Annotated in this window: 55 protein-coding genes and 1 riboswitch (2 of these 56 cut by a window edge); of the genes, 30 read left to right on the plus strand and 25 right to left on the minus strand. The window is 59.5% G+C overall.

Annotation, left to right across the window (positions count from 1 at the left end; translation table 11 throughout):
* Positions 1 to 104 carry the end of a Zn-dependent hydrolase gene (locus BUC36_RS04120; RefSeq protein WP_073271818.1) on the plus strand. Its footprint begins 1,219 nt before the window's first position, so the window shows 104 of its 1,323 coding nt (coding positions 1,220-1,323); its start codon lies beyond the left edge, outside the window; its stop codon occupies positions 102 to 104.
* 6 nt (positions 105 to 110) lie between these two features.
* On the opposite strand, the gene BUC36_RS04125 is transcribed toward BUC36_RS04120, so the two are convergent.
* The 5 genes from BUC36_RS04125 to pdxH all read right to left on the minus strand — a co-directional run bounded on the left by BUC36_RS04125 (position 111) and on the right by pdxH (position 6,807).
* The gene (locus BUC36_RS04125; protein ID WP_073271824.1) at positions 111 to 2,366 is read right to left on the minus strand and encodes a TonB-dependent receptor; all 2,256 of its coding nucleotides are present in this window, start codon (positions 2,364 to 2,366) and stop codon (positions 111 to 113) included.
* 329 nt (positions 2,367 to 2,695) lie between these two features.
* Positions 2,696 to 4,072: an RDD family protein gene (locus BUC36_RS04130; RefSeq protein ID WP_073271828.1), complete on the minus strand. Its 1,377-nt coding sequence runs from the start codon at positions 4,070 to 4,072 to the stop codon at positions 2,696 to 2,698.
* The gene (locus BUC36_RS04135) at positions 4,072 to 5,763 is read right to left on the minus strand and encodes a molecular chaperone HscC (RefSeq protein ID WP_073271830.1); all 1,692 of its coding nucleotides are present in this window, start codon (positions 5,761 to 5,763) and stop codon (positions 4,072 to 4,074) included. The genes BUC36_RS04130 and BUC36_RS04135 overlap by 1 nt, the downstream gene beginning before the upstream one ends.
* Positions 5,764 to 5,819: 56 nt before the next feature.
* Positions 5,820 to 6,092 (minus strand): cupin domain-containing protein, encoded by a 273-nt coding sequence (locus tag BUC36_RS04140; RefSeq protein ID WP_084535825.1) that lies wholly within the window; start codon positions 6,090 to 6,092, stop codon positions 5,820 to 5,822.
* Between the two features lie 76 nt (positions 6,093 to 6,168).
* The gene (gene pdxH, locus BUC36_RS04145; RefSeq protein ID WP_073271833.1) at positions 6,169 to 6,807 is read right to left on the minus strand and encodes a pyridoxamine 5'-phosphate oxidase; all 639 of its coding nucleotides are present in this window, start codon (positions 6,805 to 6,807) and stop codon (positions 6,169 to 6,171) included.
* Between the two features lie 384 nt (positions 6,808 to 7,191).
* Here pdxH and BUC36_RS04150 point away from each other — a divergent pair, with 384 nt between their 5' ends.
* The 6 genes from BUC36_RS04150 (at position 7,192) to BUC36_RS04175 (ending at position 14,084) form a co-directional block, all read left to right on the plus strand.
* Entirely contained in the window at positions 7,192 to 8,796 is a 1,605-nt protein-coding gene (locus tag BUC36_RS04150) for a 5-guanidino-2-oxopentanoate decarboxylase (protein WP_073271836.1), read from the plus strand.
* Positions 8,797 to 8,819: 23 nt separating this feature from the next.
* On the plus strand, positions 8,820 to 10,253 hold the full coding sequence (locus tag BUC36_RS04155; RefSeq protein WP_073271840.1) for an aldehyde dehydrogenase family protein: 1,434 nt from the start codon (positions 8,820 to 8,822) through the stop codon (positions 10,251 to 10,253).
* 84 nt (positions 10,254 to 10,337) lie between these two features.
* Positions 10,338 to 10,472, plus strand: a riboswitch (SAM-I-IV-variant riboswitch).
* 88 nt (positions 10,473 to 10,560) lie between these two features.
* Positions 10,561 to 10,776 (plus strand): hypothetical protein, encoded by a 216-nt coding sequence (locus tag BUC36_RS04160; protein WP_073271843.1) that lies wholly within the window; start codon positions 10,561 to 10,563, stop codon positions 10,774 to 10,776.
* Positions 10,777 to 10,921: 145 nt separating this feature from the next.
* On the plus strand, positions 10,922 to 12,121 hold the full coding sequence (locus BUC36_RS04165) for a glycine C-acetyltransferase (RefSeq protein WP_073274544.1): 1,200 nt from the start codon (positions 10,922 to 10,924) through the stop codon (positions 12,119 to 12,121).
* 141 nt (positions 12,122 to 12,262) lie between these two features.
* On the plus strand, positions 12,263 to 13,288 hold the full coding sequence (gene tdh, locus BUC36_RS04170) for an L-threonine 3-dehydrogenase (protein ID WP_073271846.1): 1,026 nt from the start codon (positions 12,263 to 12,265) through the stop codon (positions 13,286 to 13,288).
* Positions 13,289 to 13,529: 241 nt separating this feature from the next.
* On the plus strand, positions 13,530 to 14,084 hold the full coding sequence (locus BUC36_RS04175) for a DUF1439 domain-containing protein (protein ID WP_073271849.1): 555 nt from the start codon (positions 13,530 to 13,532) through the stop codon (positions 14,082 to 14,084).
* 19 nt (positions 14,085 to 14,103) lie between these two features.
* Here the strand turns inward: BUC36_RS04175 and BUC36_RS04180 are convergent, their stop codons facing one another.
* Positions 14,104 to 15,345 (minus strand): cation:proton antiporter, encoded by a 1,242-nt coding sequence (locus BUC36_RS04180; RefSeq protein WP_084535588.1) that lies wholly within the window; start codon positions 15,343 to 15,345, stop codon positions 14,104 to 14,106.
* Positions 15,345 to 16,889 carry an FMN-binding glutamate synthase family protein gene (locus BUC36_RS04185; RefSeq protein WP_073271852.1) on the minus strand — a complete coding sequence of 515 codons (1,545 nt, stop codon included), beginning with the start codon at positions 16,887 to 16,889 and terminating at the stop codon, positions 15,345 to 15,347. Before BUC36_RS04185 ends, BUC36_RS04180 begins: the two co-directional genes overlap by 1 nt.
* Positions 16,890 to 17,002: 113 nt before the next feature.
* Here BUC36_RS04185 and BUC36_RS04190 point away from each other — a divergent pair, with 113 nt between their 5' ends.
* A complete protein-coding gene (locus BUC36_RS04190; RefSeq protein WP_073271860.1) occupies positions 17,003 to 18,091 on the plus strand; it encodes a PA0069 family radical SAM protein in 1,089 nt (362 codons plus the stop codon).
* Positions 18,092 to 18,222: 131 nt separating this feature from the next.
* On the opposite strand, the gene BUC36_RS04195 is transcribed toward BUC36_RS04190, so the two are convergent.
* Complete coding sequence (locus tag BUC36_RS04195) at positions 18,223 to 19,395, minus strand: serine hydrolase domain-containing protein (protein WP_073271863.1); 1,173 nt, start codon at positions 19,393 to 19,395, stop codon at positions 18,223 to 18,225.
* Positions 19,396 to 19,697: 302 nt separating this feature from the next.
* Between BUC36_RS04195 and BUC36_RS04200 the strand changes: the two genes are divergently transcribed.
* Entirely contained in the window at positions 19,698 to 19,997 is a 300-nt protein-coding gene (locus BUC36_RS04200; RefSeq protein WP_073271866.1) for a GIY-YIG nuclease family protein, read from the plus strand.
* A 230-nt stretch (positions 19,998 to 20,227) separates the two neighbouring features.
* Here BUC36_RS04200 and BUC36_RS04205 read toward each other — a convergent pair whose 3' ends face one another.
* The gene (locus BUC36_RS04205) at positions 20,228 to 20,422 is read right to left on the minus strand and encodes a hypothetical protein (RefSeq protein ID WP_073271871.1); all 195 of its coding nucleotides are present in this window, start codon (positions 20,420 to 20,422) and stop codon (positions 20,228 to 20,230) included.
* Positions 20,419 to 20,934, minus strand: a complete 516-nt coding sequence (locus BUC36_RS04210) for a DUF1097 domain-containing protein (RefSeq protein ID WP_073271873.1) — start codon at positions 20,932 to 20,934, stop codon at positions 20,419 to 20,421. Before BUC36_RS04210 ends, BUC36_RS04205 begins: the two co-directional genes overlap by 4 nt.
* Before the next feature lie 356 nt (positions 20,935 to 21,290).
* Between BUC36_RS04210 and BUC36_RS04215 the strand changes: the two genes are divergently transcribed.
* Positions 21,291 to 22,064, plus strand: coding sequence for a TSUP family transporter (locus tag BUC36_RS04215; RefSeq protein ID WP_073271876.1), 774 nt, complete (start codon positions 21,291 to 21,293; stop codon positions 22,062 to 22,064).
* Here BUC36_RS04215 and BUC36_RS04220 read toward each other — a convergent pair.
* Positions 22,057 to 22,989 carry a LysR family transcriptional regulator gene (locus BUC36_RS04220; protein ID WP_143186876.1) on the minus strand — a complete coding sequence of 311 codons (933 nt, stop codon included), beginning with the start codon at positions 22,987 to 22,989 and terminating at the stop codon, positions 22,057 to 22,059. The two genes, BUC36_RS04215 and BUC36_RS04220, sit on opposite strands and share 8 nt — an antisense overlap.
* Before the next feature lie 124 nt (positions 22,990 to 23,113).
* Here BUC36_RS04220 and BUC36_RS04225 point away from each other — a divergent pair, with 124 nt between their 5' ends.
* Positions 23,114 to 23,872, plus strand: coding sequence for an SDR family NAD(P)-dependent oxidoreductase (locus tag BUC36_RS04225; RefSeq protein ID WP_073271881.1), 759 nt, complete (start codon positions 23,114 to 23,116; stop codon positions 23,870 to 23,872).
* A 128-nt stretch (positions 23,873 to 24,000) separates the two neighbouring features.
* On the plus strand, positions 24,001 to 24,627 hold the full coding sequence (ycaC, locus tag BUC36_RS04230; RefSeq protein ID WP_073271883.1) for an isochorismate family cysteine hydrolase YcaC: 627 nt from the start codon (positions 24,001 to 24,003) through the stop codon (positions 24,625 to 24,627).
* A gap of 50 nt (positions 24,628 to 24,677) precedes the next feature.
* Here ycaC and BUC36_RS04235 read toward each other — a convergent pair whose 3' ends face one another.
* On the minus strand, positions 24,678 to 25,412 hold the full coding sequence (locus BUC36_RS04235; RefSeq protein WP_200797178.1) for an SDR family oxidoreductase: 735 nt from the start codon (positions 25,410 to 25,412) through the stop codon (positions 24,678 to 24,680).
* Between the two features lie 15 nt (positions 25,413 to 25,427).
* Here BUC36_RS04235 and BUC36_RS04240 point away from each other — a divergent pair, with 15 nt between their 5' ends.
* The 6 genes from BUC36_RS04240 (at position 25,428) to BUC36_RS18955 (ending at position 29,291) form a co-directional block, all read left to right on the plus strand.
* Entirely contained in the window at positions 25,428 to 25,748 is a 321-nt protein-coding gene (locus BUC36_RS04240; RefSeq protein WP_073271888.1) for a DUF3301 domain-containing protein, read from the plus strand.
* A gap of 8 nt (positions 25,749 to 25,756) precedes the next feature.
* Positions 25,757 to 25,969 carry a DUF1653 domain-containing protein gene (locus tag BUC36_RS04245; protein ID WP_200797179.1) on the plus strand — a complete coding sequence of 71 codons (213 nt, stop codon included), beginning with the start codon at positions 25,757 to 25,759 and terminating at the stop codon, positions 25,967 to 25,969.
* A gap of 68 nt (positions 25,970 to 26,037) precedes the next feature.
* Positions 26,038 to 27,105: a saccharopine dehydrogenase family protein gene (locus BUC36_RS04250; protein WP_143186877.1), complete on the plus strand. Its 1,068-nt coding sequence runs from the start codon at positions 26,038 to 26,040 to the stop codon at positions 27,103 to 27,105.
* 342 nt (positions 27,106 to 27,447) lie between these two features.
* Positions 27,448 to 27,978: a phosphatase PAP2 family protein gene (locus tag BUC36_RS04255; RefSeq protein ID WP_073271895.1), complete on the plus strand. Its 531-nt coding sequence runs from the start codon at positions 27,448 to 27,450 to the stop codon at positions 27,976 to 27,978.
* Complete coding sequence (locus BUC36_RS04260) at positions 27,975 to 29,048, plus strand: MJ1255/VC2487 family glycosyltransferase (protein WP_073271898.1); 1,074 nt, start codon at positions 27,975 to 27,977, stop codon at positions 29,046 to 29,048. The genes BUC36_RS04255 and BUC36_RS04260 overlap by 4 nt, the downstream gene beginning before the upstream one ends.
* Before the next feature lie 111 nt (positions 29,049 to 29,159).
* A complete protein-coding gene (locus BUC36_RS18955) occupies positions 29,160 to 29,291 on the plus strand; it encodes an acyl-CoA dehydrogenase N-terminal domain-containing protein (protein WP_159435976.1) in 132 nt (43 codons plus the stop codon).
* Here the strand turns inward: BUC36_RS18955 and BUC36_RS04265 are convergent.
* From BUC36_RS04265 to BUC36_RS04285, 5 genes are all read right to left on the minus strand, one after another.
* Entirely contained in the window at positions 29,288 to 30,640 is a 1,353-nt protein-coding gene (locus BUC36_RS04265) for an ATP-binding protein (RefSeq protein ID WP_073271901.1), read from the minus strand. The genes BUC36_RS18955 and BUC36_RS04265 overlap by 4 nt on opposite strands.
* Before the next feature lie 12 nt (positions 30,641 to 30,652).
* A complete protein-coding gene (locus BUC36_RS04270) occupies positions 30,653 to 31,327 on the minus strand; it encodes a response regulator transcription factor (protein ID WP_073271905.1) in 675 nt (224 codons plus the stop codon).
* A 69-nt stretch (positions 31,328 to 31,396) separates the two neighbouring features.
* Positions 31,397 to 31,714, minus strand: coding sequence for a PepSY domain-containing protein (locus tag BUC36_RS04275; protein ID WP_159435977.1), 318 nt, complete (start codon positions 31,712 to 31,714; stop codon positions 31,397 to 31,399).
* A gap of 66 nt (positions 31,715 to 31,780) precedes the next feature.
* On the minus strand, positions 31,781 to 32,338 hold the full coding sequence (locus BUC36_RS04280) for a glycine zipper 2TM domain-containing protein (RefSeq protein WP_073271911.1): 558 nt from the start codon (positions 32,336 to 32,338) through the stop codon (positions 31,781 to 31,783).
* A 78-nt stretch (positions 32,339 to 32,416) separates the two neighbouring features.
* A complete protein-coding gene (locus tag BUC36_RS04285; RefSeq protein ID WP_084535594.1) occupies positions 32,417 to 33,145 on the minus strand; it encodes an alpha/beta fold hydrolase in 729 nt (242 codons plus the stop codon).
* Positions 33,146 to 33,420: 275 nt separating this feature from the next.
* On the opposite strand from BUC36_RS04285, the gene BUC36_RS04290 reads away from it, so the two are divergent.
* A complete protein-coding gene (locus BUC36_RS04290; protein ID WP_073271914.1) occupies positions 33,421 to 35,070 on the plus strand; it encodes a recombinase family protein in 1,650 nt (549 codons plus the stop codon).
* 12 nt (positions 35,071 to 35,082) lie between these two features.
* On the opposite strand, the gene gvpU is transcribed toward BUC36_RS04290, so the two are convergent.
* Positions 35,083 to 35,517 (minus strand): gas vesicle accessory protein GvpU, encoded by a 435-nt coding sequence (gene gvpU, locus BUC36_RS04295; RefSeq protein WP_073271918.1) that lies wholly within the window; start codon positions 35,515 to 35,517, stop codon positions 35,083 to 35,085.
* 492 nt (positions 35,518 to 36,009) lie between these two features.
* On the opposite strand from gvpU, the gene BUC36_RS04300 reads away from it, so the two are divergent.
* From BUC36_RS04300 to BUC36_RS04310, 3 genes are all read left to right on the plus strand, one after another.
* Entirely contained in the window at positions 36,010 to 36,558 is a 549-nt protein-coding gene (locus tag BUC36_RS04300; protein WP_073271921.1) for a recombinase family protein, read from the plus strand.
* A gap of 727 nt (positions 36,559 to 37,285) precedes the next feature.
* Complete coding sequence (locus tag BUC36_RS04305; RefSeq protein ID WP_073271924.1) at positions 37,286 to 38,116, plus strand: EF-hand domain-containing protein; 831 nt, start codon at positions 37,286 to 37,288, stop codon at positions 38,114 to 38,116.
* An 11-nt stretch (positions 38,117 to 38,127) separates the two neighbouring features.
* Complete coding sequence (locus tag BUC36_RS04310) at positions 38,128 to 39,264, plus strand: ParB N-terminal domain-containing protein (RefSeq protein ID WP_073271926.1); 1,137 nt, start codon at positions 38,128 to 38,130, stop codon at positions 39,262 to 39,264.
* Between the two features lie 1,606 nt (positions 39,265 to 40,870).
* Here BUC36_RS04310 and BUC36_RS04320 read toward each other — a convergent pair.
* The 5 genes from BUC36_RS04320 to BUC36_RS04335 form a co-directional block, all read right to left on the minus strand.
* On the minus strand, positions 40,871 to 41,593 hold the full coding sequence (locus BUC36_RS04320) for a hypothetical protein (protein ID WP_073271933.1): 723 nt from the start codon (positions 41,591 to 41,593) through the stop codon (positions 40,871 to 40,873).
* Positions 41,594 to 41,657: 64 nt separating this feature from the next.
* The gene (locus BUC36_RS18715) at positions 41,658 to 42,137 is read right to left on the minus strand and encodes a hypothetical protein (protein WP_143186880.1); all 480 of its coding nucleotides are present in this window, start codon (positions 42,135 to 42,137) and stop codon (positions 41,658 to 41,660) included.
* A gap of 890 nt (positions 42,138 to 43,027) precedes the next feature.
* Positions 43,028 to 44,392, minus strand: coding sequence for an L-cystine transporter (locus tag BUC36_RS04325; RefSeq protein ID WP_073271936.1), 1,365 nt, complete (start codon positions 44,390 to 44,392; stop codon positions 43,028 to 43,030).
* 90 nt (positions 44,393 to 44,482) lie between these two features.
* Entirely contained in the window at positions 44,483 to 44,899 is a 417-nt protein-coding gene (locus BUC36_RS04330) for a TlpA family protein disulfide reductase (RefSeq protein ID WP_084535596.1), read from the minus strand.
* On the minus strand, positions 44,874 to 46,286 hold the full coding sequence (locus BUC36_RS04335) for a YihY family inner membrane protein (protein ID WP_234994881.1): 1,413 nt from the start codon (positions 46,284 to 46,286) through the stop codon (positions 44,874 to 44,876). The genes BUC36_RS04330 and BUC36_RS04335 overlap by 26 nt, the downstream gene beginning before the upstream one ends.
* 219 nt (positions 46,287 to 46,505) lie before the next feature.
* Here BUC36_RS04335 and arsC point away from each other — a divergent pair, with 219 nt between their 5' ends.
* The 5 genes from arsC to BUC36_RS04360 all read left to right on the plus strand — a co-directional run bounded on the left by arsC (position 46,506) and on the right by BUC36_RS04360 (position 50,702).
* On the plus strand, positions 46,506 to 46,850 hold the full coding sequence (gene arsC / locus BUC36_RS04340; RefSeq protein ID WP_073271942.1) for an arsenate reductase (glutaredoxin): 345 nt from the start codon (positions 46,506 to 46,508) through the stop codon (positions 46,848 to 46,850).
* The gene (gene wrbA, locus BUC36_RS04345; protein ID WP_234994882.1) at positions 46,850 to 47,485 is read left to right on the plus strand and encodes an NAD(P)H:quinone oxidoreductase; all 636 of its coding nucleotides are present in this window, start codon (positions 46,850 to 46,852) and stop codon (positions 47,483 to 47,485) included. Before arsC ends, wrbA begins: the two co-directional genes overlap by 1 nt.
* Positions 47,482 to 47,829: a DUF2069 domain-containing protein gene (locus BUC36_RS04350; protein WP_073271946.1), complete on the plus strand. Its 348-nt coding sequence runs from the start codon at positions 47,482 to 47,484 to the stop codon at positions 47,827 to 47,829. Before wrbA ends, BUC36_RS04350 begins: the two co-directional genes overlap by 4 nt.
* Positions 47,830 to 47,919: 90 nt before the next feature.
* Positions 47,920 to 49,779 (plus strand): signal peptide peptidase SppA, encoded by a 1,860-nt coding sequence (gene sppA, locus BUC36_RS04355; RefSeq protein ID WP_073271949.1) that lies wholly within the window; start codon positions 47,920 to 47,922, stop codon positions 49,777 to 49,779.
* A gap of 209 nt (positions 49,780 to 49,988) precedes the next feature.
* Positions 49,989 to 50,702 carry a glycine zipper 2TM domain-containing protein gene (locus BUC36_RS04360; RefSeq protein ID WP_073271952.1) on the plus strand — a complete coding sequence of 238 codons (714 nt, stop codon included), beginning with the start codon at positions 49,989 to 49,991 and terminating at the stop codon, positions 50,700 to 50,702.
* A 24-nt stretch (positions 50,703 to 50,726) separates the two neighbouring features.
* Here BUC36_RS04360 and BUC36_RS04365 read toward each other — a convergent pair whose 3' ends face one another.
* A complete protein-coding gene (locus BUC36_RS04365) occupies positions 50,727 to 51,023 on the minus strand; it encodes a DUF3175 domain-containing protein (protein ID WP_073271955.1) in 297 nt (98 codons plus the stop codon).
* A gap of 285 nt (positions 51,024 to 51,308) precedes the next feature.
* Here BUC36_RS04365 and BUC36_RS04370 point away from each other — a divergent pair, with 285 nt between their 5' ends.
* The 3 genes from BUC36_RS04370 to BUC36_RS04380 all read left to right on the plus strand — a co-directional run bounded on the left by BUC36_RS04370 (position 51,309) and on the right by BUC36_RS04380 (position 55,197).
* Positions 51,309 to 52,145 (plus strand): HAD-IIB family hydrolase, encoded by an 837-nt coding sequence (locus BUC36_RS04370; RefSeq protein ID WP_073271958.1) that lies wholly within the window; start codon positions 51,309 to 51,311, stop codon positions 52,143 to 52,145.
* A 63-nt stretch (positions 52,146 to 52,208) separates the two neighbouring features.
* A complete protein-coding gene (locus BUC36_RS04375; protein WP_073271960.1) occupies positions 52,209 to 53,432 on the plus strand; it encodes a glycosyltransferase family protein in 1,224 nt (407 codons plus the stop codon).
* 10 nt (positions 53,433 to 53,442) lie between these two features.
* On the plus strand, positions 53,443 to 55,197 hold the full coding sequence (locus tag BUC36_RS04380; RefSeq protein WP_073271963.1) for an alpha-amylase family glycosyl hydrolase: 1,755 nt from the start codon (positions 53,443 to 53,445) through the stop codon (positions 55,195 to 55,197).
* 24 nt (positions 55,198 to 55,221) lie between these two features.
* Here the strand turns inward: BUC36_RS04380 and BUC36_RS04385 are convergent, their stop codons facing one another.
* Positions 55,222 to 56,443: the 3' portion of a sensor domain-containing diguanylate cyclase gene (locus tag BUC36_RS04385; RefSeq protein ID WP_073271968.1), read on the minus strand. It continues 560 nt past the right edge of the window; 1,222 of the gene's 1,782 nt are visible here — the last part of the coding sequence; its start codon lies beyond the right edge, outside the window; its stop codon occupies positions 55,222 to 55,224.

Below are 56,443 nucleotides of genomic sequence, written 5' to 3' on the forward strand. Positions count from 1 at the left end.
AGCTAGCCGCAGGCCAAAGCGGCGAAGCCCGTGAGTCGACGGCCAGGCCACTCAATACTTGTGCACAAACAAAAAAGCCCGGCAATGCCGGGCTTTCGCTCTAGGTCCGCTTAGAGATCGTAGCTCAACTCGACGCCGACAATTCGGCCCTTGTTGAGAGGGGTAAAGCTGGCCCCCAAACCACCAAGGGTCGCTGGCAACTGCGTGTTGTTGCCCTCGGTAACCTCGTCCAGCATGTTCTTGCCGAACAGCGCCAGGCGGTAGTTGCCGGAATCCGGCGTAAAGCCGAAGCTGATATCGAGCATATCCGCCGCCGACAGCATTCCGAGGTTGTTATCGGTATATGGCGCTGCATCGCGGTGGTTGAAATTAAAGCGCGATGTCAGCGTGCCCAGGGTACCCAGCTGCAGGTCGTGGACCATGCCGATACCGTAGGTCCAGGGCGCCAGGCGCGGAATATCCAGCCCCAGGTCGATGTCGTTGACCACCCCATCGCCGCTGATATCACCTTTGACTTTGTCATAGTCTCCGTCGACGTAGCCGACATTGAAGGTAAACAGCAGGTTGTCGGTGGCCGCCGCCATTGCTTCGAACTCGGCACCGTTAATCGTCGCATCGGCGGTGTTGCGGATAATCTGTACAACACCCACAACCGGGTTGCTCAGGTTTTCCTCGCGCTGCATATCATCGATGGTGTTGTGGAACAGCGCCATGTTGGTACGCAGACGGCCGTCAAACCACTCCGCCTTGCCGCCGATCTCGAAACTGGTCTGCTCTTCCTGATCGGTCGGTCCCGGCAGTTCGCCCGGGCCGGTGTTGCGCATGTTGTAACCACCGCTGCGGAACCCCTTGGTCCAGAAGCTGTAGATCTGCGCATTGTCGGCCAGGTTCCACTGCAGCCCGACCTTCGGCGTAAAGGCACTCCAGGACTCGCTGTCCTCAAAGTCGTAAGCGGCACAGCCATCCAGAGAACACAGGTTGACCGGGATGGTGGCGATCTTGGCGTCCTTCTCTTCGGTGGAGTAACGGCCACCAAGTGTCAGCACCCAGGACTCGTTCAGGTCGACGTCCGCCTGGGCAAATACGCCCATAGCCTCGTGATCCTGGATACCACCGCCCGTCCAGTCAAAGCCACCGGAACCGGGCGGACCGGAAAGGGGCAGCAAGCGGTTTTCGTAGTACTCGAGATCCTGACTGAACCAGTAGACACCGGTGGTCAGTGAGGTGGCACCGAAGCGGCCGGCATAGCGCAGCTCGTTGCTGAGCTGACTCTGGTCGACGCGGGTACTCGCGTGGAAGGCGGTAATCGGCAGGGAGTCGATATCGCCGATGCCGTCGGCAGCGAATTCACGCCAGGCGAGGATATTGGTGATAGTGCCGTTGCCGAAGGCGACGTCCTGGTTGTACTCAGCGATCGCCTGGGTCCACTCGTCCTCCTGGTAACCCTCTTCGTTCTGGGCCACCTCGAAGGAGTCATCGCTGTTATCCCAGCCGGACACATCTACACCGAACAGCGGGTACAGCGGAAAATTGGTCGCCAGTGAACCACGGTTCTGGGCGACCACCCCGGCGGAATCCATACGGCCGTGCTCCATGCGCACCAGCAGCTCGGCAGATTCGCTCAGGTCGACACTGAAGCTCGGGCGGATAAACCAGGTATCGGACGCACCGGCCTCGTCATTGCCGGTATAGACGTTCTCGAACCAGCCCTGATCGTCGTTGTAATAAACGGTCATGCGACCGTTCACGCGATCGGAAATGGCGCCATTGATACTGGCGGCCGCGACGGTATCCAGATTGTCGGTGGTGGACAGCTTGAACTTGCTGGAAAACTCGTCAGTGGGGCGCGCGGTCTTGATCACCACGGCACCGCCGGTCACATTGCGGCCGAACAGCAGCCCCTGCGGGCCGCGCAAGACCTCGATTCCCTCGAGGTCGAACATATCGGTGACGACCCCCGCATTGATGCCCATATACATACCATCGACAAACACCCCTACAGTCGGGTCGATGGACGGAATTGAGCTGTTTACACCCAAGCCGCGCACGGTGAAGTTGGCGGTATTTTTTACGGTACCGACATCATCGAGCTGCACATTGGGCATTTTAAAGGACAGACTCTGCAGATCGCGGGTCTGCAGCGCCTCCAGCTGGTCACCGGAATAGGCGGTGGCCGCCACCGGCACTTCTTGTAGTTTCTCCGCATCAGCGCGCTTGCGCGCGGTGACTTCCACCTCTTCCATAATGGTACCGACCGCACCCTCGGCCGCGTGAGCGGCAGGCATGCCGCTGGCGAGCCACAGGGCGGTAACGGAACAGGCGGATACTAATGCAGAATGGTATTTGGAATTGAACGGACGTCCCATCTTTCTCTCTCCATTGCCTTATTTTTTTTATCTTCAGCAACGGGCCTACAGCAATCGGTACCGCATGGCTCCACTGGTATTGTTGTAATTAGGAGCCCCGACCCTAAGACCGCGCTGATACAGCATCACGTATATCATGTGACACAAGTGACGCTAGAAGATTACAGGGTCACCAAAGTCGGCGGAAGTCAATTTATCATGAATATTCGTATAAATAGCGCGGATAGTCCGGTTAGGGAGCATATTGTCGCCATGGCCTCAGACGCATACTCATCGGTCATTTTTTATGCACCTTTAAGGTGCATACCGAAGGTGCATTTCACGGGGAATCAGCTATTCAGATTGCGCAAGTATTCCTCGCGGCTCTTGCGAAAATTGATCACATAACTGCGGCTCAGGCGATCGTGCATCAGGCGACCACCGAGAAAGCAGTTGATAAGCCAGCCCACCTTGAACAGCGGCAAGGTCAACAGGAAACTGACCATCCTCCAGAAACCGTGCAGGTAGCCGATACGCCTGAACTCGCGGTTGGTCACCCGGTAACCCAGCAGGTACTTGCCGGGGGTAGCCTGTAACGGCGAGCTCTCCACCAGCCACGCCATCAGCAGATAACCCAAAATGGCGAGCGCCAGCGCGGTAACATTGGCGTCCGCCTCGGACTTTCCCATCGCCTTCATCATTATCACGGAGGTGGCGAGGCCGACGGTCACGTAGATCAGGAACAGATCCAGCAGCACCGCGAATGCGCGGGCCAGCAGGTGGCCAAAATAATACTGATCCAGGCTCTCTTCCGGAACGCGGTCCTTTTGTTTGACCAGCTCGCGCCCGCCGCGAACCCCCTGCAAAGGATCTGCCCCGGACTCCGGCTCTTGCAGGGCCGTAAAAATGGCATCGGCCAGCCCCTCGTCCATTTCCCGGCTGATGTAGGCGCGATTGCCGGACCAGTCGAACAGGTGGTCGCAATAATTCAGGATATTGGCGGTAACCTGGGGGCGGTACTTACCCCTGCGCCCTTTTTCCGGCGCCTGCTGGTTGTAGCGCGCAAAACGGTCGAACACCCCCAGCCCCAGGTTCCAGTTGTATTCGTCTTCGAGGATGTAGGGTGACTCGGCGAGGAAGTGCCAGGTTTTCTCCATGCCAATCAAGCGATCGTTCTGCAACGCCAGTTCGACCTGCCGCAACACCCGCTGATACTCGTCGATACGTTTCTGGCGCTCCGCTTCCGCGGCAGCGCGCTGCAGTTGCGCTTGCTCAGCTCCCTGGTCCTCGCTGGACTCTGGCAGGATTTCAACAGCCACGGTAGTGGAATCCGGAATTTCTTCAGTACCGAGAGCGGAGGCCTCGACTGGTCCGGCAGGTTCGGCCGGCGCATTGCGCTCTGGCAGAGGGTTCTCAATTGGCTGAGGGCTCTCATCTCGCAGAAGGCTCTCAATTGGCTGAGGGCTCTCAATTGACTGAGGGCTCACACCTGGCTGAGGGCTCACATCTGGCTGAGGGCTCTCAACTGGCTGCGCTGTGTGAGAGCTCCCTTCCGTCGCAGAACGTTTTTGCGCGATGTTCAGCGCCTGCTTGTAGGCGGCGTGCAGCTGCTGGAATTCCTGCGGCTTTTCATCCGGACGGGTCAGCTTCAGCTGCTTCGCGTAGGCGCGCTTTACCGCCCGCGCATCGTCACAGGGCTCGATGCCGAGAATCGCCCAGGGATTCATCAGATCCAGTCCTCACCGTCGAAGCGGTCGAGGATCTCCTGTAATTTGGCCCTGGCCTTTTTGATTTCCGCGGGGTTCTGCCCGTCCAGAATCCGGTCGAAGTTGCCGAGCAACTTGGCGATATAGTCGCGCTGTTCGCCGAGGCTGGACTCATACAGACGCTCGCCGCGGGCGACCAATGCCCGGTTTTCCTCGTCCTCGCGGGGGTGAAATTTGAGTTTGGCCAGCTTTTCCAGCGAGCTGGCTTTCTCCTCGTCACTGAGCGCGCCCGGAGTGAACTCGATCAGTTTGTTGAAGGTCTTGCCGGTGGAGACCACAGTGACATCCACCTCCAGCAAACCATTCATGTCGTAGCTGTAGCGGATGTCCACCGACTCCTCGCCCCTCGCCCCCTTGGGGACCGCAACACTCATCTCACCGAGATAGACATTCTTCTTTACCAGGCGGTTTTCCCCCTGGTAAACATCGATTCGAACTTCGGCCTGCTTGTCGTGCGCGGTCCACACCCGGCGCACCACGCTGATCGGCACCACGGTATTGCGTTCGATAATCGGCATGAAGTACTCGCCCTGATCCGGGCTGTCTTCATTGATGACCCCGGTACCGAGCGTATAGGGGCAGACATCCGTCAGCACGATATCTTCCAGCGCCGCATTTCTGGACTTGAGTCCGGCCTGGATGGCGGCGCCCATGGCGACGACCGTGTCCGGATCCAGGTGACAGGACGGCAGCCGGCCGAACATGCGCCCGACCATCGAGCGGAACAGCGCCATGCGGGTGGAGCCGCCCACCAGCACCACCTCGTCGATTTTCTGCGGCGGCAGGTCGGCATCGCGCATGGCGCGCTCAATCGGCCGCTTGGCACGCAGCAACAGCGGTGTGCTGAGTTTTTCGAACCACTCCGCAGTTGCGGTCCACTCGATTTTCTCCCGGCCGACCTCCAGCGCGAGAACTTGTTCCGGCTGCTGACTGATACGGCGCTTGGCACTCTCCATCTGCATATACAGGTTCTGCAGCTGGCGCGGCGAGAGCGAATTCTTGTTGACCTGGAGCTCGCCGAGTGCGCTGTCGATCATCGCCTCGACAAAGTCCTCCCCACCGAGAAAATTGTCGCCGGCGCTGGCGTGCACTTCCATCACGCCGTCGAAGAACTCGAGGATGGAGACATCGAATGTGCCGCCGCCCATATCCAGGATCAGGAAATTGCCCTCGCGCTTGTCGTGCAGACCGTAGGCGATGGCCGCCGCGGTGGGCTCGTTGATGAGTCGCTCGACCTTCAGTCCAGCCAGCTCGCCGGCGAGCTTGGTGGCGTGGCGCTGGTTGTCATTGAAATAGGCGGGCACGCTGATCACCGCCTCGGTAACCTCTTCGCCCAGGTAGGTCTCCGCATCCTCCTTGAGTGAGCGCAGTACCAGAGCGGACAATTCGGTGGCACTGAACAGTTGCTTGCCCAGCTTGACCTTGTGATCGGTACCCATCAATCGCTTGAACGCGGCAACGGTGCGGTCGCTGTGGTTGATCAGCCGCTCCTTGGCGGTTTTGCCGACGACCAGTTTACCGGCATCGTCGAGACCGACCACCGAAGGAGTCAGCACCTCGCCCAGGCGATTGGGAATCAGGCGCACGCCCTCCCCGGACAGCACCCCGCAGGCACTGTTGGTCGTGCCCAGATCGATACCGATAACGGCCATGGTCTCCCCTATTCAAAAAAATTTTATTTTTTGGTTATTGGTTGCGGCTTATTCTATTAGCCCTTGTAACCGTATAACCAATACGCGGTCACATTGCCGATATTGCGTACCGAGTGATGGGCACCGGCGGGAATAAAGAGCTCCTCACCGATGGCCGGCCGGCACTGGCGCCCGTCGATCTCCACTTCCAGCTCGCCCTCCACCAGCATCAGCAGTTCGTCCTGCCGGTGCACGAAATCCTCCCAGCACTGACCGGGGGGATCCACCCACAGGTCACAGCCAAATCCCCGCTTGGACCAGTCGGCAGCCACACCCTGTCGATCGATCATCAGCCAGTCCTCCTCACCGTCGCCCACAAACAAATCAGCCCGCTCTCGCGGGCTGTGCGATCACCGTACGCGTTTCTTATGGAGACAGTCGCTCCACACTCCACTGGCCCGCTTCTTCGGCGCGGTAGATAAAACGATCGTGCAGACGGTTGGCGCCGCCCTGCCAGAACTCCACCGCATTCGGCAGTACGCGGTAGCCACCCCAGAATTCCGGCAGCGGAATCTCGTTCTCGCCGTACTGGGATTTCACCGCGTCGAACTGCTGCTGCAACTGCTCGCGGTTTTGTATTGGATCGCTCTGGTGTGAAGCCCAGGCCGCCAGCTGGCTGTCACGGGGACGGGTGCGGAAATAGGCCTGCGCCTCATCCCGCTCAACCTGTACCGCCTGCCCGTACACAATGACCTGGCGCTCGAGCGACTGCCACGGAAACAACAGGGAAACCTTCGCGTTGGACGCAATGTCCCGCGCCTTGTGGCTCTCGAGATTGGTAAAAAAGACAAAGCCGCGCTCGTCGAAGCCTTTTAGCAACACGATACGCTGCGATGGCTGGCCGCTGGCATCCGCCGTGGCCAGGCACATGGAACTGGGATCGGAGAGCTCCGCCTCCACCGCCTCGCTCAGCCACTGGCGGAATTGCTCCACCGGCGTTGCTTTCAGGTCAGCGCGGTGCAAACCGCCGCGCAGGTATTCCCGGCGCCATTGATCGATTTCCATTACATAACTTCCTTCGTTTTTACAGCAGTTATCGGCCCGGCATGCACTGGCCGGACCAAAGTGAATCGGGGTTCTGCGACCGCGGCTCTTGCGACTTCCCGGGAGACGGCGGTGCACAGTTGCGCCTGTCGTTCGAGAAGGATATTCAGTTGAGTACAGCATGCCCCCACAGACTATCAGGTTATAAGTGTACTTAGTCAGCGCTTATTTCCCAATTGCCCTGCGATCCTTCACTGTCGCACAAATTTCCTTTCGCGATCCCGCTCGTTTCTCAATTATCCTGCGATTTTGTGTCGGCAAATGCAGACTCTGCGGGCGCTTGCACCCCTCCCGGCAGGCCGCTAGGCTCGTTGCACTTTTGCAAGAACAAGGAACACAGCGGATATGTCTTCTGCGCCCACATGTGCCCAGGTGCTGATGCGCCTGCTGCGTGAATACCAGGTGGAAAAAGTATTCGGTATTCCCGGAGTTCACACCATCGAATTGTATCGCGGCCTGCCCGGCAGCGACCTGCAACACATTACCCCGCGCCACGAGCAGGGCGCCGCCTTTATGGCGGACGGCTATGCCCGCGCCAGCGGCAAGCCCGGTGTCTGTTTCCTGATCACCGGGCCGGGTCTGACCAATGCCGCCACCGCCATGGCCCAGGCCTACTCGGATTCCATTCCGATGCTGGTGATCTCCGCGGTCAACCGCCGCGAGGACCTGGGTATGGGCCGCGGGCGATTGCACGAACTGCCGCGCCAGAGCGACGTCAGCCGCGGCTTCTGTATCTGGCAACACACACTGACCCAGGCGGAACAACTGCCGGAAGTCATCGCCCGCGCCTTCCAGCTGCTCTCTTCCAGCCGCCCGGGACCTGTGCATATCGAGATACCTATCGATCTCTTTCCGGCGCCCATGCCGGGTCGCCTGGACGACTACCGCGCCAGCCCCGCGGCCCAGCCGCCTGCGGCCAGCGCCGCGGCGATCGCCACAGCTGCCGACTGGCTGCAGAAGGCCGAACGCCCGGTAATCCTGCTCGGCGGCGGCGCCCAGGCGTGTGGCCGCGACGCCAGCCAGATCGCAGAGAAACTCGCGGCGCCGGTGTTCCTGTCCCTCGCGGCCAAGGGTATCGTCGATGAGCGCCACCCGCTGTGTGGCGGCGCCAACCTGAGCTTCGACTGCGTGCGCGAGCGGGTGGAAAACGCCGACGTGGTATTGGCGGTTGCCACCGAACTGGCGGAGACCGACCGCAACCTGGTGCGCGACAATTACGCGTTTAACGGCAAGGTGATCCGCGTCGACATAGATCCGGCACAACTGGTGTGCAACGCCAATCCGGATCTGGCCATCTGCGCCGATGCCGGCGAAACCCTGCAGCAGCTGAACGCCGCGCTGGCGCCCTGCGATCAGACCGCGATCGAGGCGGCGGAACGGGAAGTGAAGCAACTCGTGCAGAATTGCCGCAAGGAGTGGTGGAGCGGTTCCGAGGAGCGCTTTCCCTGGGTCGAGGCGCTGCGCGCGGCACTGCCGGAAGACGGCATACTGGTAACCGACTCCACCCAGCTGGCCTATAACACCAACCACGCCCTGCCCCTGTACAGCGCCCGCAGCCATATCACCTGCACCACCGGCTACGGCACCCTGGGCTTTGCCCTGCCCGCCGCCGTCGGCGCTTGCCTCGCCGGTGAGCGCGACGTGCTGGCGCTGATCGGCGACGGCGGCCTGATGTTCACCCTCGGTGAGCTGGCTGTTGCGGTGGAACAGCAGCTGCCGCTGCCAATCCTGGTGTGGAACAACGCCGGCTACGGCGAGATTCGCGACTTTATGGACGATGCCGAAGTACCCCAGGAAGGCGTCAACCTGCGCACGCCGGACTTCGTCGCGCTGGCCAAATCCTTCGGCGCCGAGGGCTGCCGTATCGAGCGCCCGGAACAATTGGCGGCAGTGGTGGCCGAGGCCCTGAACAGAAAGACACCGACCCTGATCGAAATAACCGCGCCCTGAAGCGCGACTAACGGAACTGCGTTATGACTGATTTCAGCAAACTGAAAACCGACAAGCTGTTTATCAACGGCGAGTGGCAGGACTCCCAGGGCGGCGACATGCACGCGGTGATCAACCCAGCTACCGAGGAAACCATCTGCGATGTGGTGCAGGGATCCGCGGAAGACGTGGACAAAGCGGTCGCCGCCGCCAAAGAGGCGTTCCGCAGCTGGCGCACCACCAGCGCCGCCGAGCGCGCCGCCTTCCTGAATGCCATCGCCGACGGCATGGAAAAGCGCAAGGAAGACCTGGTCCAGGCAGTTTCCCAGGCACTGGGCTGTCCGACCCACATCACCAAGTGGCTGCATATCGACGGCCCCATCTATGCCATGCGCTACTACGCCGAGCGCACCGCGCTGATGGACAAGACCGAAAAAGTCGGCCACTCGCTGCTGATCCGCGAGCCGATCGGCGTCTGCGGTTTTATCACACCGTGGAACTACCCGCTGCACCAGTTCGTCGGCAAGGTAGCGCCGGCGCTGGCCGCCGGCTGCACCATGGTCGCCAAGCCGTCGGAAATCACGCCGTTACAGGATTATGTGATGGCAGAGATCATCGCCTCCGCGGGTCTGCCAACCGGCGTCTTCAACCTGGTGCCCGGCGCCGGCCCCATCGTCGGCGCGGCGCTGTCCGCGCACCCGGATATCGATATGGTGTCCTTCACCGGCTCCACCCGCGCCGGTGTCGAAGTGGCCAAGGCCGCCGCACCGACCGTCAAGCGTGTCACCCAGGAACTCGGCGGCAAGTCGCCGCTGATCATCACCCCGGATGCCGACCTGGAAGCGGCGGTGCGCTGGGGCTGTGAGGATGTCTTTATCAACAGCGGCCAGACCTGTACCGCCCTGACCCGCATGCTGGTGCCGGCGGAGCGCTACGCAGAGGCGGTGGAAATCGCCAGGAAGGTCGCCGAGGAAGTGGCCCTGGGTACCGACTCCAGTGCATTTATGGGCCCGCTGTCGTCGAGCCGCCAGCGCGACATAGTGCGCGGCTATATCGAGAAAGGTGTGGCCGAGGGCGCGCGTCTGGTATGTGGCGGTGCCGAGACGCCGGAGGGGCTGGACAAAGGGTTCTATGTCAAGCCCACCGTCTTTGCCGACGTCACCAATGATATGGCCATCGCCCGCGAGGAGATCTTCGGCCCGGTCACCTGCCTGATTCCGTACCAGGACATGGACGAGGCCATCGCCATCGCCAACGACACCGAATACGGCCTGTCCAGTGGTGTCTGGGCCAGGGACGCCGACAGCGCCATGCCGGTGGTGCGCCGTATCGAGGCGGGGCTCTGCTTCGTCAACGGCGGCGAGTTCAATTACGACGCCCCCTTCGGCGGCTACAAGCGCTCCGGCAACGGGCGCGAGTTCGGCGAGGCTGGCCTGGACGAGTTTATCGAACTGAAATCCGTGCAACTGCCGGCATAAACTGCTGCGCCGCCGCCAATCGGCGGCGGCCTTGCCTGCCGAGCGGCGGGTGCTTGACTGCCTATCCGCGTCCCGCTATCTTTGCCCCCACATCAAGAGAGTGGCTGACGCCAACGCCAACCTGCCAACCGGGGCAAGGTGGTTTCCCTTTCGCAGTATGCAGAGGGGATGGGACTCGAAAGTGCTTATTGAAAGCATCGGGTAATCCAACCGGAGTAAAGCGAATGAACCTTCGCCGCTTCCACGTCAGCCCTCCAAGCCTTTTACTCAAGATATGAGTACTCAAGGTATGAGTATTGGAGGGACCATGTCCGAATTATCACTTTCCAGCAAAGACATCATCGAAATCCAGATTGCCAACCAGCGCAGCCGCACCGCCGTACGCGCGGTGAGACGAGGCGACCGCCAGCTGCTGTGGCAACTACTGTTCGATACCGCGGAAGAGGCATTAAAATTCGCCACCAATTGCCGCGCCAGCGATCAACCGGTAACGGCCCACAAGGCCTGCGAACTGGCGGGATGAACTAGAATCGATGGGCACGCTTCGCTTTGACTCGCGCCATCCGTGGCGCTCGCCCTTCGGGCGCCAAGGATGGTGTGAGTTAACGGAGCGAAGCGACGTGCCCATCAAGTGCCACAAGCACCAGAAAGGAGCCAATAACAACACCATGTCCAAGCCAGAACAATTCTTCCAGCACCTGCGCGACGAACTGCAACAGATCGATGCCGACGGCCTCTACAAGCGCGAGCGCATCATCACCTCCCAGCAGGCGGCGGAAATCCAGGTCAATAACGACACCCAGGTGCTGAACTTCTGCGCCAACAACTACCTGGGGCTGGCCAATCACCCGGACCTGATTCAGGCGGCCAAAGACGGCCTGGACCAGTACGGCTTCGGCATGGCGTCCGTGCGTTTTATCTGCGGCACCCAGGACATTCACAAGGCGCTGGAGTCGCGCCTGTCCGAATTCCTGCGCACCGAGGACACAATTCTTTATACCTCCTGCTTCGATGCCAACGGCGGCCTGTTCGAAACCCTGCTCGGACCGGAGGACGCGATCATTTCTGACGCCCTGAACCACGCCTCCATTATCGACGGCGTGCGCCTGTGCAAGGCGCGACGCTACCGCTACGCCAACAACGATATGGCGGACCTGGAAAAGCAGTTGCAGGCGGCCGACGCCGAGGGCGCGAAAACCAAACTGATCGCCACCGACGGCGTCTTCTCCATGGACGGCGTTATCGCCGACCTGAAATCCATCTGCGACCTGGCGGACAAGTACAATGCGCTGGTCATGGTGGACGACTCCCACGCGGTGGGTTTCCTCGGTGAACACGGCCGCGGCACCCACGAATACTGCGATGTGATCAAGCGCGTCGATATCATCACCGGCACCCTGGGCAAGGCCCTGGGCGGTGCCTCCGGCGGCTTTACCTCCGGGCGCAAGGAAATCATCGATTTGCTGCGCCAGCGCTCGCGCCCCTACCTCTTCTCCAACTCGGTAGCGCCGGCGATCGTCACCGCTTCACTGAAAGTACTCGATATGCTGATGGAAGGCGGCGAGCTGCGGGAACAGCTGCGCGAAAACTCCGCCTATTTCCGCAAGCGTATGAGCGAGGCGGGCTTCACCCTCGCCGGCGCTGACCACCCGATCATTCCGGTGATGATTGGCGATGCCGCCCTGGCACAGAAGATGGCCGACAAAATGCTCGAGCGCGGCATCTACGTGGTCGGCTTCTTCTATCCGGTGGTGCCCAAGGGCCAGGCCCGCATCCGCACGCAGATGTCTGCCGCACACACGAAGGAGCAGCTCGACCAGTGTATCGACGCCTTCGTGGAAGTCGGCAAGGAACTGAAAATCATCTAACCATCTCAGCACGCACGGCTCTGGATTCCGGCCTGCGCCGGAATGACGATTTTGAAATTAATTCTGTCGTCATACCGGCGCAGACCGGTATCCAGTTCCGACACTGCCAGGCAGGGCGCCTGGTCAGAATCAGGAAGTAACATGAAAGCACTGTCCAAATTGAAATCCGAACCCGGCATCTGGATGACCGACGTCGATATACCGGAACCCGGGCACAACGACCTGCTGATCAAGATCCGCAAGACCGCCATCTGCGGCACCGACATGCATATTTATCACTGGGACGAGTGGTCGCAGAAGACCATTCCGGTACCCATGGTGGTCGGCCACGAATACGTGGGTGAAGTGGTGGGTATGGGCCAGGAAGTCGCCGGCTTCGAGATCGGCGATCGCGTCTCCGGGGAGGGCCACATTACCTGTGGCCACTGCCGCAACTGCCGCGCCGGCCGCCGCCACCTGTGCCGCAACACCTACGGTGTCGGCGTCGATCGCCAGGGCGCCTTCGCCGAATACCTGGTGATCCCGGCGCTGAACGCGTTCAAGATTCCCGACAATATTTCCGACGAGCTGGCTTCCATCTTCGATCCGTTCGGCAACGCCGTGCACACGGCGCTGTCCTTCGACCTGGTGGGCGAGGATGTGCTGATCACCGGTGCCGGCCCGATCGGTATCATGGCCGCCGCCGTGGCCCGCCACGTGGGCGCGCGCCATGTGGTGATCACCGACATCAACGAGTACCGCCTGGAACTGGCGCGGAAGATGGGCGCCACCCGCACCGTCAACGTCAGCAAGGAAAAGCTGCCGGATGTGATGAAAGAAATCGGCATGACCGAGGGCTTCGATGTGGGCCTGGAAATGTCCGGCGTACCGGTGGCCTTCCGCGATATGCTCTCCGCCATGAACCACGGTGGCAAAGTGGCGATGCTCGGCATCCCCGCCGGGGAAATGGCGATCGACTGGAGCCAGGTCATTTTCAAGGGCCTGATCATCAAAGGCATCTACGGCCGCGAGATGTTCGAGACCTGGTACAAGATGGCGAGCCTGATTCAGTCCGGCCTCGACCTGACGCCGATCATCACCCACCAGTTCAATATCGACGAATTCCAGCAGGGTTTCGACACCATGGGCTCAGGGGAGTCCGGCAAGGTGATCCTGAACTGGCAGTAATGTCCTGCTTCGATCGCGGTCAGCGGCCGCGATCGAACCCTCCCCTCCCCTTTACAGCTTCCCACACCTGCTTGTAGCGAAAAAATTCCGGCGCCTGTGACGGGCTCCGGTTATTCGGCCCAATCAGAAAACAAACCCGATACGGGAAACATCCTTCGTCGGCCCCGCTAGCGCCGGAACCTATACTGCAGGGACACTGGAAAATGCCAGTGCCTGAGACAAACCGTGCGGGAGCCGGCCCATGGCAAGAGTTATCGCCGTCATTGCAGCCATACTGCTGGCACTAGCCTTTGCCGGTTATCTGTATTATTCCGGCAAAGAGTACACCGTCAGGATTTCCGAAGCAGAAATTCAACGGAACCTTACCGAGGGGCTGCCGCTCAGCAAGTCCTATCTTTCGATCTTTGAACTCACGCTGGACAATCCCCGTGTCGAATTGCTCGCGGACAGCGGGCGCATAGCGGCGGGAATGGATCTGACACTGCGCATCAAAGCCGTGGATGACCGTCGCAAAATCAACGGCTCGGTGGATATTTCCGGGCTACCGCAATACGTGCCGGCGAAGGGCGAGTTCTATTTGGAAGACCTGAAAATCGATCGGCTGTCGCTGGAGGGACTGCCGGACAAACAGGCGGAAAGAACACGGATGGTGATCGAGGCAGCACTCGCCGAGTACTATCGCCGCCACCCGATTTATAAATTGAAAGCGACGAATATTCGGCAGGTGATGGCGAAACTGGCATTGCGCCGGGTTTCCGTCGACGGCGACGAGCTTGTCGTCGTTCTCGGCATCTGAACCGGTCGGGCAGCAGGAATTACAGGTCCAGCTTCTTGATCAGCCAGGCGCTGCTGGTGCCCTGCACCAGCAGTGAGAAGAGCACTACGCCGAATACCATCGACTGCACCGTCCACCAGTAGGGTAATTCCACCGGCAGTGACAGCACCAAAGCCACCGCAATCACGCCGCGCAACCCGCCCCATCCGAGAACCAGGCGCCAGGACTTCGGTATCGGCGGCCCGACAAAACGCGACATTGGCGCCATCATAAATACCGACAGGGCGCGAGCACCGGTGGCCGCGGCTATCGCCACCAGCATCGCCAGGTACTGATGGGTAAACATCTCGAAGGTGATCGTCAGTCCCATGATGACAAATATCAGCGCACTGAACAGCATGCCGAGCCACTCCCAGGTGGGCTCGGCATGCACCAGGTAGGTCTCGCTCTGCTCGCGCAGACAGGCGCGGGCGACGATGGCGCAGACCATCACCGATATGATGCCCGACACATGCACCACGTGCTCCGCCAGATAGAAACTGCCAAAGGCCGCCAGCACCAGCGTCATCAGTGCCGCACCGGCGGAGCGCAGAAACAGCGCCACAATCGCAGTGAGCAGACCGCACAGCAGTCCCACGGCAATACCGCCAAACAAGGTCACGGCAAAATACGTTGCAACGGTACCCGCGCCCTGCAGCGGCTCGCCGGTACTGGCGCCGCCCTCCATGACGGTGTGACTGGCCACACCCAGCACCAGCGAAAAAAATACAATCGCCGCCGCGTCATTGAACAGGCTCTCCCCTTCCACCAGGGTCAGCAGGTCCTGGTTGGTGTCGCTCTGGCGCATCTTTGCAACGACTGCAACCGGGTCTGTCGCAGACAGAATCGCACCGGTGAGCAGTGCGGCCATCCAGGGAAACCCTGTCGGGTGATTGATGCCGTAGTAGGTGAGCAGAGCGATCAGCAGTGCGCAGATGACGACACCGACGGTGGCAAAGAGCAGGACGGGCCCGAGCCAGCGTTTCAATACCGATGGCTCGATCTGCCACGCAGATTCGAAAATCAGCACCGGCAGGATCACGAAGAAAACCAGCTGGTGAATGTTTTCCGCGCGCAGTCCGGTGTCGTAATCGAGCACTGGCAACAGCATTCCGGCGAGTACCCCGGCGATCAGGCAACCCAGGGTGTTGTCAGTGCGCAGTACGCGCGCCAGGCCGAGCCCGACCACCGCAGCCGTGGCCATGTAAAGCCCCTGGCCTACCAGCGTGGTAACGCCCTCCACTATTCGGTTCTCCTGTCGGTCGCTATCACCGATTTGGGTTTCACTTCAGGCACAATTTCGCTGAGCGGCACCGCCATGCCGCGCTCGTTGATTACTTCCACGTGGTGGCGGCGCAGCAGGCGCGGCTCCGGCACGCCACAGGAGTGGGCAATGGTACCCACCTCGTGCACCATGTTGCGCGCATAATTGTAGACGCGCTCCGCCTTGTCGATCGGGTCCAGGCCCTGCTGCAGGTCGGGGTTGTGCGTGGTGACGCCGGTGGGGCAGGTATTTTTGTTGCACTGCATCGCCTGAATACAGCCGAGGGCGAACATAAAGCCGCGCCCGCAGTTCACGAAGTCTGCCCCCATCGCCAGCGCCCAGGCCACCATCGACGGCGTCAGCAGTTTCCCGGCACAAATCACCTTGATCCTGTCGCGCAAACCGTAGTCCGCCAGCAGGTCCACCACCATCGGCAGGCTGCGGTTGATCGGCAGCCCCATATAATCCATCAGGCTCTGTGGCGCCGCACCACTGCCGCCGTCGGCACTGTCGATGGTGATAAAGTCCGGTGCGTATTCCAGACCGCGCAATTGGATCTGCTCACACATCTCGTGCAGCCAGTCACTGACACCGATCACGCATTTGAAGCCAGTGGGTTTGCCCGTCACCTGGCGAATGTGGTGCAGCATATCCAGCAGGCCGTCCACGCTATTGAACTCCGGATGGCCATTCGGACTGATGGAATCCAGCCCCACCGGGATCCCCCGCACCCTGGCAATTTCCTCGGTGACCTTGATGCCGGGCAGAATACCGCCCTTGCCCGGCTTGGCGCCCTGGGATAGCTTCAGTTCAATCATCTTCACCTGCGGAAGTTCCGCCACCTCGCGGAGCTTGCTGTCGGACAAGCGCCCGTCGGCATCGCGCACGCCGTATTTGGCCGTGCCGATCTGGAAGACAATATCGCAGCCGCCCACCAGGTGAGGGGGGGACAGGCCGCCTTCACCGGTATTCATCCAGATGCCCGCCTTGGCCGCCCCTTTGGACAGGGCCGTCACCGCCGGCACGGACAGGGCGCCAAAGCTCATTCCTGAGATATTGAAGATCGAACGGGTGGTGTAGGGCTCTCTCACATAGCCCTCGCCGACGGTAATCTCGCGCGGCGGCACCGCGTCCTTCTCCAGGGTCGGGAAGGGGTGGTTCAGGAAGACCAGGTCACCGGGCTGGTTGAGCGGTCGGGTAGAACCGAAGGCCGAAGTGGAATCCACATTCTTGGCCGCGCGATAGACCCAACTGCGCTGGGCCCGATTGAAAGGCAACTCCTCGCGGTCGAGCGCAAAAAAGTACTGGCGGAAGAACTCGCCGAGGTGCTCGAAAGTGTAGCGAAAGCGCCCCAGCACCGGGAAATTGCGTCGAATCGCCTGCTTCGTCTGGGTGATATCGGACAGGTACAGGTAGACCACATAGAGCACCAGCAGCACCAGCGCGAACGCAAACAGCAGTGCAAATACCTGCAGAACCTGAACCGCAAAATTACGGATAGCCTCTACTGCCTCAAGATCCATCTCGCAGTTCCCCTTGGTTGTTTGCGTGCAATTGTATGCCCTCCCCCGACGGCTTGCACAGTGGTACGCTGTCGCCCTAAACTGTATATTTATACAGCTATCGAGAAGAGACCTTGGCCAATGAAGACGCGGGCAACCCCGCCCAGACGCACAGGGGCCGCGGCGCCGCCAGTAACCTGGCCGGCCGCTTCGTATCCCATGTCAGCTCCCGCGAAAGCGATGGCTGGCAGACGGAGATCGAGCCGCTGGAACGCCTGCTGACCGAGGCCATCGAGGAGAAGGCCAAGAGCATCATTGCCACCAACCGCTCCCCGGACCTGCCGTTCAGCCAGTCGATCAATCCCTACCGCGGCTGCGAGCACGGCTGCATTTACTGCTACGCCCGCCCGGCCCACGCCTATATGGATATGTCCCCGGGGCTGGATTTCGAAAGCAGGATATTCTTCAAGCCCAATGCCGCGGCATTGCTGGAACAGGCTCTGCGCAAAACCGCTTATCGATGCAGCCCGATAGCACTGGGCTCCAATACCGATCCCTATCAGCCACTGGAAAGGGACAAACAGATTACCCGCCAGCTGTTGGAAGTGATGCAGCGCTTCAACCAGCCGGTGACCATCGTCACCAAGAGCCAGCTGATCCTGCGCGACCTGCCCTTGCTGGAGGAAATGGCGCGCGACAACCTGTGTCAGGTGGCCATCAGCGTGACCACGCTGAGCAACGACCTGAAGCGCAAGCTGGAACCCCGCACCGCCGGCCCCGCGGCGCGGCTGCGCACACTGGAGGCACTGTCAGCCGCGGGCATCTCCACTGCCGTGCTGGCGGCGCCGATGATCCCGGCCCTCAATGACAGCGAACTGGAGGCCATCCTTAAAGAAGCCGCAAACGCCGGTGCCACCCAGGCCGCCTACATACTGCTGCGCCTGCCCCACGAAGTGGCGCCCCTGTTCCGGCAGTGGCTGGACGCGCACTACCCGGAGCGCGCCGCCCACGTGATGAGTATCGTGCAGCAGAGCCGCGGCGGCCGTGATTACCAGAGTGACTTTTCCCAGCGCCAGAGCGGCACCGGGGTCTTCGCCCAGTTGTTGAGAAGACGCTTTGAAGTAGCGATCAGGAAACTCAAACTGAATCTTCGCCGGCAGGAGCTCGACTGCAGCCGCTTCTCGCGACCGCCATTGTCCGGCGAGCAACAGGCGCTCTTTTGAAACGACCGGGTCGATTCGGCGCCCTACGGCCCTGACAGTTTTTTCGTCAGCGCCGGACAGATTACTCCGGCCGTCGCGCTCCAGCTAGAGACGGCAATGGCTCCAAAACTCCATTCCCGGCCAGCCTTGCGCTATTTTTGCTGGGAAAGAACTTCAAAAGAGGAAAAAGCGGCTTTTGCCAGATCCGTACCCTTGACGCCCTCAGTCTGCATTACAGACCCGGCAATTGTCAGGTCGTATTCCGGCAGATAGAACACGAAGGTATTCCAGAACCCGGTATGACCCAGTGCCCAGTAGCCATCGAAATCCACGCGAAAGATCCCCATCCCGTATCCGTCTTCGTAAGAATTCTCCTGGAATGAAAGCATGTGCTCCAGGGAATCCGGGGTTGCGAAGATCTCCTGTGCGAACAGCGCTCGAATAAATGTCGCGAGATCCTGCGCGGTCGCCACCAGGCCGCCGCCACCGTGAAGGTCTATCGAAGGGTTCCAACTGTACGTATCTAACGCTCCCAGGTATTGATGCGCCCGCGGAAATCGATCACTTTCCTGATAGGAAGAATCCTCCATTGCCAGATGTTGCAGAGGCAACTTGTTGAACTGCAGGTAATGGGAGATCGCCTCCCCCAGAGGAAGGCCTGTCGATTTCTCAATAATCTGCCCAAGTAAGATATACCCGGTGTCGGAATAGGCAAACTGTTTTCCCAGTGGAAGCCACTTCAGCTGATACTCATGGATCAACGCCACCTGCTCGACTGGCGTCCACCGTCTGGAGGGTTGTGTCAGGATGGCTTTAAAATAGCGCTTATCCATTGCATGATCCGGCAACCCGGCGGTGTGCGACAGCAGATGCCTCACGGTAATTCTTTGCGGGTCGACCCCTCCCTTCTTCAGCGCTTCTACCACATTGCCTGGCAGCAGCCCCTCTACGGGGGAGTCCAGAGAGAATTTACCTTGTTCTACCAGCCGAAGAATGGTGCTGGCGGTAAACAACTTGGTGATACTTGCCGTACGGAAACTATCCGTCGGCGCCAATGGAATTTTTTTATTGGTACTCCGATAACCTACCGCGTGACTGGAGTGATAACAGTAGCGGGGAGAGTCAATGTCGATCAGCACGCCGCTGCCATCGCTGCTGCCATGCGCTACCACCACGCGGTCAATTGCCGACTCGACCTCTTGGCGCAGCTGTGGATCTGGACAATTTGCCGGCTCACCAGCAACAGCCTGGACACCAACCAGCGACGATATGCACAACGCCAGAATCACCCGGCCTTTTAACCAGTTCGCCACTTTCTTTAACACCCGATCGTCTCCCGTAAAGTTGCACTCACGTCGCGCGCCGGTGACGCTGCCAATTCGATCCGATTGTATTGCAGCACGGCAAACCCGTACACCGCGGCCAAGCGGCTACCCGTTACAGCCCCACGTGGCCGGGTGCTGCGGGGCGTGATGGGGGGGCGCAATGGGTGGCATGACTCGCCAACACACGATTTCAATGACACTAGTCTCGTGATGTCGGCCAATGGATAGTCAAGTGGCGCGGCGATGCTTTGCAATCCCGGTCCTTTCCATGACAATAGCCATCGCCTACCTGGGGAAGAAACGTGTCCGACTGGTTTATCTATCTGATTCGCACCGCCGCGGGCAGCCTGTATACGGGCATTACCCGCGATGTCGAGCGCCGCTTTGCGGAGCACCAGAGCGGTGGCCCCAAGGCGGCCAAGGCGCTACGCGGACGCGGCCCGCTGGTACTGGTCTTTCAGCAAGCCGTGGCGGACAAGTCAGAGGCACTGAAGCTGGAGATGCAAATCAAGAAGTGGCCGAAGAAAAAAAAAGAGGCCCTGATCGCCGGCAGTGTGGGGTTATCACTGCCGGAAAATTGCTCGGGGCCTCAAGGGGAATAGGTCGGAGAGGAAACCGACCTGGTGCTACAGCTGACTGCCGTACAATTCAGTCTGTAAATCCTGTTCAGATACCGCGGGCCCGGTAAACGCCAGTGCGGTAACAAAGACCATCGCGGTTGCAAACAACACGCGCTTACACATATTCAGTACCTCGCAGCGAAGGCGCCCGACCTCTCCGCTAGATCGGCGCCCGATAACTTTGCTGCCCTCTTCGTGGAATTTGTCACCGATCAGGTTTGCTCATCGGTGCTGAGTGGAACCTCATTTTCGAGCAGCCACTCTTGCGAAACTTCGTTTCCGCAAGCACCGCTTCTTTCCACCCGCATGCGCAGCGCGCGACTCAGCCCCGCGTCGACCACCAGCGAGCGCAGTGCCTCAGCGGGAAAATCGATCACCGATCCGATTCTTGCCTTCAACTTTTTCATCGTTCAACCTCCGGCTCGCGCTTCTGGCGAATAAGATCCGGCACTGCCGCGGCAAGGGCGCCGACAGTCACTGCCGCGGTCAACATCAAGTAGCTGTCCAGCGATGTATCCATGCCCGCGATAAACACCACCGCTACGCCAATCAGGTAGCTGCGGAAATTGCTCACACCGGTAACAACGTTCATCAGCCAAACGCCGGCGGCGGCGAGCAGCAGTGCCGCCGGCATGGCCAGCATGCCGAGGTCGGGGTTCCACTTCACCGCCGCAGCCTGGGCGACGATCCCGATTCCCAATCCGGTAACCACACAGGCCAGGTTATAGGCACCGTCGCGCAGCGACGATCCGCGGGTGTGGTAGGACAACCAGCCGGCGAGTGCGATCCATACCGGCAGGCCGGCCAACAGGCTGAGTGTCGCAGCGCCGGCAATCTCGAAGGCGGTTCGCAGCTTCAGCGGCGACCACACAGTCTTTACCGGTGCCGTTGTATGCTCATTGACAATTGCCTGACTCATGGGCCACGCCCTCCCGAATTCACTCTCGCAGAAAACCAAAATTCCCTATTTGCCGAAAATGGACCTTTCCGTTGGCGGCTGTGCTGACGCCGAGCCCGCCCTACTCCATTCCGGCCAGTGAATTCTGCACAGCGGGCAATTTCATCGGTATCAGATAACTTCGGCATCCTTGCCTAATTTTCCAAAACACCGGAATTTCCACGCTGTTAATAAATTTGCGCTCTAAAGAGATTCCCGGGAGTTATCAAAATCTGCCAACAGGCGCTACAGGTCGACACAGGACACGCGGCGAGCGGATGTTTTTTACGCCCGCCTCGGGCAGAATAGCCGCCCTCACCCGGCCGGATATTCCCACCATGGAACTGACGCTTACGCTGTTATTGATTTTCTTTGCCGTCGCCATGCTGGCGGGCTGGGTGGATACCCTGGCCGGTGGCGGAGGTCTGATCACCCTGCCGGCGCTGCTGCTGGCAGGCGTGCCGCCGGTGAATGCGCTGGCCACCAACAAGAGCCAGGGCATGATGGGCACCCTGACTTCCACGGTCACACTTTTTCTGAAGGGGCATCTTCGCGGGCGGGAACTGCTGCCACTGATGGCCACCGCCGCGATCGGCGCGGCACTGGGTACCTGGCTGGTGCAGCGCATCGACACCGGTTGGTTGAGCTGGGTGATTCCGCTGCTCCTGCTGGCGGTGGCGCTGTACTTCTGGCTGACGCCCAATCTCGGCGAAACCGAGCGGCACGCGCGGCAAACCGAGAAACAGTGGGCGCTCACCTGGGTCCCCACACTGGGCTTCTACGACGGTATCTTCGGGCCGGGCACCGGCTCCTTCTACGCGGCTTCCGGAGTCGCGTTTCGCGGGCAGACACTGCTCACCGCCACCATCCGCGCCAAATTACTCAACCTGACCACTAACGTGGCCTCGGTGGCACTGTTCACTGCCGGCGGCAAAGTCGTCTGGGCCCTCGGCGCCGCGATGATGCTGGGCCAGGCCCTGGGCGCCTACCTCGGCAGCCACACCATGCTGAACGGCGGCGCCCGGCTGATCCGCCCACTGGTGATCACCATGTGTGTGCTGATGTCGATCAGCCAGATAGCGCAGTACTTCGGTTGGTTCCGTTTCAGCTGAGACGTTCGCCCCGCTCATCGACCAGGCGCGGTTTCATGATTTCCGCAACCCAGGCCATAAACACCTGCACCCGCTTGGGCAGGTGGCGGCGGTGGGCGTAAACCAGTGATACCGGCATCGGCGCCGGGCGATACTGCGGCAGTATTTCCTCCAACTCTCCCGATTGCAGATAGGGGTGCACACCCGCCTCCGGTACCTGAATGATACCGAGTCCGGCGATACAGGCGTCCAGATAGGTTGCGGTGTTGTTGACCGTAACGGCCCCCCGCATCGGCTGCGACTTTTCCGCGCCGGGCTTTTCGGGATCCTCGTACTCGAAACCGGCGGAGTGGGAACCCAGGGTCAGTACATAGTGAATCAGCTGGTGCCGCTCCAGCTCGTCGAGGGTGCGCGGCGTGCCGTGTTCCGCCAGATATTCGGTACTGGCGCAGTTGACCATGCGGTAATAGCCGAGCGGCCGCGCAATCAGGCTGGAGTCCTCCAGCGCGCCGACCCGCAGGACACAATCGAAACCCTCGCGCACCACGTCGACAAAGCGGTCGGTACTGCTCAACTCCACCTCCAGGCGCGGGTGCTGGCGCAGGAATTCCGGCAGCCGCTGAATCACGATATCCCGCGCGATCGGCAGCGGCATATCCACCCGCAGGCGACCGTGCAGTTCTGAGGTGTCCTCGCGAAACAGGTTCTGCAGCTCGTCCATATCGGCCAGCAGGTCACGGCAACGCTCGTAGAACACCTGCCCGTCCTGGGTCATCTGCACGCTGCGGGTGGTGCGGTGCAGCAGGCGCGTGCCCAGCAGGCTCTCCAGCTGCTGTACCGCACTGGAGACACTGGCGCGGGACCGGCCGAGGCTGTCCGCCGCCGCGGTGAAACTCCCCTGCTCTGCCACCCGCAGGAAAACCTGCATGGATTCCAGCAATCTCATAGGCCCGCCCATTGTTCGGATTTCGGAAACAGTCTAGCCGGGTCAGATGCGTTTATCTAAGCAATACCGACAAATAAGCTTTACCCCGTCGACCGAAACCAATCCCCAAACACTGGAGCCGACTATGAAACAGAAAATTGCACTGATCACCGGCGGCAGCCGCGGCCTGGGTCGCAATACCGCCCTGCAACTGGCCGACAAGGGCGTGAACGTGATTGTCACTTTCCACCGCCGCGCGGACGAAGCCAGTGCCGTAGTCGCGGAAATCGAGAAGCGCGGTGCGCGGGCCGCCGCACTGCAGCTGGACACGGGCAATACCGCGAGCTTCACCGGCTTCGCAGAGCAACTGCGCGAACTGCTGCAGTCCCGATGGCAGCGCTACCAGTTCGACTACCTGGTAAACAACGCAGGTATCGGCCACCACGCCCCCTTCGCCGAGACGACCGAAGCGCAGTTTGACGAGCTGATGAATATCCACTTCAAGGGCGTATTCTTCCTGACCCAGAAGCTGTTGCCACTGCTCGCCGATGGCGGCCGCATCGTAAACCTGTCCAGCGGCCTGGCGCGCTTCTCGCTGCCCGGCTACTCGGCTTACGCCGCCATGAAAGGTGCGGTGGAGGTGTTGAGCCGCTATCTGGCCAAGGAGCTGGGGCCGCGCGGCATCGCGGTGAATGTGGTCGCGCCGGGCGCCATCGAAACAGATTTCGGCGGTGGCCTGGTGCGTGACAACGCGGAAGTGAATGACTTCATCGCCTCGCAGACGGCACTGGGACGCGTGGGCCTGCCGGAGGATATTGGCGGCGTCATCGCCGCGCTGCTGTCCGAGGAAAACCGCTGGATCAACGCGCAGCGTATCGAGGCATCCGGGGGTATGTTCCTGTAACCAAGGCGGCAAATGGCGGGCCGATTTTGCGGCTCGCCTTTTTTGCCAGCATATCGAGTGCGCGGCTACACGAAGCGCCGATATCGCCTAATCTTTTCCCATCAGTTCCAATTATGGAGTCAGGACCGATGGGCAAGCCCTATACCCGCCTCGACAAAACCAATGCCGCGGTGCTTCTGGTCGATCACCAGACCGGCCTGCTGTCGCTGGTGCGTGACATAGAACCGGACAAATTCAAGAACAATGTCTTGGCGCTGGCCGACCTGGCCGAATACTTCGAATTGCCGACGATACTCACCACCAGCTTCGAGGACGGCCCCAACGGCCCGCTGGTGCCGGAGTTGAAAGAAAAATTTCCGCAGGCGCCCTATATTGCCCGCCCGGGGCAGATTAATGCCTGGGACAACGAGGATTTCGTCAAGGCGGTCAAGGATACCGGCAGGAAACAGCTGATTATCGCCGGCGTGGTCACCGAGGTCTGCGTGGCTTTTCCGGCGCTGTCCGCCATCGAGGCGGGGTTCGAGGTTTTCGTGGTCACCGACGCATCCGGCACGTTTGACAAGATCACCCGCCACTCCGCCTGGAACCGCATGGCCGAAGGCGGTGCCCAGCTGATGACCTGGTTTGGAATCGCCTGTGAACTGCACCGCGACTGGCGCAACGATATTGAAGGCCTCGCCAGTTTATTCAGCAACCATATCCCCGACTATCGCAATCTGATCAACAGTTACAATGCGCAAACCGGCAACAAGTAACTGCACGGGGAAAAGCGGGAAGCCGTTTCGCTCCGGCTATTTGCAACCGCTCACCAGGGAATCTCGCTGCCGTCGTAATTGATAAAGCGGCCGCTGTTGTCCTCCCCGGCCTCGAGCAGCACTTTCTTTAAACCCGCGACACTCTCTTCGGCGGAAATCAATGCATTCGGCCCACCCATTGCGGTTTTCACCCAGCCCGGGTGCAGTGCAATAACGCTGATACCCCGATCGCGCAGATCGATCGACAGGCTTTTTACGACCTGGTTGACCGCTGTCTTCGACGAGCGGTAGATATAACCTCCGCCGGAACTGTTGTCGGCGATACTGCCCACCTTGCTGCTCATCACCGCAATGACCCTGCGCCCGCTCGCGGCAACATTGTCACAGAAGGTCTCCGCCATCATGTAGGGCGCAATGGTGTTGGCTTCGAGTACCCGGCGCCACTCATCCCGGTCGACCCTGCCGAAGCCCACGCCCTTGGGACCGTAATAGCCGGCATTGTTCAGCAGGATATCGACGGGCTCGCCGTTCAACGCCCGGTGCAAAGCCGCCATCTGCCCGAAATCCGTCACATCCAGCTGAAACAGGCGGATATTGGGATGCTGCTCGCGCAGCGCGCGCAGGTCTGCCGCCTTGTGCAGGTCGCGACAGCACGCCAGCACCTGCCAGCCATCTGCCGCGAACTGGCGACACATTTCCAGCCCGATGCCACGGTTGCTGCCGGTAATCAGTATGGTGCCGGACATGGTGACTCCTTCAATGGTATTCTTGCGGGATTCGATCATGGTAACCGGTTCCCGATGTACTATTCACTAAGCGACCTTATCTGGCTTTTCCTGCTGCTTCTCGGCGGCTGGTACCTGTGGGCCGGCATGGCCGCCAAGGAACAGGTGCGCCGCGCGGCCGCCGCGCACTGCCGGCAGCTGGGCGTGCAACTGCTGGACGACACCGTGGCCCTGGTGCGCACCCGCCTGAAGCGCGACGACCGCGGCCAGGTGCGCCTGCAGCGCAGCTACGAATTCGAATTTACCTCCACCGGCGAGCATCGCTACGCGGGAATTGCCGTGCTGCACGGACGGCGCATCACCCAGATTCAGCTCGCCCCCCACCATCTGGCCTGATAACAATGATGAAACGGGGAATCTACCGCCACTACAAGGGCAACCTCTATGAGGTCATGGAAGTGGCCACCCACAGCGAGAGCGGAGAGCGGCTCGTCATGTACCGCGCACTCTACGGCGACTACGGCGTATGGGCACGGCCGCTGGAAATGTTTGCCGAACAGGTGGAGCGGGAAGGAACTCCCGTACCGCGCTTCGAACTGATACAAACGTTTGACTAGCTCGATACGCCACCATTAAGGTTGCGTCAGCCAGATTTCGGAACCGATTTAGTAAATAAGGTCACTCGGTGAACACTAAAAAAATAATGATCTATGGCGCCTATGGCTATACGGGCGAGCTGATTGCCCGTGAAGCCGTGGCCAGGGGCTATCGCCCACTGTTGGCAGGTCGCGATGCCAAGAAACTGCAACCCCTCGCCGAAGAGCTGGGCCTGCCGGCCATGGCCATCAGCCTGGATGCCACGGAGACCCTGGAGCGCAGCCTGCGCGATATCGATGTGGTGATTCACTGCGCCGGTCCCTTCTCCGCCACCGCAGAACCGATGATGCGCGCCTGCATCAACGCCGGCACCCACTACCAGGACATCACCGGCGAGATGGAAGTGTATCGGGCCGCCCACGAACTGGACGCGGAAGCGAAGGCCGCCGGCATCGTGCTGTGTCCGGGTACCGGTTTCGATGTGATTCCCACCGACTGTCTCGCCGCAGCGCTGCACAAGGCCATACCGTCGGCCACCCACCTGACCCTGGGTTTCGACTCGGATTCCGGCCTCAGCCCCGGAACCGCCAAGACCTCGATCGAAAGCCTCGGTGTCGGCGGTGCCGTGCGCCGCAACGGCAAGATCGAAGTGATCGGCCACGGCGAGCTGACCCGGGAAATCAACTTTGGCCGCGGCGAGAAGTTCGCCGTCGCCATTCCCTGGGGTGATGTCGCTACCGCCTATTACTCCACCGGGATTCAGAATATCGAGGTCTATATCCCGATGAGCCCGCGCCGGGCGAAAAAGCTGAAGCGCATGAATAAATTCCGCTGGCTGCTGCGCATGAACTGGATGCAGAACTGGCTCAAGGGCAAGGTGGACAAGTCCGTGCGCGGCCCCAGCGAGGAGAAGCGCTCCGAGCAACAGACCTGGGTCTGGGGCGAAGTGCGCAATGACCGCCGTGGCGAGCGCAAGATCGGCCGCGTGGTTACCGCCAACGGCTACGATGTGACCGTTAGCGGTTCACTGGCGGTGATGGAATTCCTGCTGGGCTACAAGGGCGACGGTGGTTATTTCACCCCGTCAAAACTCTGTGGCTACGAGCTGGTGGAGAAACTGCCCGGCTCCGGCATCATCAAGATCGGCATTGACTGAGCGAAGCGCCCTCACCCCCCTATTGAAATGGTCACTGGCTGTGGCAAACGCCACGGAATCAGATAGCCAATTGGCAAGCGCAATGCGAGGCCCCGCTGCCGGTGGCCGTCCGGGAAATAGTTACCGATCAGGTTTTTTCCCGGGCGGCCACCGGTAGCGGAGCCGGCCAACCTCCGCGATCCCGCAAGAACCATCAAAAGCCAATTCACCCCCCGACAACAGCAATCGTCCATTCCCAGGAAAAATTACCAAACCCTCCAGACAGGCGAAGAATCGCCAGATTTCACGCTTCTGACATAAATCGGTCAAGTCCGCGCAACATTCGCTTCTTAACTTGGCAGCATGCGAAGCTTACCTCTGACCCTGAAAAGTTTTGACGTGTCCCTGGTACTGCACATGGCGGAACGGGCGGCACGCCCCGCCTCCCGCAAGCGCTACCTGTGGCTGTCAAAGAGTGGCGACGGCTGGCTGTACCTGCTGTCCCCGCTGATCGTCGCACTGTCCAGTACGACCGCCGCAGCGGTTCAGTTTTTCTACGTGTGCGGCACCGCCTTCGCGGTCGAGCGCTCTCTCTACTGGACCATCAAGAACACCACCAGGCGGCTGCGCCCACCGCAGGCCATTCCCGGCATGCGCTCGATCATTGTCGCCCACGACCGTTTCAGCCTGCCCTCCGGGCATACCTCCGGCGCCTTCCTGTTTGTCACCCTGCTTTCCCAGGTACTGAGCCCGCTGTGGCTGCTTGGATACTTCTGGGCGGCCGGCGTCGGCACTTCGCGGGTCGGGCTGGGCGTGCATTTTCCCACCGATGTCTGCGCCGGCGCCGCCCTCGGCACCAGTGTCGGCCTGTTTATGAGCGGAGCCTTTCTGTGAAAATACTGTACGGGGTTCAGGGGACCGGCAACGGCCATATTTCCCGCGCCCGCGCCATGGCCAAGGCGCTGCAACAGCACCCGCAACTGCAAGTCCAGTGGCTGTTTTCCGGCCGCAGTCCGGAAAAACTGTTCAGTATGGAGCCCTTCGGCGATTACTGGTGGCGCGAGGGGCTGACCTTCGTGCACCGCGAGGGCAAGATCAACGCTGCCGCGACCACCAAACAGCTCAACCTGCGCCGCCTGCTGCGCGATATCCGCGAGCTGCCGGTGAACGACTTCGACCTGGTCATCAGCGATTTCGAGCCGGTCACCGCCTGGGCGGCCAGGCGCCGCGGCAAGCGGAGCCTCGGCCTCGGCCACCAGTACGCGTTCAATTTCCCGATCCCGGCGCCGCGCTTCAATTGGATGGCACGGGGCATCATGCGCGCCTTCGCGCCGGTGCAGAGCAGCCTTGGCATGCACTGGTATCACTTCGGTCACCCGATACTGCCGCCGATCGCCCAGCCCCAGGTCGAGGTGAATGCCGACAACGGCGATCACATACTCGTGTACCTGCCGTTTGAACACCATCAGCCGCTGTTGCGGGAGCTGGCCAAGCTGCCGCAGCAGTTTATTGTCTACGGTGCGCCGGTAGATCTGCCGGCGGCGGACAATATCCAGCTGATGGCGCCGTCGATCGAAGGTTTCCAGCAGGACCTGGCCGCAGCCCGGGCAGTCATCTGCAACAGCGGTTTCGAACTGATCGCGGAAACCCTGACCATGGGTAAGCCGATCCTGACCCGGCCGCTGACTGGCCAGTTCGAGCAGGAGGCCAACGCCCAGGCGCTGCGCGAATTGCGGCTGGCGCGGGTGGTGGACAAGGTGGATGCCAGCAGCATTGCAGCCTGGTTGCACGAACAGCCCGCCGGTGTGCGTATTCAGTGGCCGGATGTCGCCGGCCAGATAGTGCACTGGCTCGCCAGCGGGCGCCGCCAGTCACCGGCGGAACTGGCGGAGAGCCTGTGGGAACAGGTGGTGCCGGGGCGCGGCGAGAGCCGCGAGCGGGCGGCGCAGGCCGCCGCAGAATAACGTCCCTCTCATTCCGCACTAATCTCGCACGCGGCCGGAATCCTTCCGGCCCTTTGCCATCCCCCCAGATCATTGACCCCGGTATCCCCTGTCCATTTACGTACCGGAACGGTGATAGAAATCGATGGGGTAATTATCATCAGTGACCAGTTGCTCAACGAGCGCGATATCGAGTTTCTGCTGTACGAGTTTCCCGACGTGGAACAGCTGCTGCAAAGGCCGCGCGACCAGCGCCTTCCTTAAAGGGTTACTTTGATTTCGGTACCGCCTTCGGGCAGCGGCGTCGCGGCAATATCGCCCTCGTAACTCTCGACGATATCCACCACCACAGCCAGGCCTATCCCCTGCCCCGGCTGCTGCTCGTCGGCGCGCACGCCGCGCTGGGTGACTCTCTGCCACTTCTCCCTGTCGAGGCCGGGGCCGTTGTCGGCGACACTGATCTGTAGTGCCCGGCCGTCGCCACCGTTTCCAATCGTTACTTTCAGTTCGCCGGCGCCGTATTTGTAGCCGTTGTCCAGCAGGTTGCCGAGCAGTTCCATCAGGTCCCCCTCGTCACCATAAAACAGCACGTCTTCTGCGCAGACGAGCTGCACATCGCAGGGCTTGTCCCGGTAGACCTTTTCCAGCGCATCAAGAATCTTGTGCACCAGCGGTGCTACCGCCACGCCGCGCAGGATCGACTTCGGCGAGCTGGTGACGGCGCGCTGCAGCTGGTAGCTGATAATGCTGTCCATGCGTTGAACCTGCTCCATCAGCGTCGTGTAGGCCTGGCGCGGGTCGCCGGAGAAGTTGAGGCCCTTCAGTACCGCCAGCGGTGTCTTCAGGCTGTGCGCCAGATCCGCCAATGTGTGCCGGGTTTTCTCCCGCTGGCGACGCTCGTTCTCGATCAGCAGGTTGAGGTTGTCGGTGAGCGGGCGCAGTTCCCGCGGAAACTTGCCTTCCAGCCGGTCGCTGCCACCCCGCTGCATATCCTGCAGCGACCGCGCCACCCTGCGCAGCGGTGACAGTCCCCAGCGCAGTACCAGCCACTGTGCCAGTACCAGCAGCAGCGCGCCCAGCCCCAGCCAGCGCCACAGCGTCGAGCGGAACTGCTCCAGCTGGGCCTGCAGCGGTGCGGCGTCCTCCATCACCACGAACGTAAACTGGTTTTCATTATCCAGCCCCCAGGCGATACCCTGGCGAAAGCTGATATAGCGGCCGGCCTCGCCGGGCAGGGACACCCGGCCGAACGCCTGGCGCCCCTGGGGCAGCGGGTGGGAAGGCAACTGTGGCATTGCCAGCGCCGAGTCGGAGCGCCAGATAACCCGGCCGCGCTGGTCGGTCACTGCACCGATCAACCCCGAGTCGGGCTGGTTGAAGCGCTGCTCCGGCATCACCGGTGGGAAGCTGAGGCTGTCCCCTTCCGGCTCCGCCACCGCCAGCAGCGTGTACACATACAGCTGCAGTTCCCGCTGTTTGGCCTCGTTCAGGGAGGTTCGGTAGGCGTGCTGCAGCACGCCGGAAATCATCAGCAGAAATCCCACCAGCACCAGACTGGTGACCAGGGAGAGGCGCCCCTTGAGGGAGTTGAACTGGGAGGAGAGCACGGACATTGCGATCCGCGCTTATTCCGGTGCGACGAAGCGGTAGCCGCGGCCGCGCAGCGTTTCGATGGGCTTGAGCTGTGCGGCCGCGTCGAATTTCTTGCGCAGGCGGCCGATAAACACCTCGATCACATTGCTGTCGCGGTCACAATCCTGCTCGTAAATATGTTCCGTCAGGGTGGTCTTCGACACCACTTCGTCCGGGTGGAGCATCAGGTATTCCAGCACCTTGTACTCGAAAGACGTCAGGTCCAGCTCGGCATCGCCGACACTGACCCGCTGCGAGCTGGTGTCCAGCACTATGGGACCCGCCTTGATGGTCGGCGAGGAAAAACCGGCGGAACGGCGCACCAGCGCGTTCAGCCGCGCCAGCAATTCTTCGGTGTGAAAGGGTTTAACCAGATAGTCGTCGCCACCGGCCTCGAGTCCCGCCACGCGCTCTTGCCAGTGGCCGCGGGCAGTGAGAATCAGAATCGGGAAATGCTTGTCCTCGCCGCGCAGCGTCTGAATCACCTGAATGCCGTCCAGTTTCGGCAAGCCCAGATCCATTACCGCGATGTCATAGGGATACTCGCGGCCGAGGTAGAGCGCCTCCTCTCCGTCGGGAGCCTCGTCGACGGTATAACCGGCATCGCGCAGGGACTCTGCCAGTTGCTGCCGCAGCAGTACCTCATCTTCCACTAACAGTGCGCGCATACTTCTCCCCCTGGTTTTCCCTTTTTCGCTGTCTTGACTTTCGGTTGCGGTGGTTATCGTCGCTGATCGCTAGCGCGATATACGCCCACTCTGCTTGTCCACATAGACCACATAGACCTGGCTTTTATCCGACAGCCCCTTGACCCGGTACATACTGCGGCCACCCTTTTCGACTTCTGAGATCGCCAGGATCTTGCCGCCGTAGCGCCGCTTCACAATGGCCGCCGCCTGATCGCGGGAGATTTCCTTCTTCTGGACCCGCAAATACTCCGCCCGGAAACCCTCTCTGTCATAGGCGACTCCGGCCTGCAGCGGCAGGGAGAAAATGCCGAGCAGCAATACGACAGCGAGTTGGGTCGGCCTAATTGCGGCGCAGGTTAATTTCACGGTGCAGCTCCTGTGGGTTACCGTTGTTCGATCCTTCAGGCTCGATGCTCTCTGTAGCCGGACGGATTAAAATGCCGGCGAGACATCGACGCGGACTCTGATTTTATCGCCAGGGTGCTGGTCTGTGCGAGTCAGATAGTCGCGACCATTATAACGGTAGCGCACGTCATAGCCGATCAGCTCGCGGCGGGTGGTGAAATCATCCACCACCTGGCAGCGCTGCTCGGTCACATACTGTACCGGCGCATTCGCGCGGCTGATCTGGCTGCCCACCAGCGCGCCGACTGCGGCGCCTGCTACCGTGGACGCACCGCGATGGTGACGGCGGTAGTGGCGGCCGTGACCACCGGCTTTATTGCCGATAGCCGCACCGATCAGGCCGCCGATCACCGCTCCGGCCGGTGAAGTCGGCTGCTGATAGGCCACCTGCTGGTCCCAACATTCGGTGCGCGGCGTGCGCACCTGCACATCGGTGTAGACCGGCGTGACCGAGGTGACGCGGGCGAGGTCGTAACTTTCACCGTAATCGGGGTAGTAGCCGCTGTCCCCGGCGCTTGCCCAGGCGCTGAACCCGACCAGACCGGCCACCAGGGCCCCAGCGATCAGTTGCTTGTAGAGTTGCATGATCCGTCTCCCGTTGATCATCGATGGGGCCACTTTAGTGAGGGATGACTGAATCGAACCTGAACCCAGGTCAGCTACTCACGGCAGTTGGGCAGCGGGAGGCGTGTCCAGCCACAGGCGGATCTCTGCTGCGAGCGCCTGGGGCCGCTCCAGGGGAAGCATGTGACCGGCACCGGGAATCTGCGTGACCCGCAGTCCGGGGCGGCGGCGCTGCAGATTCTCGAGCCACGGCCGGTTGACCAGCTCGTCTTCCTCGCCGAAACAGAAAGTGGCCGGCGCCGCCAGATCGACCAGCCCGTCCGCCAGGTCGGCGCGCTCGCTGGTGGCCCGCAACTGCGCCACCAGTGCCCTCTCCCCGAGCGTGGCATCCATGCTACGCATGATGTCGGCGATCTCCCCCCTGCCCCGGTTTGCCGGCGCCAGCATGGCGGCGATCTTGCGGTCGCTGATGCCGCTGTAGCCGTGGCGCGCTACCCAGTCCAGCAGCTGCCGGCGCTGCCGCAGTTCGCTCTCCGGCAGCGCCCGCAGCGTATTCGCACAGATAAACAACCGCGCTATGCGCTCCGGGTGGGTCACCGCCAGGGCGGCGGCAAGGTAGCCGCCGAGGGAAAAGCCGAACAGATTAACCGGGGCGGCCGGCAGCTGCGCGAGCAACCCCTCGACCAGCTCTGCGATATTTTCCCCCGGCGGAATGGGCAGGTGCCGCGGTCGCCGGTCTTCCAGCATGGGCCAGAGATAGCGCCACAGGCGCTCGTCGCACATGGTGCCGGGTATCAGGTAGAGCGGTGTCTCCGCGTCAGTGGACAAAACTTCACTCCCGCCGTTATTTCAGGTGTTGGCGCAGCCGCTGGCACTGCTGCGGCGACAGGTCGCGCCTTGTTCATTTTTCTGTTCCCTTGCAGTGATCAAGCGCAACAGCGCCGGCTTAAATGTTTCACAGATCGATAACGCCACCGCGCAATTGCGGTTTACAGGGGAATCAAAGTTTTCCGCTAGCCCTCGATAATCTCCGCTCCAGGAACCTCATCGCCGAGCCAGCTTTGTGATAATCTTGATGTACCACATTGAGAGGACGCCAAGCCATGCCCAAGGCTTACAGCTACATACGATTCAGCAGCAAGAGACAGGAGCGCGGGTCTTCTGTCGAGCGCCAGACCGCAGCCACTGAGTCTTTCGCGAGACAGCATAACCTAGAGCTACAGGACGTCACCTACAGCGACCTTGGTGTCTCGGCCTTCCGTGGAAAGCATGCCCGCGCCGGAGCCCTCAAAGCCTTTGTGGATGCAGTGGAGGCGCGGCACATCGAGCGGGGGTCTTGGCTGCTGGTTGAATCCCTGGACCGTATCACCAGAGAGCAGCTCGCGGAAGCCCAAGCCCGCATCACCACCCTCCTCTCTCTCGGCATCACTATCGCCACCATCGCCGACGGGCAAGTGTACAAGCCCAGCGCCCGGAACAGCTTAGGCGATGCTATCGCCATTCTTGTCTCACTCTCCCGCTCGCACGAAGAATCGCTGATGAAGTCCCAGCGAGCTAAAGGTGGATGGGTGAAGGCCCGGAAGCTGGCAGCGGAAAGCGGCACCTCACCCCCACAGCGGGGCGGGGGTCTTCCCTCCTGGCTGGAGAGAACAGAAGACGGAACAATACAGCCCATCCCCGAGAAAGCCGCGCTAGTCCAACGTGTCTTTGCGTTAGCGCTGGACGGACGAGGAGCGCCCGCAGTAGCTCGCCAGCTCAATGAGGAAGGCCACCAGACATTCACCGGTAAGAGGTGGACAGCAAGCGCTGTGAGCCGACTACTGCACCGCCGTACCGTCTTGGGCTACTGGCAGCCGAACAAGACCACCACCAGCGAGCACGGGACCCGCGTCCTTGTGCCGGAAGGAGAGCCGCTCCTCGTTTATCCGCCCGTGATCGACAGCGGGGACTGGCACCGAGTCCAGCAGCTCAAACAAGAGCGGCGAAGCCTGACCGGCGCCGCAGCCTCAAAGGAATGCGTTAACGTCTTTTCCGGATTGATGAGGTGTCGCTGTGGTAAGCCGCTGCGCTACGCCAACCGCAAGAACAAGACCCCCTCTCTGTGCTGCCGGACAATCAACGAAGGGACCGACTGTAGTTACCGCCGCAGCATCCTGTACCCGATCATTGAGGCGATGGTCTTAACCGCTCTCAGTGGTCTGGATTACAGCGCCCTCTTCCCTGATGGGAAGGAAGTAATGCGAGAGAAGAAAGAGAGCCTGGAGTCCCGCCTTGCATCACTGGAAGCCGAGACTCAGCGTCTGACCCGTCGTCGACAGAAAGCCCTGGACACCATGCTAGACAATGAGAACGAGGCGCTAGAGAAGGCGCTGCGGGGCGCTGTGCTGGACGCTGAGGAAGCGCTAGGTGCGGCGAAGGTTGAGAGGGAGAAAGCCACCCAGGAGCTGGCCGATGTCCTTCGCGAGCTGTCGAGAGCGACCGACACCCACGTATCGCTGCAGGGAGTCGCCGCCATGGTGCAGGAGACACGAGGCCGCGAGCGAGTTAACGCCGCACTCAAGGACCAGCTGTCTTCTCTTGTACTTGACGCCCAAGGCGGAACTGTCGAGGCTACAATGCGCCATACCCAGCGCCAGCTAGACGTCCACTTCGAACTGCAAACTGGTGGCAAGCAAGGTTCCTGGCGCGTTGTAGTGAACGGGAAGGAAACCGCGAGCGGGGCAGCTGGTTACAGAGAGGCGGGCGCTGAGTAGCGCCCCAAGGGACTATGGCTGTTCGAAAACCCCAAGCGAGAAGCCTGAGATTTCTGACAGTCGGCCCCGCCACCAAACCCCCCTGTTTCCGGGCAGTGGATTGCCGGAAGTACTGTAGAACCTCGCGTCCTTCAGGTGAAGAAAACCTATCGGCACCGGTTCGCCATTTTCCGATTGATTGAATGTGTCGTCGCCGTATGCTGCGAATGAGCTTTTCACGCTTTCCGCGTCTTCCGGCGACTTAAACATGGAAGCGAACTCGTTACCGAAACTATCAAAGTACTGCTTTCGGCCAATCAGGTATCCAGAAACAAGAAAACCTCCCACATTAAGAGTTATGCCGAAACTCGCCTCACCACTGTTTACTAAGCCAACCAGGTCCTCCAAGAACCAGTCTTTATCGTCCACCCGAGCCACAGCGGTAATGTCGCCATTCTCTGTCTTCATAGTTAAAAGTCCTTCTGAAATGTTGGGGTTATGCTCTTACACATACTGGAAATAAGGACAGGTCTGTATATTTCAACACTGCGGGTGTTTTAATTTGGGCAAAAAATCTGAGCGCCATTTCAATATATTGCCGCGCCCCAGTTTCCCCCGTAGGGGGGGGCCTCTCCCGGCCGACACCGTGTCCACCTCCCACCCTCGCTGCGCCGCCTGTCCGTCTCTCTTGCCGCCGCTTTCGGCCCCAGGCATGCCAAAAGACACACTCGCCACTGAGAGCCGACATAGGGGCGGACACCGCGCCCACCATTAGCCCAGCCACTAGGCCGCGCCGCCTAAACCGGGAGCCAGACCGCGCGCCCACTCTTAGCTTCTCGCCCTGCACCGTTATGGGTATACCCACTTGGGTACAGCAAAAGAGTGTACCGATACTTGTACCGATAAGCCTCTTTTGGTAGTGTTCGATTATTGCCTAAAACCTTATGAGCACAGATAACAATGACCACTTTCCTCTACGCCCGTGTATCCACTGCCGACCAAAACACAGCCGCGCAGGTTGACGCCCTGACCCAGGCTCACCCGAATGGAGTACTGAGAGAAGAGAAGGCCAGCGCCACCAACATGGAGCGCCCCGTCTTGCTCCTCCTGCTGGACATGCTGCACAAGGGGGATGAGCTGGTTGTCTGGAAGCTCGACAGGCTGGCCAGGAATATGGCCGACCTTTTGGCGATTGTGGAGCAGATACGGGAGAAGGGAGCCAGCCTCAAGATACTGGATCAGAACATCGACACCGGCACAGCGACAGGCCGCGCTTTCCTTCAGATGCTTGGGGTGTTCGCTGAGTTCGAGACGAACCTACGCAAAGAGCGGCAGATGGCAGGCATAGCGAAGGCGAAGGCCGAGGGGCGCTACAAAGGCCGTCCGACCACCATTGACCCGGAAGAAGTGCGCCACTGCATCGAGGTCGAGAAGCTGTCCTTCAGGGCCACAGCAAAGAAGCTGGGTATTGCGGTGAGTAGCGTTCAGCGGCTGGCAAAGGCCGGCTGAACCCCAGTTTACGCAGCTGAGTTTTCTGGGGTTGCCCCGTAGATTGGCATCCCCACGTCCGCCCCAAGGTGCGAAGGCCAAAGGGGGGTATATACACGACCTATCGGAAGAACTACCGGTCCGACGCTAAGTGTACGACAGCGCTGAGCCATAGGGGGTATAGACACGACCTATAGGAAGAACTACCAGTCCTACTTAAAGTTCTACTAATAGTTTCTCTTATTATTTCTTCTTAAGAGATAAAGACTAATAGTCAGACTTTAAGTAAGACCTGGCTGGATAATGGATTGAAAGACACAATCGAAGAAGAGCGACAGGTCCAGCCTTAAGTTGGGCGGTCTTATTTCAAGAGCTGTCGACACTTCCTGAGTCTTACCGTCCGAGTCTATCTGACGCTGTCTTGTCCCCGCTCATTGCGTGGCCCTTCCGGGGCCAGGATAGCGCCAGATATATTTGGGTCATGTATCGATATATCCCATTCAGGGGAGCGGTGTAGGGCGTACCTCTTGCCAGCGTCCATGCTTGTTCCCCTGTCATTCTTTCCTACTGACCCCAAGTCGCTCAAAGACCACTTAAGGCCAACCCCAGTTTACGCAGCTGTATTTTCTGGGGATTACCCAAGATGGCCCGAAGCTAACCACCAGTCTCACACAACAATCACTTTCTGTTGCATACAGGAAGACGTGCCGCTACCGTGGCGCCAATTTCAACGGAATCACACCCAACCATGAAAGCAAGCAAAGCCGAATTGAGCCGACAGGCCCGTGCCGAGGGGCGCAGTTCCTTCCCAGCCCACTGTAACAAGTGCGGTAAGACAACCGAACACACAGCCCAGGTTAAGCCGAAGTGCAAACCGTGCCAGTACGCTAGGTCCAGCAAATGGCAACGGGAGAACGCCCAACAGGTCCAGGTCCGCCGGCAAGAGAGGCGCTCGGAAGACGCAGAGCGCTACAAGGCCAGAGTGCGAGCGCAGGTCGCGAATCGTCGACGAGTACAACAGCAGCGGGCACTGGAGCCGCGTCGGAAGCCCCCTGCGTGGCGCCAGGTCCCGTGGCTGCACGATGCCCACAAAGACCTGAAGTCACAGGTCTACGCTGCGGAGTGGGCCATAGATGCATTTACGGGGTATGTGGGCAACGAACACAAAGTAAAGAAAGCAGAGAAGACGCTTGAAGAGCTGCGCAAGATCGACCCGTTTGCCCCAGCAGAGCAGAGATGGGACGTGTACCGCACCGTCGTGGTGGCCCACGCAGAGATGCGCTGTGGAGAATTTCAGCAACTCCCAGAAGTGCCGAACAATCCTAGCGAGGCGAAGTGGCGGGCCATCAAGGAGGTCGCGAAGGAGTTGGACCCGCTGTCGGATGAACAATTGGAAGCGATGCTGGAGGAGGCCGAGTCACTGGCGGGTGGTCTCCTCAGCCGGAACGACTATAGGCGCGGGAGGCCGAAGCTAGGCGGGAGTCATGCACTCGAACAGAGCCTAATGCTCAAAAACCTGCAAATAGACACCGAGCGTACACCCGACGTGATCGTTCGCCACCCTCGCGTAAATAAATGAGAAGCACCAAGATGAGTAATCACTTTAAGTCACTGCCCCTCCAGTTTCAGCACTGGTTCAAGGAGTCCACGCCTCACCACTTCCCAGTCGAGGAAATTGCCGAGTGCATCCAGAAGCGGAGCGACAAGACTGACCCCGACCATGTCGAGGTTCTGCGCATGGCGCTGGGGAGCAAAACGCCTATCGACCCTATCTCCATTTTTATGGTTGAGGGGAAGGCTGTCTTGGTCGATGGCAACCACCGCCTCGCCGCCGCGAAAGAGCTGGAGCGCAAGACCATCAGTGCCCATGTCTACAAGGGGCGGACAATGGAAGACGCCCACATCTTCGCCCGCTGGAAGAACAATCAAAACGGGAAGGGACTACTGCCACAGGACAAGGCCGCCGGGATTCAGGAACTGCTAGCCGATGAGCGGTATCGCCCGCTATTCATCGAGGAGTATCGGGTGAGACCCAAGATTCTCGCTCAGTTGGCTGGCGTCTCACTCAGTACCGCCCGGAGTCACCTGGAGCCCACCGCCAAGAAACTCCGCGACCGACGCGACGCCACCATCCTCCAGCGCCGCGCCGAAGGGTTGAGCGACAAGAAGATCGCCGAGGAGGTCGGATTCTCGGAGCAGGCCGTCAGGGATCGTCGCAAAGTCCTTGAGGCTGGGGACGGCAACGCACGGACTCAGCGTAGCGAGCCCCCAGAATCGGTCATGGGTGAAACTGGAGCCCAATCCGAGTCAGCCCGAGGCTTATCTCTAGAATCAATCATGGTTGAAGCTGGGGAGGTTCAGCGACCACCCGAGGGCCCTACGCCTTCCCGAGGCGAGCCTGATCTTCCGGCCCCCATAGTGGAGGAAAAGAAGGCCGGTGCTACGTCTGATCATACGTCCGTTGTCGAGGACATCCTACGGCAGACCATTCAATACGCAGGCATCGGTCTTCAGAATGTCGTCAATACGCCTCATATGTTTCAAGAAGTCATCGAGTTCCTGCGAGACAACCCGTCAGCACACGGCCGCCTGGAGACGGCAAAAGTGTTCATTGGCCAGCTTATGTGGATGGTCGAAAAGGAGTTGCCGGAGCAGGCGAAGCAGGTGGACAAAACTCTCAGAAAGGCCGTGTTCGAGCACTCCCAAAGTCAGCGCCAAACCAAATAATATCAGCAACCCATGAACGATCCCCACCTAAGGCCGGCGCAGAGATGCATCGGCCTTTTTCATACCCGGAACCTATACCATGCCCAAGACCACCCCCAACCGCGCCCAGCGCATCACATCTTACAAGCCGTGCCTCTCAATCAAGGTCAAACTGCCTGAGGATACTGTGCGAAGGCTCGACGCCCTCCGCGCACAACTCGCAAAAGATCGCGGCCGTTCCTCGGTGTCACGGAGCGTCATGCTTGCTCTGTTGATATGCGGAGCATAAACGGCACTAGAAGTACGCACACCTCAGTCGGACGCCAATAGCTAAAGACGCGCCGTCGATTGATGGAAAAGCTTGAGGCCGAATTAGGCCAATTAGTCCCACCACCACCAATGACCAACTTAGGAAAATTACCCATGAGAAGTTGCAACCCGGCAAGCATGAGCGAAGAGCTGGCCGGCCTGTATGGCACTAACACCAACACCGACGCAGAAGCCCGCACGCTGGCCTGGCAACTGCAGCCATCAACCGCACCGCCGACGAATACGCAATCTCCCGTGCTCAGTCCGACTACACGAACAGCCACACCGGTCACAAAGACGGCCAATGCGGTGCTGTTCACTTCTCTGTGCAACCGGTCATAGTTTTAAATTTGATAACGGTATATAGGTCACCGCCGCCGTAACTATGGGTATCTGTCCGTCCCACGTCGCACAGCAGCAAGGCTGGCGCCTGGCATTACGCTCGATGACTCAGTGCCGTCCCAAGAAGACGCCACGCCGAGCAACGACATCAGCCACTGGAGGCCGAAGACATTCGGCACGAGCACGGTAGAACGTGAACCACAATCATCTCACAGCGAACAGGCAATCCTCCACAACACCGAGAGGATGGGCAAAATACAATAATTTTTGCGAGTCTATCGCCGTATAGACTGCTCAATATCAACCTATATGGCGACGATATCTTAGATGTTGATCACCCGTCTCGCCGTTGGGTTTTAACCTTAAAATTCTGCAACACATATCCTCTATGACAACTATATCTATCGGGCCACCAAGGTAGGGGTTATACCATTACTTCAAGATTGGGTTTGCGCCACCCAAACGCAGTTCTCATCAAGGCGAAGATCGGTATATGACTACTTATTCTGGCTCACTCAAACAGGTTACGAGCTAGCCCCGATTTCTCATACGGAAACTTTTACGTTTTATAATACCCAAGGTAACTAGCAATCCGGAAAATAGCAGGGGAACTGCCATTAGAAATATTATATTTGCAAATGTAGATATATTAACTTTGTGAAACCCAGCGGGCGCATATAGCGTCAAGAGAGTAACGGATAGAATACTAATCGAAATACTTGCTGTGCAAAATCTTAGATTACTGTGAATGCCCACACTCGAAAGCCCACCTAATATTATGGCTATCCACGCAACAAAACCGCTGAGTGCAGGATCGAGTATGGATGCAGGCAATATAATCACCGCCACAAAAATACTTAAAAAACCGAGCACTCTCAATCGGCCAGCCTCTATTAAAGCTTTGCACTGAACATTCCAACATCATTCAATTTGGGCCACTGCGTACTCCGAGTGGCCCGACAGAAAACATCTAGAATTAATTACTTCTAGACACAACATCCGCAATCATGTCGATAAAACTCGCTTTCATCCCTCCCGTCAACCTCCTGTCTGCCTCAATTACAAACAACTTATTTCCTGACGTCGTGTAGACTACTGTTGCCCACTTACCACCTTTATGTTTGATGTGAGTAAATGTGGCAGGACTCCCATTTATTTCAAGATTAGCTGAAGGCAAGGAAACCTTTGAATTGGGCTGCTCATCGATAATTAAATTGCCAAAATCCGTCTTAGTATAAAACTGTTTAAGCATTTGACCACCCAACAGAAGATACTTTTCAGAATCGTGTTTTATATATTTTTCGTTTGGCAAAGTAATGGGGAATGGTAATTCGCCAAAATTTACACCATCCAGATCTGTGAAACCAAGGCTTTCCAGTGACTGGCTACGCCCCTGCAAATTTATCGCCTCGCGTCTTTCAGACATTCTAGCCTTGATGTACTCGGACCTCGGTGACTGATCTAACTTTTCGATAAACCCATACTTTGATAAACTTTCTTTGTTTTTTTGAATTTTCCTCTCATCATCCTCCCTCAAAAATATTTTCATCGGAGCTCCGTGGGGGTGCTCAACAATGGCTATTGGCGTGCGCTCGACACCGTCAATCATCTCGGATTCGTTGGCTTCCACACCTGAAAATGCCAAATCCGAATACACTGTTAAAAATAAGATGAAAGCGCCACATTTCACTAAATTCATTTCCCTAAATCCTCTAGCAATAAATGAAGTAATCTTAGATTTGTTCCCATTACAAATAAGAAACTCAATAAAATTGTTCAAAGTGCAAATTGCAGTCGCTGGCACTGGTATTGGTACTTACATAACCGCCCGTAGGGAAGATGGTTGTATGATATCCTGTGACACTCCATTTTGTGGTGACGCCGGGAATAAGTGTGCCATCAGGGTTGGGCTCTGACGATAAAAATGCGCCATGTACACCTGCGTGCCGTGTATCTAAAGTTGCGACATAGTAGCAGTAAAGGCCGTCCACTGTTTGAATGATACCAACTCCTACCGAGCAAGCGACAGGTGGATTTTCTGTCACATAATGCTTCATTACGCCATTTTCAAAATGGTGGCTGGTTACAACACGTAGTTCAGGGGGGTCAAAATAATTATAGGTTATTGACTCATTATTAAAACAATTGGCCCTACTAAAAAGATCTGCTGGCTCAGCCGCATATATATTTTCAGTAGCGAGAGCGCTGAGGACGGACAGAAAGGCGAATTTCCTCAAAGACATTACTATGCATCCTTATAGTTTATGTGTTGAAAATTAACTCAACAATCTCCATTGTCAGTATCAGCTCAGTTATTCAAAACCGCACACTCTTAGAATAACGAGTGTCGACTATACATCGCGAAAAACTGTTAGTCTGCACTTTATTACTGCGGTGGCATGAAATTTGTTTTCTATAAATAGATAGTTATTCTATTAATCCAAATTGAAATACAGCATCGGCCCGCCCTCTCAGCAAGTGGCTCATAAATCTACAATGAGATGGGTTTTCAATGATTGGGCGTGTGAAAAGTATGCAAAGACAACCAGTTAACTTCATTTTGGCGAAAATCTCCCGAAGCCCTGTCAACCCTCCGATTGACCTCACAGGCCCAGCATGCAGAGATATTGATTGGCCCCGATTCCTTCGATGACTGTTTGAAGGGCGATGAGAAGGCAATGACAGCACTGGCAAACAGTGCCGGAGCTGTTACGAGGGCTCCGACGAGCTGGTACGCGACACACTGGAAAACCTTGGCCAGGACATTGGATATAATGCAACGTTGTAAGGTCTGTTCCGTAAGGAGCGAAAGTCTTCGAACGCTACCTAGTGTCCAGCCGAGCATCCCTGGACGATTACCGCAGCACCCTACTCGGTGCCCGTAGTAGCAACTACGCAGGCGAAGTAAAACTATTGGATCGATTCAATGTCATGCGACAGATAGCGGGGGGCGCTGAGCCGGCCTGTAATCCACTATAAGCTGGCTCGGCGTCTGACCATGCGTCGACACCGGTGGAGACATTGAGAGAAGCGCACGGATAGCCGCACGGCAAGGGCAGCTACCCGAGGTTAGACAGAGAGTATCTGCCGGCTTTAGGTAGCTACCCTATTTTTTCGACCCTCCACACGCTGCCTAAGCTTCGCCCCCCTCAGGTACACCAAGTTCATCACCCAGCCAGCGCTGGGTCAGGGTACCGGCGGTCATGGCCCCGTTGACGTTGAGCGCGGTGCGCGCCATATCGATCAGCGGTTCCACCGAAATCAGCAGCGCGGCAATAGTCACCGGCAGTCCCATGGCCGGCAGTACCACCAGCGCGGCAAAGGTGGCTCCACCGCCGACGCCGGCGATGCCGAAGGAGCTGATCACCACCACGCCCACCAGCGTGGCCAGCCACACCGGGTCCAGCACATTGATGCCCATGGGTACTGCTACCATCACCGCGAGCATCGCCGGGTAGATACCGGCACAGCCGTTCTGGCCGATGGTCGCGCCGAACGAAGCGGAAAAATTGGCGATAGCCGGCGAGTTGCGCAGCTCGTCCACCTGGGTTTCCACATTGAGCGGAATGGTGGCAGCGCTGGAGCGGGAGCTAAAGGCAAACACCAGTACCGGCCAGACCTTGGCGAAATAGTGCAGCGGGCTGATGCCGTTCACCAGCAGCAGCAGTCCGTGCACCAGGAACATAATGGCAATCGCCGCGAAGGAGGCTACAACGAAGCTGAACAGGTTAACGATATCCGCCCAGCTGGAATTGGCGATAAGACTCGCCACCAAAGCCATCACCCCGTAAGGCGTGAATGCCATGACCAGGCGCACCAATTTCATGACCCATACCTGGGTCACATGCACGAAGCGCTCGATCTGCGCGCCCTCTTCCGGGAACTCCCGCCGCACGGCCAGCGCCGCCAAACCGAGCAGCACCGCAAACACCACCACCGCGATCACCGAGGTATCCCGCGCGCCGGCAAGATCCGCAAAAATATTCTCCGGGATAAAGGAGGTAAGCATTTCCGGAATGCTCAGGTCGGTCACCCGGCCGATTCGCTCATTCAGCTCCGTCACCCGCGCCGCCTCCCGCGCGCCTTCGACCAGACCGGCGGCGGACAGGCCGAAAAGTTTCGCCATCGACACGCCGACCAGCGCGGCAATCGCGGTGGTGCCCAGCAATACCGCCAGCACCGACACACTGATTTTCCCCAGCGCCTGGGTATGGCTCACTTTTACCACGGCAGCCAGAATGGAGATCAGCACCAGCGGCATCACCAGCAGGTGCAGCAGATTGACGTAGCTGTCACCAAGCATGTCGATCCACGGCAGTATTTCTGCCGGCACTGCACCCCAGCTCCGCGCCAGCTGCAGCAGCCCGCCGAACAGCACCCCCAGTAGCAGGCCGGCGAACACCGCCGGCGCCAGCGAATCCCGGCTGCGGTGCCAGCGGTTCAGCGGCCAGAGAAGAAAGGCGAAGAGAAGCAGCAGAAATAGCGAGCTGAAATGCATAATGTGCGGATCCCGATTCCGACTATCTGGAAAAATGGCGGCATGCTACCAGCGGCGCGCCAGTCTCCTATAGTTACATTTGTTATAGTTTTATAAGCGACTCTGTTTCAGTGCCGCCCTAAGGCTTTCCAGTGTCTGTGGCCCGACTAAGGTCCGCTGCCACTGGCCGTCGGCCCCGATGATAAATGTCGTAGGGAGGACTTCGGGACGCGGCTGCCCCCAGCGCCCGGCCGGTTCCGCGGCCAGTACCGGGAAATCGATACCCAGCTTTTTCGCCTGTGCGTCAATAGTCTCAGCCGGCAGCTGATCGTAATTTATGCCGACTACCAGCACACGCGCGTCGCTGCCGACCAGGTGATTGAGTTCGGGGATTTCCTCGCGACAGGGTTTGCACCACTCGGCCCAGTAGTTGACCAGCATGACCTTGCCGGCGGGCTCGACACTCTCGCCATCGACGGTCGGGAAACGAATCGAATCGCCGCTACACGCGCTTATTGCGGCGCCCAACCACAGACAGGCTGCCCACCGAATCACCCTCGCCTTTCGCCTTGTTACCACTGGAACCACTCTTGCCTCCTCCGCGCTTGTTATTTTTTTTGTCTTCCGTTTTCCCCGCGTCCGCGCCGCCCTCGGCAGCGCTCTGCGTTTTTTTTGCTTCAGCTTCCTGCTCCGCGGCACGGCGAAACAGCTCACCGAGGTCCAGTGACAGTTGTTCACTGGCAAAACCCTGTGACTCGACAAAGCGCTGCTCGACCTCGCCGTACCAGGGCTGCGATTGCAGCTCGCGATGGCTGTGGCGGGGAATCGGTGCCGGATGCAGCCAGTTGACCAGCTCCATCAGGGAAATCGCGTCCAGGTCGCGCAGCAGTACGTGATCATTGCGCTCCGTCTGCGTGATCACCTTGTGCTCCTGCAATACCTCCCGGATGCGCCGCCATTGGGCAGGCTTGATTCCGGCACGGGAAATATCCCGCTCGCGCACCGGCTGACCGCGTTGGTATTTGTTGAAGAACTCCCACAGCAGCACCAGCGTCGCCACCACGTCGGAGTATTTTCTACCCTGGGTCGCCGCGTGATATGCCGACAGGGTGCGCACCAGCACGCAACCGGCCAGTACGATCATCCACGTCAGGTATATCCAGATCAGAAACAGCGGCACGAAGGCGAAAGCACCGTAAATGGCCTGTACCGAACTGCGCGCAACCATCACGCCAAACAGGTTCTTGGCAAGTTCAAACGCAAAAGCAGTGACCACCCCGCCCACGAGGCCGTAGCGCAGTGGCACCCGGCAATTGGGTACGGCAATAAACAGCAACGTGAAGGCGATGGCGGTAAAGATCAGCGGCAACACCCGCAGTACAACGGGCAGAAGCCCCATCGTATCGCTCTCGGGCAGGAACATCTTTTGCGATATCAGATAGGTCGTCGCGGCGAGGCCGGCGCCGAGCAGAATCGGCCCCAGGCTGAGAATGGCCCAGTAGAGCAGGAAGCTGGAGATACCGCTGCGACCGCGGGGAATATCCCAGATAGCGTTGAAGGTCGCTTCAATGTTGCGCAGCATCAAGCCGGAAGTGACCAATAGTATGGCGATACCCGCGCCGGTAAGGCGTTGGGCCTGGGTGGAAAAGCTGCTGATGTAATCCTGCACCTCGCGCCCGCTCTCCGGTACGAAGTGGGAAAAGATCTGCTCCTGCAGTTTGCTTTCGAGGCCGGCGAAATCCGGAAACAGCGACAGCATCGCATAGCTGACGGTCACCAGCGGCACTATCGCAAACAGCGTCATATAGGTCAGCGCTGCAGCGCTCTGGCGGCAGTTCTTTTCATTGAATAATGTCCACAGGGACGCTGCAAATCGCCGCCAGCGATGCACCAGTTCCGTCATGGTGATTTCCATTTTTGTTGTCGTTTAGCGCAGGGCATCCGGAGCCGCCCCGGCCCGCTCCTCAATATCTTCTGAACAGACCAATGAGAATAGTAAACGAGATACCGGGCACCCGCTGTGCAGGCCCTCGGTACCTGGGCTATCCGCCGCCGCGCTCTGGCACTGTTCGACTTAGAACTCGCAAACACAATTCGGTTAGAATACGCGAAACATTAACAGGATACCGCCGCAATGTGGACGATTTACCACAACCCCCGCTGTTCAAAATCCCGTCAAACGCTGCAATTGCTGCAGGACAATGGTATTGAGCCGGAAGTGGTTCTTTACCTGGAAAACCCGCCCTCCAGGGAAACCCTGGCCGAACTGCTGCAAAAACTCGGCATCGGGGCCCGCGATCTGTTGCGCACGGGTGAAGACGCCTATAAAGAGCTGCAACTGAAGGACAGCAGCCTCGGCGATGAACAGCTGCTCGACGCCATGCTGCAGCACCCCATCCTGATCCAGCGCCCCATCGTGGTTAAAGGCGACAGAGCCGTACTCGGGCGCCCGCCGGAAAATGTGCTGGAGCTGCTTTGATGGCGCAGCCAGACATGCCACGGGAAAGTGAAGCCTACGTACTGATCCTGTACTACAGCCGCGGCGGTGCCACTGCCCGCATGGCCGCGGAACTGGCGCGGGGGATCGAGTCCGCCGGTATACCGGCGCGCCTGCGCACCGTCCCCAGTGTTTCACCCGACACCGTTGCCAGCCAGCCGCCGGTGCCAGATGCGGGCGCGCCCTACTGCACCACCGACGACCTGCGCGACTGTGCTGGCCTGCTGCTCGGCAGCCCGACCCGCTTCGGCAATATGGCCTCGCCCCTGCGCTACTTCCTCGACCAGACCAGCGATATCTGGCTGGACGGCAGCCTGGCGGGCAAACCCGCGGCGGTCTTCACCTCGACCGGCAGCCTGCACGGTGGCCAGGAGAGTACGCTGATCTCGATGATGCTGCCGCTGTTGCATCACGGCATGCTGATCGCCGGCATTCCCTATTCCGAAGCCGCACTGATGCACACCCAGAGCGGTGGCACTCCGTATGGTGCCTCGCACTGGGCCGGCGGCAACGGCGGCGAGCTCAGTGAGGACGAGGTAACCCTGTGCCGCGCACTGGGCCGGCGTATCGGCAAGCTGGCGCTCACCCTCAATCCCAATCCGGAGAAAACTGCGTGAGCCAATCCATTGCCCACAAGCTACAGATAGCGCGGCGCCTGAACTGGGTCTGCTACATCGGACTGTTGCTGCTGTTCGCGGTCTGGAACCTGTTGTTGCCCGGCGGCTCGTTCAAGTGGTGGCTGCTGCAGACGGTGCCGCTGCTACTGGTACTGCCCGGACTGCTCAAAGCGCACTATCGCAGCTACTTGTGGCTCTGTTTTATCCTGCTTCTCTATATAACCGCCAGTATTGTCGACGTAATGATGCCCGGCCGCGGCTGGCAGCATGGCGTATTATTAGTGTTAAGCCTTACCCTATTCTTCTCTGCGATGATGACCAGCCGCTGGCAGCGTATGCAGTAAGACCCCGACTCACTGGCAGTCCGCCATTGGTTCCGAATGCAATTTGTGCAAAATGTGGCCGTTCGCCCATGCGCTAAGGAGTATTGAGGTTTGACCGACACCACACATCGAAAAGGATTTGTCCGCCGCTTCTTCGGCGGCATCGGCGCCGCCATCACCTGGCTGCGCCGTGCCTTTACCAACCTGCTGTTCCTGTTACTGCTGCTGTTCATCGGCATCGCCATGTTTGGCAAGGAAGAGCGATTGACCGTGCCCCAGGGTGCCGCACTGAAAGTCGCGCCCAGCGGCTTCCTGGTCGATGAGGTCTCCCAGCCGAGCGTGCTGCCGGGCTTTCTCGGCGGCCCGCCCGGGCCGGTGGAAGTCCGCGTCAAGGATTTGGTGGACGCCATCGATCACGCGGCCAAGGACAACCGTATTTCATCGCTGGTACTGGAGCTGGACTACCTGGTGGGCGGCAGCCTCAGCAAGCTGGAGGAGATCGGTGCCGCACTGCAGCGCTTCAAGGCCGCCGATAAACCGATCTACGCGGTGGGTGACAACTACACCCAGGCCCAGTATTTCCTCGCCAGCCATGCCGACAAGGTGTACCTGAACCCGATGGGTTCGGTACTACTCACCGGCTTCGGTTCCTATCGCAACTACTACAAGAGCGCACTGGACAAGCTCAAGGTCAATTTCCATGTGTTCCGCGTCGGCGATTACAAGGATTTTATCGAGCCCTACACCCGCGACGACATGTCCCCGGCCTCGCGCGAAAACAACCAGCGCTGGCTGCATGAACTCTGGGGTGAGTACACGGAGCAGGTCACCGGTCTGCGCAATTTGCCACCGGAAAGTATCGATGCCTTTATCGACGAGCTGCCGCAAAACCTGCAGCAGCACAGCGGCAGCTGGGCCGACGCTGCCCTGGCCAACAAACTGGTGGATCAGCTGGCGAGCCGTCGCGTGGCGATCAACGAACTGCGGGAGACCATCGGTGCGGAAGACAAGAAACAGGGCTACAAGTCCATCGATGCCATCGCCTATCTACGCAACCAGAAACTCACCCAGCTACCGAAGCCCGGTGAGGGCAAGATTGGCCTGATCTCGGCCAGCGGTGCCATCGTCGATGGCCAGGCACCGGCGGGGCAGATCGGCAGCGAGACCCTGGGCAAACTGATCGCCAGCGCGCGCGAGAAGAAGGTCAACGCCCTGGTGCTGCGCATCGACAGCGGCGGTGGCTCCGCCTTCGCTTCCGAAGCCATTCGCCAGGAGCTGCTGGCCACCCGCGAAGCGAACATCCCGGTCGTTATCTCGATGGGCAGTGTTGCGGCATCCGGCGGTTACTGGATAGCCACCGGCGGCGACCGTATCTGGGCTTCGCCGTCGACGATCACCGGTTCCATCGGGGTATTTGGCGCCTTCCCCACGTTCGAGGAATCGCTGGAAAGTATCGGTATCTACAACGACGGTATTGGCACCTCTGAGCTGGCCGGCACCATGCGTCTCGACCGCGCACTGCCGGAAGCCGCTGCGAGCGTCCTGCAGCAGGGGGTGGAAAACACCTACGCGCGCTTCCTGCGCATCGTCGCCGAGGCGCGCGGCAGCACGCCCAAGGAAGTGCACAAGATCGCCCAGGGCCAGGTGTGGACCGGTCGCGCCGCGCAGCAGCTGGGCCTGGTGGATGAGCTGGGCAACCTGAACGAGGCGATCGCGGACGCGGCCCAGGTAGCCGAACTGGAGCGCTACGAGGTGGTGGAAATCCAGCGCGAGCTGACACCCGGGGAGAAATTCCTACGCGCCCTGGCCGACAAGGTCGATGCGCGTATTGCCGCCAGCGTAGAGGCCAATCTGCCTCTCGGCGCCTGGCTGAACAGCCTGCAACCGATGCTGGCGCCACTCGCCGAGCTGCAGAGTTACCGCGATCCGCGCGCACTCTACGTTCGCTGCCTGGCCTGCCAGGCGCCTTAAACGCCCCCTGCAGGAGCGGCGCACTTGTGCCGCTCCTGTAACGCCCCTCCTGTATGCAATTCTCCCTCTGCCATTCAGCACCGATTCAGTGGCGAAAGGCGAAACTGCTCCCCAGTTTGTGACTCATCCCCCTCGCAAATTTTGGGCAAGTGCTACCATCCCTGTCACTTAATCCATCGGCGGGATCCACAGCACACTCAGGAGAAAATATGAACAAATTAAAAATCTTCGCCGCTTTCGCCATCGCCAGCAGCCTGGCCACCGCCACCTATGCCGACCCGCCCGAGGGCCGCGGCTGGAAGAAGCATCGCAAGCACGATCGCTATGTCGCCAAGGAAGAGTATTGGGACGGCAACTGTAAAGTGGAGCGCAAGTGGGAAGCCGACGGCGACTACAAGGAAGAGCGCAAGTGCAAAGCTGTGCACCACCATCACCAGCCGGTCGCCCAGGTAGTGGTGCTGCCGCCCTGGTTCGAGCGGCGCGAGCAAGAGCCCGTCTACCAGCCGGAGTGGCGCCCTGCCCCGCAGCCGACCGCCTCTCGCTGTAACAGCGACAAGGTGGGAGCGGTACTGGGCGGCATAGTCGGCGGCGTGCTCGGCAACCAGATTGGCGGCGGCAATGGCAAGAAACTGGCTACCCTGGGCGGCGCCATCGCCGGTGTCTTGGTCGGCGGCAAGATTGGTGAACGAATGGACAGCCGCAACCAGGCCTGTGTCGGCCAGGCACTCGAGTTTGCTCCGGATGGGCAGCGTATCGCCTGGCAGGACGGCGGACAGAACTACGCGGTGACCCCGGGCCCGGTGGAAAGACGCGGCGACCGTTACTGCCGCAGTTTCACCGCAGAGGTCCAGAGCGGCGAATACCCCCAGTCCACTCAAGGCGCGGCCTGCCGCCAGCCGGACGGCACCTGGGTACAATTGTAAGGCACGGCCTGCTACCGGGTCCGCTCAGCGCTTCGCTGGCGCCCGGTCAAACAGCTTGCGCAACTCCTGCTTGGCGGCTTCCAGCCGCCTGCGCTGATCAGCCGGCAAATTGCGTCCAGCGCGGTTGATATAGAAGGTCAGCATCGACATCGCCGAGCGGAACGGGTCTGACTTGCGTCGCTCGCTGCGTTCTGCGGAGCGCTTTAACGACCGGGCTATGGCGCGCGGATCCCGCAAGGTAAACACACCCGGCTCCAGATCCAGTGCATCGCTGGTCTCTGTCACCCGCTGTGACCAGCGCTTTGATTTGGCCTGCGTCATCCAGAATCTCCCGCCGAAAACCCTGCCTCTCTCCGCAAAGGTACTGTAGCAGCAGCACAGTAACGACAGGCCGCACCAAAATAGCGCGCGAGATGTGCCCCCATACCCCACCCTCTCCAGTTCGGTGCACTTTTCCCGCCGAAATTCGCTTCATCTCGCCAATTTGGTGCCCAAGAGGTGCCAAGTGGCGCCAAACGGCACCGACAACACCCGTCACTGGCTCATAATTCCCATCTGGCACTATTTTTGGATCTAAGGATTCAGAAAGCGCAAATAACAGTGGCGATGACACAAAATAACTCTCTCAGCGGACACTGGCTGATCGTCAGTGACCTGGATGGCACACTGCTGGATCACTACGACTACTCTCACGCTGCCGTGGACGAGCTGCTACAGCAACTGGAACAGCGGGAAACGCCGGTCATCCTGAATAGCAGCAAGACGTTTGCGGAAATGCTCGAGCTCCGCCGCGAGCTGCACAATCACCACCCCTTTATCGTCGAAAACGGCTCAGCCATTTTCATTCCGGCAAACTATTTCCCGGAAAAATCAGGCGACGCACGGGAGCAGGACGGTTTCTGGGTTATCGAAACCGGTTTACCGAGAGCGCAATTACTCGAATTCCTGCGCGCAGACGCCGAACAATTCGGCACACCATACCTGAGCTTTGCCGAGGCGTCCGTCGACGAAATTGTCGAGGCCACCGGACTGGCTCCGGAGCGGGCCCTGGCGGCACAGCGTCGCGATTATTCGGAACCGCTCCTGTGGCGGGGCGACGAAGAGGAAAAACAGGCATTTGTCGCCCGAGTCCGCGGCGCCGGCATGTCCACACTGCAGGGCGGCCGTTTTCTGCACCTGCTGGGTTCCACCGACAAGGGTGCGGCCACACTCAGGCTGCTCGACTGCTATCGCCATTGTCGCGACACGGAATATCGCCTGATTGCCGCCGGTGACAGCCCGAACGACCTCGACATGCTGCGGGTCGCGGATATTGCGGTCATTATCCGCGCGCCCCATCGCCCGCCGCCACAGCTGCGCGCGCGGGCGGGACAGCGTGTAATGATCAGTGAAGCCGTCGGCCCGGAGGGCTGGCGGGAAGCGATTGCACAACTATTCCCATAACCGGCAACTGCCGAAACAGCGCGAGAAAACGTGAAATTCCGATAATCCGACCAGGAGCATGCCGTGACTGACTTTTTTCAGAATGGATCCATCACCACGCTACACAATCTCTCCAATCGCTCATTGGAGGAAATGGAGCGCGAGTTACTGGAGTTCTCCCGCCAACGGCCCATGTCACTGCTGTTGCCATCGCTCTATTCGGAACTCGAGGGCGAGGCCCTGCCGCGAATTCTCGACCACCTGGCACAGGTGCCCTATTTGTCGGAGATAGTGATCGGCCTCGATCGCGCCGACGAATCCCAGTACCGCGACGCCCTGGCCCAGTTTACCCGCCTGCCACAGCATGTGCGGGTGCTGTGGAATGACGGCCCGCGCCTGCGGGAGCTGGACGCAAAACTGCAGGAGCGCGGCCTGGCGCCGGTGGAGCCAGGCAAGGGCCGCAATGTCTGGTATTGTCTCGGCTATATACTGGCTTCCGGCAAGGGGGAGGCGGTTGCCCTGCACGATTGCGACATTGTGACCTACGACCGCATGTTGCTGGCGCGGCTCTTTTACCCGGTTGCCAATCCCAACTTCAGCTATGAATTCTGCAAGGGCTATTACTCGCGGGTCGCGTCCAATAAGATCAACGGCCGCGTCTGCCGCCTGCTGGTCACGCCGCTGATCCGCACACTGATGAAAGTTTACGGTCACACCGACTACCTGACTTATATGGACAGCTTTCGCTACGCGCTGGCCGGCGAATTTTCCTTCCGCCGCGATGTGATCAACGACCTGCATATACCCAGTGACTGGGGGCTCGAAATCGGTGTGCTGTCGGAGATGTACCGCAACTATTCCACCAATCACCTGTGCCAGGTGGATATTGCCCACGCCTACGACCACAAACACCAGGCGGTCTCCTTCAGCGACGACCATACCGGTCTGTCAAAGATGTCCATCGATATCGCCAAGTCACTGTTCCGCAAGCTGGCCACCCAGGGCACAGTTTTCTCCAGTGAAATATTCCGATCGATCAAGGCCACCTACTTCCGCATCGCCCTGGATTTCGTGGAGACCTACCGCAACGACGCTATTATGAATGGTCTCGATTTTGATATTCACCGCGAGGAGCAGACAGTGGAGCTGTTTGCCAGGAACCTGATGAAGGCCGGCCAGGCGTTCCTCGACAATCCTATGGAGACCCCGTTTATTCCCAGCTGGAGCCGCATCACCAGCGCCTCACCGGGATTTCTGCAGGAGTTACAGGCGGCAGTGGAGATGGATTTTGAGGAATACAGCAGATAGCGACGGATCCATGACTCAGTCCCCACTGCAAGAGTGCTCCCGCGAGATCATCGGGAAAAAACTGCTCGATCACCTGGCGGTTATCTATCCGAATGAAGACGGCGATCGCCTGGCGCAGCAGCTTATGCACGTCATGCGCCTCGATGAGGACTGCCAGAGCCCGCTGCCGCACAAAAACCTGTGGGACGAAACCGATGTGGTGGTTATTACCTATGGCAACACCATCCTCAGTGAAAAGCAGCACCCACTGAAGGCGCTGCATCACTTTCTGAAAACCCACTTCACCATGCTGATCAACAGCGTGCATATACTGCCGTTCTTTCCCTACTCCAGCGACGACGGGTTTGCCGTGGTCGATTACAAACAGGTACATCCAAAACTGGGAGACTGGAGTGATGTACTGCGCATCAGTACCGACTTCCACCTGATGGCAGACCTGGTCATCAATCACTGCTCGGCACAGCACGAATGGTTTATCAATTTTCAGCAGGGTAAGTCACCGGGGGCGGATTATTTTTTCGTCGTGGATCCCAATGAAAACCTGTCCGGGGTAGTGCGCCCGCGAACCACGCCACTGCTGCGCGCGGTCTCCAATGGCAGTTCCAGCAAATGTGTGTGGTGCACCTTCGGCCACGATCAGATCGACCTGGATTTCCGCAACCCGCAGGTATTGCTGGAAATGGTGGATATCATCCGCCTGTACCTGGATATGGGCGTGCGCATCTTCCGCCTGGATGCCGTGGCCTTCCTGTGGAAGAAGATCGGCACCAGCTGCATAAACCTGGAAGAAACCCACGAGATAGTGCGCCTGTTGCGTACGCTGATCGAGCACGCCGATCCAAACACGGTGATTATTACCGAAACGAACATCCCCAACCGGGAGAACCTTTCCTATTTCGGCAATGCCAACGAGGCGCACTGGATCTACAACTTCTCCCTGCCGCCGCTGCTGGTAAACAGCCTGGTCAGCGGCAACTGCCGGCATTTAAAGAACTGGCTGATGAGTATGCCGCCGGCACAGAACGGTACCACCTATTTCAATTTCATCGCCTCCCACGATGGCATTGGCTTGCGGCCGGTAGAGGGGCTGCTCAGCGACGACGAACAGGAAGCCCTGATCCAGACCATGGAAAATTTCGGCGGACAGATATCCTGGCGCGCCCTGGACGACGGCAACAAGAAGCCCTATGAAATCAACATTTCCCTGTTCGATGCGTTGAGGGGCACCACCGCGGGCGAAGACGAGTGGCAGATAGATCGCTTTATCTGTGCACATGCGATCATGCTGGCGCTGGAGGGGGTTCCCGCCTTCTATCTGCACAGCCTGGTGGGAACCACCAACGACTACCAGCGGATGCTCGAGCACGGGCACAATCGCGCCATCAACCGGCGACAGTGGCAGGAATCGGAGCTCAACCAGAAACTGAAAGATCCGACCACCCATCACTTCAAGGTTTTCGGCCAGTTGCGCCACTTGATCAAGTTGCGGCGGGAACAGCCGGCCTTCCACCCCAATGCCACCCAGTTCACGCTGCACCTGGGTGACCAGATATTTGCATTCTGGCGCCAGAGCATGAACCGTCGCCAGAGTATCTTCTGCCTGAACAATATTTCCGACGCGCCGCAGACGATCCCCCTGTCCAGTCTCAACCTCATTGGCACAGACTGCTGGAAGGACCTGGTCAGCGATCGAATTTATGAAGATATGCTGGGGACAGTCACACTGGAGCCCTACCAAACGCTGTGGATTACCAATCGCTGGTAGTGCCGGCGAGCGCCATGCGATGGCTCAGGCGGTAGCCTCGCGCGGCCCGGTCGACACGACGCAGTTGCGCCCACGCCGCTTGGCTTCGCAGAGTTTTTTATCGGCGTCGCAGATCAACTGGCTGAGGGAACGGTGACGCCCGCGCTCTGCGGCGCCGAGGCTGATCGACAGGCTGATGGATGTCCCGGCGGCGGCGATCTTGCTGGCACTGACTGCGCGGCGCAGTCGCTCGGCGAACCGGCGCGCCTGCGCCACACTGGTTTCCGGCAACAGCACCACAAATTCCTCGCCGCCCCAGCGCCCCACTTTGTCTCCCTCACGACTGCAGCTGGCGAGCAACCTGGATATCTGCACCAGGACCCGATCGCCGGCCGGATGGCCCAGGCGGTCGTTGACCGCCTTGAAGCGGTCGATGTCCAACATGATGACGCTCAGGGGGCGATTGTGGCGAACTGCCGTACTCCAAATTGACGCCGCGTCATCGTCGAAGGCGCGCCGGTTCAGCAGCCCGGTCAAAGCATCAGTGCGGGAAAGCTGCTCAGCCGCGCGGCATGCCTCTTCCTGTGACCGCACGCGACGCGCCACCGCCAGAGAAAAGAGCGTCGCCTCCAGGACGAGACCAATCTCCACGGCGTGAAATGTCAGCGTGTTGAGTGGCAGCAGGCCACAAAATGCAGACAGCGTCACCGCGAGACCAACCACGCTGCACAGCGCCGCGCCGAGAAAATAGCGCCCGGCCCGCTCGCCATGGCGACCCGAGAGCAGGCCCAGATAAACCACGCCGACGATAAATACTGCCGCAAAAAGAAATGCGGCCCAGACCGAGAACCACTGAACATCGGCCGCGGCTCCGGTAAAGACCAGTAAAACTGCCCCTGACGCAATGCCGATGCCCCAGCGCTGCGTGCTTGCTGCATAGGTATCCAGATGCAGGAAGCGACACGCAAACAAAAAGCCCGCGCTGCAGAAGAGTACCAGTGCTAGCGACAGGCCGTAGCGCTGGATAAACGGGTTATCCGGCCACATATTGCTATGACCGGAATAGATAAAGCTGAGCGCGATATAGCCAAACAGGTACAGGGAATACAAACCGTTACTTCGTTCGCGCAGCCCGTAGCAGAGCATGGCGTTGCCACAGACAAACGCCAGCAGGAAACCATAGAGCAAGCCATGGCCATAATGCGATTGTTGTTTGCGCTGTGCCAGCGCATCGTCGGAAAGCAGCGCTACGTCCAGCACCAGTGGT

The organism is Microbulbifer donghaiensis (genome assembly GCF_900129095.1).
Taxonomy (GTDB): Bacteria; Pseudomonadota; Gammaproteobacteria; order Pseudomonadales; family Cellvibrionaceae; genus Microbulbifer; species Microbulbifer donghaiensis.

Excerpts from the sequence above, each read along its gene's own strand:
- BUC36_RS04165 (WP_073274544.1), top strand. The coding sequence starts at position 10,922 with ATGTCCAAGCCAGAACAATTCTTCCAGCACCTGCGCGACGAACTGCAA.
- BUC36_RS04225 (WP_073271881.1), top strand. The coding sequence starts at position 23,114 with ATGAAACAGAAAATTGCACTGATCACCGGCGGCAGCCGCGGCCTGGGT.
- BUC36_RS04235 (WP_200797178.1), bottom strand. The coding sequence starts at position 25,412 with ATGATCGAATCCCGCAAGAATACCATTGAAGGAGTCACCATGTCCGGC.
- BUC36_RS04265 (WP_073271901.1), bottom strand. The coding sequence starts at position 30,640 with ATGTCCGTGCTCTCCTCCCAGTTCAACTCCCTCAAGGGGCGCCTCTCC.
- BUC36_RS04220 (WP_143186876.1), bottom strand. The coding sequence starts at position 22,989 with ATGAGATTGCTGGAATCCATGCAGGTTTTCCTGCGGGTGGCAGAGCAG.
- BUC36_RS04130 (WP_073271828.1), bottom strand. The coding sequence starts at position 4,072 with ATGAATCCCTGGGCGATTCTCGGCATCGAGCCCTGTGACGATGCGCGG.
- BUC36_RS04140 (WP_084535825.1), bottom strand. The coding sequence starts at position 6,092 with ATGATCGATCGACAGGGTGTGGCTGCCGACTGGTCCAAGCGGGGATTT.
- BUC36_RS04210 (WP_073271873.1), bottom strand. The coding sequence starts at position 20,934 with ATGAGTCAGGCAATTGTCAATGAGCATACAACGGCACCGGTAAAGACT.
- BUC36_RS04175 (WP_073271849.1), top strand. The coding sequence starts at position 13,530 with ATGGCAAGAGTTATCGCCGTCATTGCAGCCATACTGCTGGCACTAGCC.
- BUC36_RS04325 (WP_073271936.1), bottom strand. The coding sequence starts at position 44,392 with ATGCATTTCAGCTCGCTATTTCTGCTGCTTCTCTTCGCCTTTCTTCTC.
- BUC36_RS04160 (WP_073271843.1), top strand. The coding sequence starts at position 10,561 with ATGTCCGAATTATCACTTTCCAGCAAAGACATCATCGAAATCCAGATT.
- BUC36_RS04125 (WP_073271824.1), bottom strand. The coding sequence starts at position 2,366 with ATGGGACGTCCGTTCAATTCCAAATACCATTCTGCATTAGTATCCGCC.
- BUC36_RS04135 (WP_073271830.1), bottom strand. The coding sequence starts at position 5,763 with ATGGCCGTTATCGGTATCGATCTGGGCACGACCAACAGTGCCTGCGGG.
- BUC36_RS04335 (WP_234994881.1), bottom strand. The coding sequence starts at position 46,286 with ATGGAAATCACCATGACGGAACTGGTGCATCGCTGGCGGCGATTTGCA.
- BUC36_RS04380 (WP_073271963.1), top strand. The coding sequence starts at position 53,443 with ATGACTCAGTCCCCACTGCAAGAGTGCTCCCGCGAGATCATCGGGAAA.
- BUC36_RS04300 (WP_073271921.1), top strand. The coding sequence starts at position 36,010 with ATGACCACTTTCCTCTACGCCCGTGTATCCACTGCCGACCAAAACACA.
- BUC36_RS04290 (WP_073271914.1), top strand. The coding sequence starts at position 33,421 with ATGCCCAAGGCTTACAGCTACATACGATTCAGCAGCAAGAGACAGGAG.
- BUC36_RS04205 (WP_073271871.1), bottom strand. The coding sequence starts at position 20,422 with ATGAAAAAGTTGAAGGCAAGAATCGGATCGGTGATCGATTTTCCCGCT.
- BUC36_RS04280 (WP_073271911.1), bottom strand. The coding sequence starts at position 32,338 with ATGCAACTCTACAAGCAACTGATCGCTGGGGCCCTGGTGGCCGGTCTG.
- BUC36_RS04255 (WP_073271895.1), top strand. The coding sequence starts at position 27,448 with ATGCGAAGCTTACCTCTGACCCTGAAAAGTTTTGACGTGTCCCTGGTA.
- wrbA (WP_234994882.1), top strand. The coding sequence starts at position 46,850 with ATGGCGCAGCCAGACATGCCACGGGAAAGTGAAGCCTACGTACTGATC.
- BUC36_RS04155 (WP_073271840.1), top strand. The coding sequence starts at position 8,820 with ATGACTGATTTCAGCAAACTGAAAACCGACAAGCTGTTTATCAACGGC.
- BUC36_RS04185 (WP_073271852.1), bottom strand. The coding sequence starts at position 16,889 with ATGGATCTTGAGGCAGTAGAGGCTATCCGTAATTTTGCGGTTCAGGTT.
- tdh (WP_073271846.1), top strand. The coding sequence starts at position 12,263 with ATGAAAGCACTGTCCAAATTGAAATCCGAACCCGGCATCTGGATGACC.
- pdxH (WP_073271833.1), bottom strand. The coding sequence starts at position 6,807 with ATGGAAATCGATCAATGGCGCCGGGAATACCTGCGCGGCGGTTTGCAC.
- BUC36_RS04360 (WP_073271952.1), top strand. The coding sequence starts at position 49,989 with ATGAACAAATTAAAAATCTTCGCCGCTTTCGCCATCGCCAGCAGCCTG.
- gvpU (WP_073271918.1), bottom strand. The coding sequence starts at position 35,517 with ATGAAGACAGAGAATGGCGACATTACCGCTGTGGCTCGGGTGGACGAT.
- BUC36_RS04305 (WP_073271924.1), top strand. The coding sequence starts at position 37,286 with ATGAAAGCAAGCAAAGCCGAATTGAGCCGACAGGCCCGTGCCGAGGGG.
- BUC36_RS04320 (WP_073271933.1), bottom strand. The coding sequence starts at position 41,593 with ATGAATTTAGTGAAATGTGGCGCTTTCATCTTATTTTTAACAGTGTAT.
- BUC36_RS04215 (WP_073271876.1), top strand. The coding sequence starts at position 21,291 with ATGGAACTGACGCTTACGCTGTTATTGATTTTCTTTGCCGTCGCCATG.
- BUC36_RS04365 (WP_073271955.1), bottom strand. The coding sequence starts at position 51,023 with ATGACGCAGGCCAAATCAAAGCGCTGGTCACAGCGGGTGACAGAGACC.
- BUC36_RS04310 (WP_073271926.1), top strand. The coding sequence starts at position 38,128 with ATGAGTAATCACTTTAAGTCACTGCCCCTCCAGTTTCAGCACTGGTTC.
- BUC36_RS04150 (WP_073271836.1), top strand. The coding sequence starts at position 7,192 with ATGTCTTCTGCGCCCACATGTGCCCAGGTGCTGATGCGCCTGCTGCGT.
- ycaC (WP_073271883.1), top strand. The coding sequence starts at position 24,001 with ATGGGCAAGCCCTATACCCGCCTCGACAAAACCAATGCCGCGGTGCTT.
- BUC36_RS04270 (WP_073271905.1), bottom strand. The coding sequence starts at position 31,327 with ATGCGCGCACTGTTAGTGGAAGATGAGGTACTGCTGCGGCAGCAACTG.
- BUC36_RS18715 (WP_143186880.1), bottom strand. The coding sequence starts at position 42,137 with ATGTCTTTGAGGAAATTCGCCTTTCTGTCCGTCCTCAGCGCTCTCGCT.
- BUC36_RS04240 (WP_073271888.1), top strand. The coding sequence starts at position 25,428 with ATGTACTATTCACTAAGCGACCTTATCTGGCTTTTCCTGCTGCTTCTC.
- BUC36_RS04370 (WP_073271958.1), top strand. The coding sequence starts at position 51,309 with ATGACACAAAATAACTCTCTCAGCGGACACTGGCTGATCGTCAGTGAC.
- arsC (WP_073271942.1), top strand. The coding sequence starts at position 46,506 with ATGTGGACGATTTACCACAACCCCCGCTGTTCAAAATCCCGTCAAACG.
- BUC36_RS04245 (WP_200797179.1), top strand. The coding sequence starts at position 25,757 with ATGAAACGGGGAATCTACCGCCACTACAAGGGCAACCTCTATGAGGTC.